This is a genomic window from Candidatus Binataceae bacterium, assembly GCA_035650475.1.
Taxonomy (GTDB): domain Bacteria; phylum Desulfobacterota; class Binatia; order Binatales; family Binataceae; genus JAKAVN01.
In genome coordinates this window covers 1-55,969 of the sequence record DASRHP010000012.1, presented here as the reverse complement: position 1 = coordinate 55,969, position 55,969 = coordinate 1, and the positions used below count along the sequence as shown (strand labels likewise).

Here is a 55,969-nt window from a genome sequence, read left to right as displayed (position 1 = left end):
CAGCGCGAACTTGACCATGATCGCGGCGCGCATCTCGATCGCCGTGCCGCAGGCCTCGCCGTCGCCCTGAGCGAAATGCGCGTCGCCGACCGAGAACAACGCACCCGGCACGAACACCGGCAGCAAGAGGCGCGCGCCCGCGCTGAGCTGCTTGATGTCGAGATTGCCGCCGTTCTCGCGCGGCGGGATCGTGCGCAGCCCCTGCGAGGCTATCGGCTCGCGCGCGGGCACCGCGCCCGTGCGCTCCGGCGGCAGGACGAAGCCGCCCCGTTCGCGCAACGCCTCCTCCCGCCGCAGCATCGCGCGGCGCAACTCCTCGGACGGCGCCACGCCGATCGTCCCCATGAAGGAGCCGTCGGGGATACGTACGCCGGGCAGGTCGTCGGAGGTCGCCCATCCTTCGGCGATCTTCCACTTGACGACGTAAGGATCGGGAAACTCGTCGCGCAGGAAGCCGAAGCCCGGAATCTGCACCGTGAAGCCGAAGGCGGCGGGCCTGACTTCGACGATCTCGACTTCGAGCAGATCGCCCGGCTGCGCGCCCTTGACGTACACCGGGCCGGTCAGCGGATGGACCACATTCATATCGAGCCGCAGCAGATCCTCGGCCTTGCTGGCTGCCGTGACCTGGCCGTCGAGGGCGTCACGGGTTTCCAGTTCGACCTCCTCGCCCGGCTCGGCTTCGAGGGCGGGCGCGATCGCGTGATGCCAGCGGTTGTGGTTCTTGGCGGGCTCGTCGGCGCAGCGCAGGCCGTAGTCAAGGTTGATGCTCTTCATCGCCCAATGTCGCCTCCTGCGCGCCAACCGTAGCATTTGGCGGCGCGATTCCAAGAGCGAAAAGGCGAGTTTGGCTCCGAAGGGAGCAATCGGCCGTCCGGCGTATCAGCGCTCGCCTAAGCAAATCAGGGCAGTGGGCTGGCATCTTAAGTGCATTGCTGATGACTCGAGAAACCACCCCCCTATCCCTGACGAGGCCTCCGCCATGATCGACACCTCCGAAAGCAACAGTCCGAGTTCCGAAGTGGTCGACGCCGAGCGGGCGACGCGCAGGCGGCTGGACCGCGCGCTGGCGCGGCTGGCGGCGCTCAAGCCGAAAGACCTTGTGCATCCGCCGCGCTCCACACAGAGCTTCCGCGGCGGCCTGCCCTACTTCGAGCGCACGCTGGAGTTATTCCATCAACTGGCCGGGCAGGACCTGCGCCAGATCCCGTCGGAGTACCTCAAGATTGTCGCCGACGACGCCGAGCAGGCGCTCAATCAGTTCGAGGAGATCCTCAATTTCTCGGGCGAGAATGCTGCGAACCCGGGCGAGATCCGCGGCCGAATGATTACCGAGGTCCGCGACGCCTACCGCCCGATGTACGAGGACATCGCGCTCATCGTCAAAGCGCTGCCCGGGCAACTGGAACACATCCCGCGCGCAAGGACGGGCGCGCTGCTGGTCGTCGGGCTGGCAGTGTTGATCCTTGCGACGGCGGCGTTCGCCTTCGAGTATTCGTTGTACTCGGTATTCGTCGACAAGGTGGCGGGAGCGCTGGGCGGCCTTTAGACGCGCGCGCCCTTTGGCGGGATCGTAATACCCGTTGGAAAAGCCGACCCACATCAGGGTACCTGGGTGTGATCCCGATAATCCTGCGGCAGATAGACCTAGGGCATGAAATGCATAAAGTAGAATTTGAGCTCCGATGCGGACACCATTTTCCGCTCCTTTCCGGCGCTCAGACCCGCTCGATGATTGAGGCGATCCCCTGCCCCACCCCGATGCACATCGTGCACAGCGCATAGCGCGCCTTGCGGTTTACCAGTTCATGGACCGCGGTCAGCACCAGCCGCGCGCCGCTCATGCCCAGCGGATGGCCGAGCGCAATCGCACCGCCGTTGGGGTTGACGTGCTCGGCGTCGTCGGCCAGGCCGAGCTGGCGCAGAACGGCCAGCGACTGCGCCGCGAACGCCTCGTTGAGCTCGATCACTTCGATGTCGCGCAGCTCGAGCCCGGCCCGCGCGAGCGCCTTGCGCGAGGCCGGAGCGGGCCCGACACCCATGATCCGCGGCGGCACCCCGGCGGTCGCCGCAGCCACCACGCGTGCCCGCGGCGTAAGTCCGTATTCCTTCACCGCCGCTTCCGAAGCCACAATCATCGCGCACGCGCCGTCGTTGACACCCGACGCGTTGCCGGCCGTCACCGAGCTTTTCGGACCGAACAGCGCGGGCAGCCTGGCCAGCGCTTCGAGGGTGGCATCGGAGCGCGGATGCTCGTCCACGCTCACCGTGACCATCGCGCGCCGCTGCGCGACCTTGACCGGCACGATCTCCTCGGCAAAGCGGCCCGCCGCCTGTGCCCGCTTGGCCCGCATCTGGCTACGCCAGGCGAAGGCGTCCTGATCGGCGCGCGCGATCTCGAACTCGGCGGCCACGTTGTCCGAGGTCTCCGGCATCGAATCCACGCCGTAAAGCTGTTTCATCGCCGGATTGATGAAGCGCCATCCGATCGTTGTGTCATAGATTTCGGCCGTGCGCGCGAAAGCCGCCGCCGCCTTGGGCATAACGAATGGCGCGCGCGACATGCTCTCGACGCCCCCGGCTATCATCAGGTCGGCCTCGCCGACCCGGATCGCGCGCGCCGCCGCGACCACCGCCTCCATCCCCGAGCCGCACAGCCGGTTGACGGTCGCGCCGCTGACCTCCACCGGCAAGCCGGCCAGCAGTGCAGCCATCCGCGCGACGTTGCGATTGTCTTCGCCGGCCTGGTTGGCGCAGCCGAGGATCACGTCGTCAACGCGCTTCCAGTCGATCGCGGGATTGCGCTCAATCAGGGTCCGAATCGGAATCGCCGCAAGATCGTCGGTGCGCACGCCGGACAGCGCTCCCGCGTAGCGTCCGATCGGCGTCCGCACGCCGTCGCAGATGAAAGCTTCCGCCATCATTTCTCCTCCGAGACCAGGCGCCCTAGGCACTTCTCATTCGCCGCCTGACCGGCCTCCGGCGCGCGCGGGCGGCGCCTGCGCGGGCCCGGCGCGGACGCGCGCGCGGCTCGCCTGTAACCGGCGCGAGCGCGAAATCAAATTCGAGCGCGTCCGGCCCGGCACCATTTGCGCCGGCCCCGCGGCTCTTGCGATAGCCGACGGTGAGCGACTGCTTCGCTCCGAATACCGCATCGGAATCAATGTAGGAATCGCCGGCGATATACAGTGCGGTAATCAGTTGTCGATACCCGTCGGCGCTGATGATGAAGTGGATATGGGCCGGACGGTACGGATGGCGTCCCTGCGCGCGCAGCAGCACGCCCACCGGACCGTCGTCGGGCACTGGATAGCTCCGCGGCTTGACCGAACGGAATTCGTAGCGGCCTTGCGCGTCGGTCCGGAACCTGCCGCGCAGATTCATGTCCGGCTGGCTGGGGTCCTGGATGTCGTACTTGCCGCTCGGGGCGGCCTGCCATACGTCAACCGTCGCGCCCGCAAGCGCGCGGCCGCGCGGATCGGTCACCCGGCCGCGCACGATGATGGACTCGCCAGGAGTGTCGCCCGCGATGCTCGCCCCCAGCGGCCTTTCCGGAGCGCCTTCACGGTAGAACGGCCCGAGCAGGCTGGAGTCGGTGGCGCGCGCCGCCTCGCGCGTGTGCGTGACCAGATCGACCATCGCGCTGATGCCGAGCGTATCGGAGAGCAGGATGAATTCCTGGCGCCGGTCGTCGGTGATACGGCCAACCGCGGTCAGGAAGTCGATCCCGGCCTTCCATTCCTGCGGGTTCAATTCGACTTCGCGCACGAAACCGTGGGCGTGGCGGATGAGCGCGGACATTATCTCTTTCATCCGCGCATCCGGCGCGTGGCGCAGGCGCGCAAGCGCCGCCGCGGTGAGATTGCTTTGGGTGAGGGTTTTCATGAGAACCTTTGCGCTCCGAATTGGCGCTCGAGGCGATCCAATCCCCGCCGCCTTCCCGGAAGGAGCCGGCGGTTTGATCGAAAAATGTCTCAAGCGTTCGCGAGCAGGGAATTGACTGCGCCCTCGACGATCGTGCCCTTGAAGAAATCGGGGTTCACCGCGGTTTTCGCGCGTACGGCATTGGCGAAGACGAAATCGCGAAAATCGTCCTCGCTGAGCAGTTCGCGCTCGACCAGCTCCCAGGCCTCGGCGGCGGCGTCGCACATATTGGGCAGGTCCCAGTGGCCGAGGTCGGAACTGTAGATCGCGTTGAGCCGCGCGCCGAAGGCGTTCTTTTTGGTATCGAAGGCGAGCGCGGTCATGCGGTCGTCGCCCTCGCATCCGAAGTAGAACTTCGGCACGAAGAGCTCGCGAATGTCCTCCTTGCGCACGATGCCGGCACGCGCCCACTCGTCGAGATTGGCACGCTCCTCCGGCCCGCCCCACAGCAGATGCGAACGCTCGCGCTCCCATCGCTCGATCCGCTCGCTTCCATAATCGCCGCCGTACTCGCGCAGCAGGCGGCCGATTTCCTCGCGATCGAGGCTTGCCGGATCGACGTTCGCCAGCGCCTCGAGATTGTGCTTCTCCCAGTGGCCGACCAGCTCGCCGAGCAGCGTGCAGGCCCATCCCACGCCGCCTTCGAGAAACGCGAAGCGCAGGTTCGGGAAGCGGCGCGTGACGCCGCCCAAAATCAGCGACTTGCACACGGCCTCGTTGGAAGCCGCGAAATGGCCGATGTGATTGTACATCGAGTTCGACAGCGACGCCCGCATCCCCATCCCGGCGGTCGGCGAATGGAAGCTCGGCGCGACTCTCAGCTCCAGGCACTTCGCCCATACCGGGTCGTAGTCGTAGGCGCTGTCGATGCCGAAGGTGTCGAGCCAGAAGGCCCAGCGGCTCGCTTGCGGATGTTCCTCGGCAAGCGCGGGGATCGGCCGGCGCACGAACGCCGGCATCAGCACGGCCTTGAGCCGGAGCGTCTTGACCACGTGCTCGAGCTCTTCGATCGCCTCCTGCGGCGTATGCATCGGGACGGTCGCGACCGGCGTCATCCGGTCCGCGTATTCGCGAAAGATGTCGGCCTGGAGACTGTTGAACGCGCGGCAGGCCGCGCGGCGCATCTCCTCGTCGCCCAGGTGGAGCGCGAACATTCCTATGCTCGGATAGATGATCGTGAAGTCGAGCCCCATCTGGTCGAGCCGCCGATGGAGCAGGCGAGGCATCGAGGAGGCGGCGCGGTCGAGCGCGTTGCGCGTCGGATGCAGCCACCAGCCGGGCCGCGGCTTGCGCGTGCGCAGGCGCTCCTCGGGGGTGAGAGTGTACCATCCGAAGCGGTACGGCCCGTCCATCGCCTTGAACCGCTCGACCAGCCGCGCCCCGCCGGCCTCTTTGAGATAGTCGAAAAACGCCGGCTCGAACTCGGCGATGTGGCCGTCGGAGTCGATGATCGGATGCTTGAGCCGGGCGCGAATCGCCGCCGATTTTGTCATCCGCGCTTCAGCCGTGCTCATAACTCGCTCTCCAACCCTCCGCCCGCGACGAGCGGATGCGCGCTCAGCGTGCTCCGCCCGCGGCCGCCTGAGCGCCCTCGCCGGCGCGCGGAGCGGCGAGCAGCCGCGCGGCGTCGCGCTCAACCCGCGTGCCCTTGAAAAAGTCCGGGTTGACGCCGCCATGCAGCCTGACCGGATTGGCAAACACCAGCTCGCGGTAGTCGTCCGCGCTGATCAGCCCTTTTTCGACCAGCTCGTAGGCCTCGGCCGCCGCCTCGCGTTGATCGTGGACGTCGAAATGGCCGATGTCGGAACCGAAAACCGCATTGAAGCGACATCCGAACGGATTGCGGAAAGCGAGCACGTTGAGCAGGTCTTCGCCCTCGCATCCGAAGTAGAAGTGCGGGACGAAGCGTTCGCGGAGGTCGTCGGCGGTGCGGATGCCGGCGGGCGCCCATTCGTCGAGGTCCTTGTCGTCCTCGGGCGTGCCCAGCAGCAGATCGGAGGCGTCGCCCTGCCACAGCCGATGCACTCGCTCGGCATAGAGCGGCCCGCCGAGCTTGCGGCAGAGGTCCTCGAACATCGCGCGATCGAGATTGGCCGGATCGAGATCGCGAATCATCCCGACGTTGTGCGTCGCCCACGCCATGTGCAGCCCGCCGTACAGGTGCACCGCCCAAGCGACGCCCGCCTCCTGGAAGGCGAAGTTGAGCCTGGGGAAGCGGCGGGTGACGCCGCCGATCAGCAGCGCCTTGCAGATGACCTCGGCCGAAGCGGCGAAGTGGCCGACGAAGTTGAACATGAAATTGGAGAGCGTCGCGCGGCTGCCGACCCCGACCGTAACGGTGTGGAAGGTGGGGGCGACGCGCAGCTCCTGGCATTTCGCCCACACCGGGTCGTAGTCGTACGCGCTGTCCACGCACAGGTTATCGACCCAGGTCAGGAAGCCGGCCATCTCGGGCGCCTTGCGCGCGAGGGCCGGGATGGGGCGGTTGATAAAAGCGGGAAGCTGGACCGCCTTCATCTTGCGCTCGCCCACTGCGTAGTCGAGCTCGTCGAGCGCCTCCTGCGGCGTATTGGCAGGGATCACCGCGACCGGCGTCAGGCGGTCGGAGAAATCGGCGTAGATGTCGGCGTTGAACTTGTTGAAGGCGCGGCAGGCGGTGAGCCGAATCTCCTGGTCCGAAATGTGCGGCGCGAGCAGGCCGATACTCGGATAAATGATCGCGAAGTCGATTCCAAACTCGTCCATCCGTTCGTAATGGAGCCGCGGAATCGTCGTGGTCGCGTTGTCGAGGGTGTTCTTCTTCGGATGCGCCCACCACAGCGGGCGAAAGGCGAGCGCGCGATGTTCGAGGCGCTGCTGCGGGCTCATCTGATGCCAGGTGTAGCGGAAGCCGCTGTCCGGGATCGCCTTGTAGCGCTCGACCACCCCGGCGCCGCCGACGTCTCTGAGATAGTCGAGGAAAGCGGGCTCGAATTCGGTGCAATGGCCGTCGGCGTCAATCACCGGATGGTTAAGCCGCGCGCGGATCTGCGCCGACCTCGACGGATCGTTGTCGCCTGCGCTCATCTGACTGCTCCCTCTTCGAGGCTCTGTCACGACGCCGCGCGCGCAGCGGCGCCGCCGCGGTTTGCTCTCAGCTTCGCGGCGGGCGGCCCGCAAAGGCGTCGTCGAGCAGCGCGCGCACGCCATCGCGGGTCACCGGCCGTGGGTTGTAGCAGGCATTTTGCACGCCCGGGGCGGCCGCGCGATCGAGCCATTCCTCCTTGATCCCGCTCTCCCGCAGCACGGCGTAGGACTCAACGAGCGCGCGCCTCGCGCCCAGCCGCTCGCTCTCCGCAGGCCGCGATTTGAGGTTGCCCGCGCCGAATCCGACCCGGGCGGGCGGCGTCCCGTGGCAAGAACGCGGCATCACGCGACGCCTCCGGCGTGGGCGCGCCGCGTGCGTTCGTTGAGTTCGCGCAGCGCGGCCAGCTCGGCCGCGGCGGGCGGTTCGGTGCGCGCAAGCTGCGCGCCGATCCTGAGCGGCCATCCGGTCGCCGCGATCGCCTGCTCTGCGCTGACTCCCGGATGAAGACTCGTGAGCGTCAGTTCCCGGGTCTCCGGATCGGGCGTCAGAATTCCGAGGTCAGTGATGACCGCGGTCGGGCCGCGCCCCGGCATCCCCAGGCGCTCGCGGCTTTGGCCGCCGTCGAGGTAGCCGGCCGAGGTGACGAAGTCCAGCTTCTCGACGAAGGCGCGCCTGCTCTGGCGCAGCATGATCAACACCTCGTGCGCGGACGACGCGATTTCGGCGGCCCCCCCCGCACCGGGCAGGCGCACCGTCGGCCGGCGGTAGTCGCCGATCACGGTGGTGTTGATATTGGCGAAGCGGTCGATCTGGGCCGCGCCAAGGAAGCCGACATCGATCCGTCCGCCTTGGAGCCAGAAGGCGAAAATCTCGGCGATCGAGACGACCGTGTCGGCGGTTTCCGCTAACTCGCCGTCGCCGATCGAGAGCGGCAGCACCGTGGGCTTGGCGCCGATTGTGCCCGATTCGTAAACCAGCACGACGTCGGGGGCGTGGGTGAGCCGGGCAAGGTTGGCGGCCGCGCTGGGCAGGCCGATGCCGACGAAGCAGACGGCGCCGTTGCGCAGCATGCGCGCCGCCGCGACCGTCATCATCTCGTCGGCGCTGTAGGGCGCTTCAGGCATTGGCGATCCTGCCGCCGCTCGCCGCCTGCGCGGCGAGGCTTCGGCGGAACTCCGCGAAGTCGGCGGTCGCGAGCACGTGCCGCTCAATCCAGGCGCGGAAGGTTTCGCGCTCGCGCGCGATTTCGTCCCACTGCTGGTAAAACGAGTTGTCGCGCGGATAGTAACCCAGCGCGTACGAGGGAAAGGCGCCCCCACGCACCACGCACACGGCGCCGACCACCCATCCGGGCAGCACTACCGCGTTGGGCGGCGCCGCCAGTTCCGCGACGATCTCCTCCACCGTCACGATCGAACGGCGCGCAGCGAGCACCGCCTCCTTCTGCGCGCCGACGATGCCGCGGATAAGAACATTGCCCTTGCGATCGGCCTGCTGCGCGTGGATCACGGTCACGTCGGGGCGGATCGCAGGCACCGCCGCCAGCCGCTCGCCCGTGAACGGACAGTCGATGAATTTCACGCGCGGGTTGTGCTTCGGCAGATCCGAGCCAAGGTAGCCGCGCAGCACGCCGAAGGGCAGATTGGCGGCGCCGGCGCCGTAGGCCGCCGCCATCCCGGCGTGGCTGTGCTCTTCGAGCTCCAGCGGCCGCGGCCATCCGCGCTCGACCGCGTCGCGAAGGCGATGGAGCGAGCCGACACCCGGGTTGCCGCCCCACGAAAACACCAGCTTGCGCGCGCAGCCCATCCCGATGAGCTGGTCGTAGATCAGGTCGGGCGTCATCCGCACCAGGGTGAGATCGCGCCGCCCCTGCCGGATGAGCTCGTGGCCGGCGGCGCTGGGGATGAGATGGGTGAAGCCCTCCAGCGCGACGGTGTCGCCGTCGCGGACGAACTCGCGGACCGCTTCGCTGAGGCTGGTAATCAGGGCCATCGTCAAACGCCGCTCATGGCGGGGAGCTTGAGGCCGGCGATCGCTCGCCGCGGTTCTTGTTCGCTATACGCACAAAAGTGCATAATGTGAACTTGGCCCCAATTAGCGCGGGCTTCGCCGAGATGTCAAACCCTAATCCCGACGCGATTCTCGTACAATCGCTGGCTCGCGGGCTCGCCGTGATTCGGACCTTCGGGCGCGAGGCGCAGCGCCAGACGCTGAGCGAGGTCGCCGCACGCGCGAGCCTTTCGCGCGCCACCGCGCGCCGCTTTCTGCACACGCTCACCGAGCTCGGATACGCCAGCTTCGACGGCAAGCACTTCGCGCTCACGGCGCGCGTGCTCGATTTGGGTTACGCCTACCTGGCCTCGACGCCGCTGTGGGAAGTCGCCCAGCCGCACATGGAGAAGGTCACCGCCAGGCTGCACGAGTCGTGCTCGGTCTCGGTGCTCGAGGACACCGATATCGTCTATGTCGCGCGCGTGCCGACCGAGCGCATCATGACCGTCACTCTCGGCGTGGGCACCCATCTGCCGGCGTTTGCGACCTCGATGGGCCGGGTGCTGCTGGCGCATCTGCCGGCGGCACAGCTCGACCGCTTTTTCGCGACTGCCAGGCTCGAGCGGCTGACCGAGCGCACGGTGACCGACCCGCGCGAGCTGCGCGCAATCCTCAAGGAGGTCGCACAGCGCGGCTGGGCGCTGGTCGACCAGGAGCTGGAGTTGGGCGTGCGCTCGGTGGCGGCGCCGATCCGCGACGGCGGCGGACGCGTGATCGCAGCGATGAACGCCAGCGGGCATGCCGCGCGCGTGACGGTCGCGCAGATGAAGCGCGAGTTTGTTCCGGTGCTGCTCGAAGCCGTGCACAACGTCTCCGCGACGCTTGCGATGCGCCGCCACTAGCCCCCGGCCGCGCCGCTCAGCGCGGATAATAGGGCGGAATCTTCGCCTCCACGTTGACCCACACCGACTTGGGCGTGGTGTACTCCTCGATCGACTCGATCCCGAGGTCGCGCCCGTAGCCCGAACTGCGCACGCCGCCGAAGGGCGATCCCGGGTTGGCCCGCTTGTAGCAGTTGATCCACACCATGCCGCTGACCATCCTACGGGCCACGCGATGCGCGCGGGCGAGGTCGCGCGTCCACAGCCCGCCGCCCAGTCCGTAAACCGTGCCGTTGGCAATCGCCATCACCTCGTCTTCGTCCCTGAAGGTCGTCACCGTGACGAACGGGCCGAAGACTTCCTCCTGGCAGACGCGATCGCGCGGGCGCGCGCGCACCACGGTCGGCAGCACGTAGCAGCCGCGCGCGAGCTCGGGATCGGCGGGCGGCTTGCCGCCGAGCAGGAATTCGCCGCCCTCCTCGCGCGCAACCTTGCAATAGCCGAGCACGCGGTCGCGATGCATCGTCGAGGTCAGCGGTCCCATCTCGGTCTTCGGATCGAGCGGATTGCCGAGCCGGATCGAGGCCGCCAGCTTGAGGAAGCGCTCGAGGAACTCGTCGGCGATGCGCTCGTGCACGAGCAGCCGCGAGCCTGCGATGCAGGCCTGGCCCTGGTTGTGAAAAATCGCGAACGCGCTGCCGTTGAGCGCGGCGTCCAAATCGGCGTCGTCGAACACGATATTGGCGCCCTTGCCGCCGAGTTCGAGCTGCACGCGCTTGAGGTTGCCCGACGACGCCTGCACGATCCTGCGCCCGGTCGCGGTTGAGCCGGTAAACGCGATCTTCTGCACTCCCGGATGTTCGGCGAGATACTGGCCGGCGACGTTGCCGTAGCCGGGCAGGACGTTGGCCACGCCCGGCGGAAACCCGACCTCGCGCATCAGCTCGGCGATCTTGAGCGAGCTCAGCGGCGTCAGCTCGGCCGGCTTCATTACCACGCAGTTGCCCGCCGCCAGCGCCGGCCCCATCTTCCAACTGGTGAACATGATCGGAAAGTTCCATGGCACGACCTGGCCGACCACGCCGAGCGGCTCGCGCTCGACGTAATTGAGAAAGCCGCTCTCCACCGGCACCAGGCGGCCCTGGAGCTTGTCCGCCATCCCGCCGAAGTAGCGGAAGGTCGCCGCGGTGCGCGGCACGTCGAGTCCGCGCGTGTCGCGGATCGGATGGCCGGTATCGATCGATTCGATGTGCGCGAGCTCGTCGGCGCGGGCCTCGATGGCGTCCGCGAGCCTGAGCAACAACCGCCCGCGATCGGCCGCCGCGGTGTCGCGCCACGCGGGAAACGCCCCGGTCGCCGCGGTGACCGCCTTGTCGATATCGGCCTCGCGCGCCTCGGCCACGGCGGTGATTTTGGAGTTGTCATGCGGGTTGAGCACGTCGATGGTGCCGCCGGCTTCGGCGTCAACGAACTCGCCCCCGATGAACAACCTGGTCTGCAACTGCATCGTGCGCTCCGCAACTTGGAAAGGCGGATGCCGCCGGGCGCGTGACGCGCCCGGCGGCACCGCGATTGCCCGCTCCTCAGCGGCGGTCTGGCCGCCGCCGCACTCACGTCCCCGGCCTAGCGCATGATTTGCGAGAGGCCGTTTACACTGAAGTACCGGTTGATGTTCGTCATGTCGGCGCCGTTGACGTTCTGGCACTGTTCATTGGCGTACATCGGCAGGGTGACGAACGTCATGTGCTCGTTCTGCACGTCGAAGATGTCGCCCCATCCGTAATTGGTCCAGATCCTGCCGACGTTGGGCACATCAATAATTGCCTGCGGGTCATAATCGATCTTCCACAGCTTCATGTTTGCATCGTACAGGTCGGCCCACATCGCTTGCATCACGTCCTTGTCCACGTACAGGATGCGGCTGCCGTAGCAATAGCCGGCGGCGAGGCCCGGGATCCGGCGCACGTCGATCATGTAGCTGTTGCGCACCTGCCACTTGGCCAGTGACGGTTTGGAGAACCAGATGCCCTGATAGAAGTTGTTTGTGTTGGTCGGAACCTGCGCGTCGAAGGCGTTGTACTCGACCGATTCCAGGATCTTCTGATCGCGGATGAACTTGGCGTCGAACTGGGTGATGTTGCCGTTGAAGGCGCCGTGGCGCGTATCGTCATAGGTAAAGTCGGAGCCGAAGGCCGGGCTGCAACGCGCGCTGGTCGACAGACGCAGAGTGCGGCGCAGCGCGGGGACGAACAGATAGGTGTCTATATTCTGTCTCAAATCGCGGGGCCAGATCGACAAAATCGCGGTGTACTTGGCCTGCTCCGGCGTTATCTCCTCCGCGTATTGGATGAAGTCGGCATTCGGCGCGCGATTCTCATAGATCGGCTGACCGGGATCCGAGATGTGCGCCATTCTGCGCTCGGCGAAGATGATGGTGTTGTTGCTGACGTTGGCGAAGCGGTCCTGAAACCACTGTGCGATACTCGGTCCGCACAGCTCGTACGGCTGATAGGCAAACCAGTCATTGACCAGGACCTTCCATCCCTTCTGCGGCTCCTGCGGATTCGGGAAAGGACAGCCCGCGGTGTAGTTTTCGAGGGTATGGCCACCGTTGGGCAAATTGACTATTCGCACCTGACTCGCGTACTTCTCGGTATTCTCGATATACTGCTTGGAACCCAGTGGGTAGGTCTTGGTCGGCTCGATCACTATCTCGAAGTCGCTCGGAAACTTCCAGTGATAGGTGCCCGCGAACAGCGCCTGCATCCCGTTCGTCATATATTGTGTGTACTGCCGCCAGTTGGACATGTTGATCACGGTTCCGGGCGGGACCGGACTCTGCGGATCGGCGGCGTCGGTCGCCGGCGGCGCGGCCGCCATCAGCAGCAGAACCAGTGCCACGAGAGCCGTTCCACGCTGAGTTGACATTGGCCTTCCTCCCTGTCGGGCGAGTCCTTGTGCTCACGCACCACCGGGCATCCTGGCTAGAAATCCACCGGATTCGGCTTCAGCTTTTTCTTTGCGTACAGTTCGGGCAACTCGGGATTGTTGTTTTCCCATACCAGCAGGATCGAGCGTTTGGGCGAGTAGCCCTGGTGGCGGATGTCCGCCGGCATTGCGGCGACGTCGCCCGCTTTCATCACCACCCGCGCGCGCGGCTCGCCGCTGTCGCGGTCGGTCACGTCCCAGTGGATTTCGTCGCTCAGCTGGACGAACCACTCCACCCGGTCGTTGCCGTGGATCACCGGCAGCATGTACTCCTCGGTGGTCGCGCAGATCAGGCTGTCCTGGACCGCCGAGCACACCGACGGGTTCCACGTCACGTCCGAGCGCGAGACGTAGCCGAAGAAATTGAAGGCGTGGACTTCGCTTTCGAAGCCGGGCTCGGCATGGATCTCCGGCTGGTCCTGCGGTACATCGCCGAGTTGGCGGTTGGGGGGGAAGCCGTTCTGGTCGGTCCGCAGCGGGATGTCATCCTTCATCCCCACCATCCGCTTCGCGGTCAGGCGTTTGCGCGAGATCGCAGTGCGGTTGCTGCCGCGCTTGGGACCGAACGCGCTGCCGGTTTCCTCGGGGGCGGCGAAGGGATCGAAGCCCTCGTTGGTCCAGTCGTCGAGCATCGCCTCGAAGACCGCTTTGGCCTGGTCGCTGTTGAAGTTCTCGACGTGATGCTTGTTACTTTTGCGGTAGCCCGGATTATACAGCCCGGCAAACACATCGACGCTGCCGTAGTGATTGGTGGTGCCGAAGACCTGGTCGAAATTGACGGTCCCGTAAAAGAAGCTCCAGGCGAGATCGCGGATCAACGCGCGCAGGAACCCATCCACCGGCATCGCATGGCTGCCGCCGGGCCACGTGACATGCGCGAAATACTCGTCGCGCTCGAACCTGAAACCGCCCAGATTGAAACTGCGATAGCCGAAATCGTTGACCGCCTGTTGCATCTCAGCCATTGCTCAATCCTCCGCCGATTGGCAACTGACTAGTTGGCCGATTATCAATTTGTGCCCTTGCTCCGCCTCACTTCTGGCAAATATCCTTCCACCGCTCGAGTGTCAGATCGCCCTGGATGGTCTGGAGCAGAATCACGCCCGGCCGCGCCGCGTGGAATTGGTACGCCGCGCCCTTGGGCAGGAGCGCCATGTGTCCGCGGCGCGCCACGACGTGTCCCATCCGGCGTCCCTGGGGCGTCCCTTCGAGCGTCGTCGTCCCCTCGTGCCCTTCCGCGACCGCCGGGGTGTCGAGCTTGATTAGTCGGATCTCGACCTCGCCGTCCATCACCAGCGCCGATTCGTCGTGCGACGCTGTGTACCACGGCGACGTCCCTTCGGCGCGCACGGCCTCCAGGACGTATTTGAGGTTGCGCGCGACCGCGACCTTCTCGTAGGGCTCGGAGTGCGCGGCCACCTCGAAGATGTTCGAAAAGACGTAGTTGCGGGGATCGTCGTTGATCGCCTGGACACCGCCCTTCTCGTAGTGTTCGAGCGAGCCGAATTGCGTTTTTCGCCGCATGGTTGGCCGATCCTCCAGCTTGCTGTTTTCGCCCGCCGTGGTCTCGCCGACGCCTGGCGCGCGCCCGTTGATCATCACATCCGGCGGGCCCGCGCGGCCCTGCTCAGTGATGGCCGGCCGCGCGAATCACCGTCGGACCCCAGTCCGGCACGACGACCGGCGGCTTACGCGCCATCGCCGCCTCCGCGAGGCGCGCGCGCCGCTCGGCCTCGAGGCGCGCGCGCGACAGGTCGCGCTCCTTGAACTCGGGCAGCACTTCCTTTGCAAACAGCTCCATCGAGGAACAAAGCATGTCGTGCGGGATACGCCCGGCCTGCGAAAGGAAAATGACCTGGTCGACGCCCGCCTGCTCGAACTCGCGCAGTCGCTGGCGGATAAGGTCGGGCGTGCCGATGCAATCCTGGATCTTGCCCTCGGGCAGCGCGAAATTCTCGGGCTTGGTCCGGTAGCTCTCCCACAAGTTGGTCTTGCCGGGCTCGTGGCGGCCGAAAAACGCGTAGTGGCCGAGCCCGTAAAGAAAGAAGCCGTGGTTGTCCGAGGCGATCTCGCGCACCCGCTGCTCGTCGCGATCGCACAGAAATGGACAGGTAATCGCTATCTGCGGGTTTACCGCGTAACCCGCCGGCTCACATTCTCTCTCCAGCGTCGTGTAGTAGTCGTTGACCCACTGGCGCGCCTCGACCGGCGAGACGAACGAGAAGGTCAGCGCGCCCAGGCCCAGCCGCGCCGCCAGCAGGATCGTCTCGCGCCGCGAGCACGCCAGCCACAGCGGCGGATGCGGGCGCTGGAGCGGCTTGGGCACGACATTGCGCACCGGCGCGCTCAGGTATTTGCCCTGGTGGCCCGCAAACGGTTCCTCGACCAACATCCGGCTTACCACCCGCAGCCCCTCCAGCCACATCGCGCGCTTTTCTTCCTGCGCGATGCCGAAGCCGCCCAACTCGCAGTCGGTGGCGCCCTCGCCGGTGCCGAACTCGCATCGCCCGTCGCTCACGAGATCGAGCGTCGCGATCCGTTCGGCCACGCGCGCGGGGTGGTTGATGAGCGGCGGGAGCTGCACGATGCCGTGGCCGAGCCGGATATTGCGCGTGCGCTGGCTGCAGGCGGCAAGAAACACCTCGGGCGCCGAAGAGTGCGCGTACTCCTCGAGAAAGTGATGCTCGGTCGCCCACACGTAATCGAAGCCGAGGCGGTCGGCGAGCTCGACCTGCTCGAGGGCGTCCTTGAACAGGCGATGCTCGGACTCGCGCGTCCACGGGCGCGGAAGCTGATGTTCGTAGAAGCCGCCGATCTTCATCGGATCATCGAAGTTCGCATCGCGAACAACTGTGCATTATGTGAACGATGCACGGCTACCATGCATGGCGCGCGATTGTCAAATCTGATCTTTGCCTGACCCATAGCCCCGCCGCATAAGCCATCCAACCCCACCGCCTCGCCGCCTCCACCGCGCGCTTGCGCGGCGCAGGGCGCACCGCGGCTTCGCCTCTCCGGCTCGCGCGCGCAATAATGGCGCGCGCGAAAGGAGCGAGACCCATGCTGCTCGAAAACCCAAAAGGCAATTTCAGCTTCGTGCGCGGCTACGGCCCGCCGTTCTCGGCGGCGGCGGTCGCCGCCGCCGGCTTCGACCTCATCCACGCCACCTTCGCGCCGCTGGCGCGCATGGCCGACGGCTTCGCCGCGATGGAACGCCATCTGCGCGACGCGCGCCGGCCGTTCAACGCGGTATGCGGAATCGAGCTGCGAATTCCTGCGCCGCTGACTCCCGCTGGCTTCGACGAATTCAACCGCGGCTACATCGAACGGCTGAGCGCATGGGGCGTGCATGTGGACGCCGCCAACCCGGTCGCGCGCACCAACGTCGCGCTCGAAGTAAATCCGGTGGCGGAGCCCTCGATCTATGGCTTCTACTACACGGCCCCCGCGGTTGGCGCCGGTAGGCCCGGCTTCGTGCTCGCGGGAGTGCCTGAGATCGCCTCGCGCCAGGGCGGCAAGCGCGAGATCGTCGCGGCGGGCGACGTCTCGGCGGACGGGATGCGGCGCAAGACCGCATGCGTCCTCGAGGTTCTCGCGTCCGCACTCAACGAGATCGACCGCCATTGGGACGACGCCACGACGGTCAACCTCTATACGGTACGCGACGCGTATCCGCTGCTGGCGCAGACGTTGCTGCCCGCGCTGGGCGGCGCCAGCCGGCGCGGCCTGCGATGGCATTATGCGCGGCCGCCGGTGGTTGGGCTGGAGCTGGAAATCGACGGCTGCGCGGCGCGCCGCGAGCTGGTGCTGACGGCTTGAGCGACGCCGGCGAGCGGAGCGGCACGCCCCAGGCGCGCGCCACCCCGCCCACCGCTATCCCGAGGGTCCGGCGCGGGCACGCGGCAAACGGCCGCGCGCCCGCGCTCGCACGCCCACGACCTCGTCCGGCGCCGGGCTGCCGGCGAGACGCGGTTGAGCCGGCCGGCGCGATTGCCTACCTTCGAAGGCAGGAGGCCGCGGGGTGGCGCGTGCAGCGCCTGCGCGCCGCGCGCACCACCCCGCTTCCGGCGCACGTGCAAACTCCCCCCGCTTCACCGCATCCCGCCGACCACCGTCCGCGCGCCGGCGCGCCGGCCGCGCCGGCCACTAGCGCGGCGGCCGCCGCCGCGGCCGCCGCCGGCGGCCCCGGCAAGGCCGCCTTCGTACGCGCGATGTTCGCGCGGATCGTGCCGCGCTACGACCTCGTCAATCGTCTGATGACGCTGGGGATGGACCAGCGATGGCGCCGGGCGGCGGTCACGATGGTCGCGCCGCAGGGAGCGTTGGCCCTTGATGTCGCCACCGGCACCGGCGACCTCGCGCTCGAACTGCTGCGCCAGGGCGCGCGCCACGTGGTCGGCGCGGACTTCTGCGCCGACATGCTCGGCGCGGCCGTGACAAAGGCCCGCCCTGCCGCCGGCACGCGCGCGGCCTTCGTCGCCGGCGACGCCACCCGCCTGCCCTTTCACGACGACACTTTCGATTGTGTCGTCAACGGCTTCATGCTCCGCAACGTAACCGACCTCGCGGCCACCTTCCGCGAGCTCAACCGTGTGCTCAAACCGCGCGGCCGGCTCGCCTGTCTCGACCTGACGCCCCCGCGCGGCCCGTTGCGCGCCCTGCTCCGCTTCTATATCGCGCGCCTGGTGCCGTTGCTCGGCGGCATCGTCAGCGGCCACTACTTCGCCTACCGCTACCTCGGCCAGTCGCTGCGCCCGCATCCCGACGCCGATAGTCTCGCCGCAATCATGCGCGACGCCGGACTCGGTGACGTCGGCTACCGGCGGATCGGCTTCGGCACGGTGGCGATTCATTACGCGGCGAAGCCCGCCGCCGCGCAACCGGCGCTCAACGATGGACGCGGCGCTGCTTGAGTGGTGCCGGCGCCTGATCGAGTGCCGCAGCGTGACCACCGAGGGCACGCGCCGCATCGCCGAGCTGTGCGCGGCCGAGCTGCTTGCGCCCGCGGGTATCACGGCGCGGCTCGTCGCGTCGGAACATGAGGGGCCCGAGCAAGTCAATTTGATAGCCATCGTTCGCGGGCGCGATCCCTCGCTGCGCCCGCTCCTGCTCAACACCCATCTCGACACGGTGCCGCCGGGCACGCCGGAGCTTTGGACTGCCTGCGCCGGCGATCCCTTTCGCGCGCATATCGACGGCGACCGCATCTACGGCCTCGGCGCCGCCGATACCAAGCTCGATTTCGCCGCCAAGGTCTTCGCGCTTAAGGCCGCCGGCAAGCCGCGGCGCGAGGTTTGTCTGATCGGCAGCTTCGGCGAGGAGCACGGCCTCGTCGGCGCCAAGGAACTGGCGACGGCAGGGATTCTGCCTTCGGGCGCGCTCGCCTTCGTCGGCGAGCCTTCGCGGCTGGAGGTCATCACCGCGCACAAAGGCCTGATGGCGTTCGAGCTGGAGCTGCGCTTTACGCCCGCGCGAAGCGAAACCCCGGCGCGCCTGCGCCGGATCGTCGTCGAGGGCAAGGCGGCGCATTCGAGCACGCCGGCGCTGGGTGTCAACGCGATCGTGGCGGCGCTCAAGTCGATCACCGCCAGCCCCGGGCGCCGGGTGGCCGCGATTTTCGGCGGCAGCGCGGTCAACGTGGTGCCCGCGCGATGCGAGCTCACCCTCGCCGCGCAAGACGAGCTTTCCGCGGCCGGGGCCAGCGCCACGCAGGCGGCGGAGATCGAATCCTCAACCGCCACGGAGTTCATCCCGACCAAAGCGCTCGCGGCGATCGCGGACTTCGTCGCCGCGCTCGGCGCGTTCGCCGACCGCGCCGGCAGCGTCGAGCCCGACTACGCGCCGCCGACGCTGACGAGCAATCCCGGGATGATTCGCTCTGAGCGCGGCGCGCTGCGGCTGGAATTCGAGCTCCGTCCGCCGCCGGGGCTCACCCTCGACGCGGTGCGCCAAGGCCTCGGGTGGCTCGTCGATGAGCTTGCGCGCGCCAATCCGGACTTGCGGGTCGAGCTTATCGAAAAGCGCGCCAACCCGGGCTTCCGCGCGCCGGCCGCGAGCGAGACGGTCGAGCTTGCGATGGGCGCGCTGGCGACTGCCGGGCTGCCGCTGCGTGCGGGCGTCAAGTCGGGATGCACGGAGGCGGGAATCTACGCGGCCGCGGGACTCGAGCCGGTCGTAATCGGGCCGGGGCCGTCAACCGGCGTCATCCACGCCCCCAACGAATACAATTTCCTCTCGGAGGTCGACGCCGCGGTGCGCTTCTACCGCGCGCTGCTCGCGATGTGAGCGTGGCCGTCTGACTGCGGAACCTCGGCCGTCGCGCTCGCGGCGGTCCCGGACTCGCCGTCAGCTTTCGCCGCTTCCAGCCGGCCATCGGCGCGCAAGTGGCCGCCCCCGGGGGGCTCATCGGTATCGGCTGGCGCGCGAACCCCGGCGGGCGTGCCCGGAAGCGCCACCGCGTCGGCGCTCGCATCGTCCTTGAGCGCCAACGCCTCGATCACGCCGCGCGGCACCACAAGCGCCTCGCCCGCGGTCGGAGCGGCAATAGCCTGAACCGCGCGGAAGCCGCGGCGCGCGTCGTCGTGGGCGATCAGGTACAGACGCGCCCGGGCCGGATCCGGTTCACCCACGCGCAGCCTGACGACGCGGCGCTCGCGCACCGGCAGCAGCTCCGCGGTCGGCGCGCCGTAGTACGGGCCGCCGTCGAACGGGTCGATGTGGTTGAGGAACTTCATCCCGGCCTGCTCGAGCAGGCGCACCGCGCCGCGGGTCTCGGGACCGACCGCGCCAATCGCCGCGCGCACCTCCTCGGGCAGCAGGAAAGTGTACAGCGGCGAGTCGGGAAACAGCGCGCGGATGAACTCCTTGTCGTGAATCGATAACCGGTCGGCCTCGCGAAACGAGAGCCCGGTCACCCGTCGGCCCCAGTGATCCCAGAACACGTTGCCGTGGTCGCCCAGCGACGGCGGCATCATCTCGGCCAGCACCCGCGACTCGAAGCGCCGCGGGTGGCGCGCGATGTAGAGGAAGCGCACCCACGAGAGCTGCTTGCCGATCCGCTCCGGCCGATGGCGCATCGCGCGCGTCACGATCAGCCCGCCCAGCTCGGTCGGCCCGTCCATCGAATGGCGCAGCCGCAGGTAGGTATGGCGGAACATCTTGCGCAGGCGCGCCGAGTAGCGCTCGTCGCTATCGATCTCCAGATAGTAGTGCGGACTCTGCGGCGTACCGTGTTTGGCGATGATCATCGAGGCGCCGGCGATCGTGCGCGTGGCGCGTTCCTCGGCGCAGAAGATGTAGACGGCGCGCGCGCGATTGGCGATTCGGCCGCGAAACGAGCGCGCCGAGCGCTCGAGCATCTCGGCCAGCTCGGCCGAGTCGGTCGGCAGATTGATCGAGTCGAGCTCGCGCGCCAGTCGCAGCAGGCGGCGACGGTCGGCGGGACGGGCCTCGCGGATGATAAAGGCGGGCGCGTGCGGCTCCATAGCACAATTTTACCACGCCCGCGCCGCGTCCACGCGGTTCGCCCACCAAAACCGTCGCCGCGCTGCCCGGCCCCTGCCCAGCTCAGTTCGCTCACCGGGTCGGCGGGGAGGCTCGCGGCGACTTGCAAGCGCATCATCGCACGCGCCAGAACCGCCTCCGACTACGGTCCGCGTATGCGAAGTTGAATTAGAACCCTGTGTCGGATAGCTTGAGGATGGGCCGGGAGCTGGCCGGCCAGGAGGTGTGGTGTGATGGACTTGCCGAAGTGCCAGAAGTGCAACAATGGCACTCTGATCCCACTTTCAGACTACGGCCAGGAAGGCGCTTCGGTAATTTTTAAAGCCTGGGTATGCACCAACCCCGAATGCGGCTTCAGCCTGCGTGTGGACAAGGGTGAAGTGACCTACGGCAAACGGATCGAGACCAAGCACTGACGGCTGCGCCCCGCCCGGATTCAGGATTGCGACCGGCGGCCCCTGCGGGCCGCTTTTTTTTTGCGCTCGATTGCCCCCTTTTCGATGCGAGCCTGTGGCGCATCCGCCTGCCGTGCGCTGGTGCGCACGGCCGATCCGTTCTATAAGCCGGAAAGCCGGCGCGGACCCAGCGGCGCATCGCGTCCGCGCCGTGGAGGAATCGCCCATGAGTCCACGCATCTATCGCTCCCAGCCCATCGGCTCACTGCTGCGCCCGGCCTATCTGCGCGAGGCGCGCCGCGCGCTACGCAATGGCGAGACTTCCGCCGCCCAGTACAAGCGCGTCGAGGACCGCGCGGTGGACGAAGCGCTCGCGCTCCAGGAGGCCGCCGGCCTCGACGTTATCAACGACGGCGAGCAGCGCCGGCTGAGTTTTCTGGGCTCGCTGCTCGACGCCTGCGTGGGCCTCTCGCGCAGCGCGGCGGTCACCCAGCCCTGGCATGAGGACGACGGCCGCGTGGTCAGCCTGAGCCTGGGGCTGGCCGTGACCGGCAAGCTGCGCCGCCGCCGCCCGCTCGCGATCGAGGAGTTCGTCTACGCGCGCGCCCGCGCCCGCCGTCCGCTCAAGATGACGCTGCCGAGTCCGATGATTCTCTTCATGTTCTGGTCGCCGACCGAATCGACCGCCGCCTACCGCGACCCGTTCGAAATGTTCGCCGACGCCGCCGCGATTGTCCGCGAGGAGATCGCCGAATTGGCGCGGCTGGGATGCGAGTACATCCAGATCGACGCCCCCGAGCTGACCAACCTGGTCGATCCCGACATCAGCCGCATGCTGCTCGCCGAGCGCGGCATCGCGCCGGCGCGAATGCTGACCGAGGGCGTCGAGCTTGTGGACTCGCTCGCCGCCGCCGCGCCCGGCGTCACCTTCGGGCTCCATCTGTGCCGCGGCAACAACGACGGCCGCTGGCTCGCCCGTGGCGGCTACGACACGATCGCGCGCGAGCTCTTCCGCCGCGCGACTCATTTCCACGAATTCCTGCTCGAATACGACGACGCGCGCGCCGGCTCCTTCGAGCCGCTGCGCGAGGTCCCGCGCGACAAGCGCGTTGTGCTCGGCCTGGTTTCGACCAAGCGCAACGTGCTCGAATCCGCCGACGCGCTGCGCGCGCGAATCGAGGAGGCCGCGCGCTTCTTCCCGCGTGAGCAGCTCGCGCTCTCGCCGCAGTGCGGCTTCGCCTCGGGCGTCAAAGGGAATCCGGTCGAGCCCGCCATGCAGGAGCGCAAGCTCACGCTGGTCGCCGAACTTGCCCGCGAAGTATGGGGCTAGCGTGCTTTTCTTAGCCGGCTCGCCATGCTTGACTCATCCCCCGGGGTGAATCTGCGCAGAGTCGGTATGCAACAAGCGGTACGGTTGGTTCTCATCGTTGTGGCGGCGATGGCGCTCGGATGCGCCGCGCGCTCGCAGGCGCCTGAACCGGCGCAGGCCGCGGCCCAGCCGGCGCCGCCCGCGCAGGGCGCCGCGCAGACGCGTTCGCCCGAGCGATTCATCTACGTGAGCGCTCAAGGTCTCCCGGGCGCCTGCTACCACGAACTTGGCGTCATCCAGTTCAACGAGCCGTTCACCGACGCCGCGATCGATCCCGACAACTCTAAAGCCGCCGAGCGCCTGCGCGCGCTCGCCCTCCAGCAGTACCCCGACAAAGTGGACGCGGTGATCGGCCTCCACACGAAGGAAAATGACGTCGGCACCGTGACCACCGTGATCGGCGAGGCGGTTGAGTTGCGCCAGGGCACGTCGGTGGAATGCGCGATGCGCAGGGTGCCGGGGGCGCTCGACACGGTGGCGGCGTCGGCCGCGGGCGGAGTCGTCGGCGCCCTGGCGGGCGGGCTTGCGGGCGGGGGCCCGACGACCGCGATGATCGGCGGCGCGGCCGGGGTCACCGCGGTCGGCAGCTACCTCGCCTACAAGCATCACAAAGAGGCGGTCGCCGAACACGATCGGCTTATCGCGCAGCTCCAAGCCCAGCGGCGCGAAATTGCTGAGCTCCAGGCCGAGCGCGAAACCCTCGAGCAATGCCGCGCACAGGACACCCCGCTCGACAAGTGCAATCCCGCCCCCGCGCCGGCGGCGCCCAGCCCCGCCGAAGCGCATGCCGCCGAGGCCGCTGACTGGTCAGCCCCGCCCTACGAGCTTCAGCGCCAGATCCAGGAACAGCAGGTTTACATCAAAAAGCTGCGCGAGGAGATCGCCGAAGCTCGCCACCAACTTGGCGCAAACTAGCTGCACACCACTGCCGCGGTGACGGGCGGTCGGGGTTTCCGCTCGCCGCGCGGCATTCTCCTGGACAATTCACTTTTCACTTTTCTGCCAAAGCGTGACGCGCCGCCTTGTGCGGTTAGGCGAGGCGTTTGACGCGCGCGCGGCGCAGCGTCTCGGCCACGCCATCGGGATCGGCAATATCTTCGAGACGGATCGTGAAGTCCGCGCTGGCCGCCGAGGCCACCGTCACGCTGCCGACGCCCAGCAGGCGCTGCGAGAAGCGGCGATCGATCTCGACCGAGCGGATGTCGCCGAGTTCCATCTCGCGCCGGCGGCTCGAGAACAGCCCCGTGCGCTCGATCAACCGCTCCGAAGTCAGGCTCCACGAGATGCTCTGACGTTCGAGGCCGGCGAGCGCCAGGCGCGCGATGCCGGCCGCGATCAGCACGGCGCCGACGCGCCAGTCGCTCACCTGCGCCAAATTGATCGCGATGCCGGCGACGATGAACGCGCTGGCGAACACGATTGCGCCGGCGAAATGCCACCACGACGGCTTCACGCGCATCAGCGCGTACTCGCGCCGGTCAGCCGGCTTGGGCTCGTACAACCGCGCGCCGCATCGCGAACAGAATGCCGCGTCGGCCATCGCGCTGAATCCGCACTGCGGACATCTCATCGCCGCCGCATCTCCCCCGACCGGCCGACAGCGCGCTGTGCCGCCGCCGGAGTCCCGCCAATTATGCTTAGTCGCGCCCAGCATCGGCAATCCGCCGCGCGGCGGGGAATCGACCGCGCGCCAGCGCCCTTTTCCGCTCGCGCCGCTTCGTGTTAGTTCTGCCTGCCATTTCGTGTTAGTTCTGCCTGCCATGAAGATCGCGCTGTTCGGAATCAACTTCGGGCCATGTGCCAACCCGCAGGTCGCCGCCGAGGTTGCGCGCGCCGCCGAAGCGGCCGGCTTCGAGAGCCTGTGGACCGGCGAGCATATTGTGCTGCCCGACCCGCAGGCGCCGCCCTCACCGGTGCCCGCCGACACGCCGTTCATCGATTCGTTGGTGGCCTTGTCGTTCGTCGCCGCGCACACCCGGACCATCCGCCTCGGCACCGGTACCATCATCCTGCCCCAGCGCAACCCAGTGGTGCTGGCCAAGGAGCTCGCCTCCACCGATGTACTTTCGGCCGGGCGCCTGATCTTCGGTATCGGTATCGGCTACCTCAAGCCCGAATTCGACGCGATCGGCGCGCCGTTCGACCACAAGGGGCCGCGCAGCGAGGAATTCCTGCGCGCGATGATCGCGCTATGGACGATGGAGAAGCCCGAATTTCGCGGCCGCTTCGTCTCCTTCGGCGGAGTCAACGCGATGCCGCGCCCGGTCCAGAAGCCCCATCCCGAGGTCGTCTTCGGCGGACACACCACGCAGGCGTTCTCGCGCGCGGCGCGCCTGGCCAAAGGATGGTACGGCTTTGCGCTCGACCTCGACACGACAAAGAAATGTATCGCGGGGCTGAGGGCGGCCTGCAAGGCGGCCGGCCGCCGCTTCGAAGACCTCGAAATCAGCGTGACTCCGCGGACCAAGGTCACCCGCGACGAGGCGCGAGCGTTCGCCGATGCCGGCGTGCATCGGCTGATCCTGTTGCATCGACAGAACGACGGGCCGGGAATTCAGGGGTTTATCACCGAATGTGAACGCGAGTTGGTGAACCACGTCTAGGACGGTCGCGGTCAGCCCTCGACCGTCCCGCAGAGGCCTGAAAGCCCGTCGTTGCAGGCCAAGGCTCTCTCTGAGGGAAATTGCGGTGGAGGGCTGAAACCGGGTCTTGCGAACAGAAGTTGGGCGTGGAAGCGGGGCAGGTAAGTATTGCATGATTGAAACAACGGTTGGTCATTTTTGCATCGCCACGTCGAAAGCTTGACCGACACTTTCCTACCGCCCGCCAAATAGTTGACGCTTTAATCGTTCAGTTTGCCCCCACTTTCACCTAGCTAGGCAGGGCTCCCTTTTCTGTGGCTTACGGCACGCTGCTTGCTGGGGCTTCCCCCCAACCGGCGCCACAGCGCCGCGAGTATAAGGAGTAAATAGCGAGCTTTCGGGGAGGATCACCATGGCCGTTAAACTGGAAAGCAGTCGAGTGATGACGGTGAAGGAGCTGTCGGACTATCTCAAGGTCCATCCCTCGACGGTCTACCGCCAGCTCAAGCGCGGTGGTCTGCCGGCCTTCAAGGTGGGCAGCGACTGGCGCTTCAATATCGAATCAATCGACCGCTGGCGGCTGCAGCAGGACAACTTCAAGGGCTAAACCGGCACCGGCCCGGGCCGGCCGGCAGCGCGGCGCTCAGCGCTGGTCAGCCGCGGCGCTCCCCGGTCGGACGCCGACGCAGTCGAACGACAGCCAGCCGCGCAGCGGGTCGACCCGGGCAATTCGCACGCGCAGCTTGGCTCCACTAGGCGCCGCCGGCGCGCCATGCAGCGCGCCGCGGACGGCAAAGTCGTCGAGCTCGGCGCTCACCCCGTCGCGCGTGACGGTTGCGCAAAGCTCGCGGCCCAGCGCATAACGTTCCAGATAGCGCAGCGTCCAGTACCGGCGGGCGCGGCGCTCCAGTTCCTTCGCCTCCGCCTCCGCATTCTCCGTGTTCGCCAGCACCGCTAGCATTTCCTCGCCGCTGTAGGGCGGCGCGCCGCCGCCGGCCAGCGCCGCGACGAGTTGACGCTGGAGCACAAGATCGGCGTAGCGACGGATCGGCGAGCTGAGCTGCGCGTAGCACTCCAGCCCTGCGCCCGCGTGATACTCGGGGTAGAGCGACAGCCGCGCGCGCAGCGGCAGGGCGTCTCCCGCCGCCGGCTGCACCCGATAGATGATCGGGACATGCCTCTCCGCGGCGTAGCGCGCCGCGATAAAGTTGCTCAGGACCATGAACTCGGCGACCAGGACGCGGCTGGGCGAGTTGCTGTCGAGGACCTCGATTTCGATCTCTTCCCCGCGCACCCGCACCTTGGGCTCGCGCCGATGCACCAGTAAGGCGCCCGCTCGTTTGCGCCGCTCGCGCAGCTCCAGCGCCGCCGCGTACAGGCGCCTCAGTGCCGCCGCCGTGTCGCTGTCGGTCTCCTCGGCACCGGCCAGGATCCGATCCGCTTGCGCATAGGTAAGCCGCCTGCCGATCGTGATGCTCGCCGGCTGTATCTCGCTCGTCAAAATCGCGCCGCCCGCGTCGAGCCGCGCGGTCGTGCTGAGCACCGCCCGCCGCTCACCGGCGATCAGGCTGGCCCGCCGGCATGAAATTTCGTCGGGCAGCATCCTGACCGTGGTCTCCGGCAGATAGACAGTGGTCGCGCGCGCGGCCGCCTCGCGATCCATCGCGCCGCCGCGGGCGACGAAGTCCGCCACCAGCGCGATATGGATTCCGACGACGAGCGAGCCGTCGGGGCCAACCTCGCAGCTCAGCGCGTCGTCTACTTCCACCGTCTCCTCGTCGTCGATCGTGAAGGTCGCGGGCGTGGCCAGCGGCGGACGGATGGGCGGCGCCGCGGCGGCGGCTTCGGCCAGCGCCGCCTCGCTGAACTCCGACGGCAGGGCGGCGATGGCGGCGAAGCGGGGCAGCGCGGGCGCGGCACCCAGGCGCTCGAGGATTTCGAAGGCGGTCTCGGCCGGATCGACCTCGGGCGCCGCCTGCGCGAGCATTTCGCTCAGCTCCTGGCTGCGAGTGGACGGGTTGCGCAGGTAGCGCTGAAGCTCGGCGGCGAGTTCGGCACCCTCGGCCGCCGGCAGCTGGGCGCGCTCGGCGATCACCGCGCGCATCAGGTCGCGCTTGCGCCGGCCTTCCTCGCTACGCAGCCGGATCCGGCTCTCCTGGAGGCGCAGCCGCTCGACCTGCTCGGCGCTGCGCGCGAGGAATTCGCGATGGCGGCGCACGAAGTAGACCCGGTCGGCGAGCAGCGCTTCGAGCATCACCGCCGCCGCCGCGCTCGAGCGCCGGCCAAAGAACAACTCGGCCAGCTCCTCGGCGGTGAGCGCGCGCCCCTGCTCCTGGACGACCTCCCACAGCAGATGGAGGTCGAGCTCGGCGCGCAGCGCGCCCTTCTCTTCCTCCAGCGCCGCGAGCTGCGCGGCGGCGTCGGCGGCGGCGCGCGGCGCGGGATGGCGCATCAGGACGAGCTCGCGCGCCACCGCGCGCTCGCGCCCGCCAGCGTCACGCACGACCAGCCGCTCGCCCTGCTCGCGCACGACGAGCGCCGGGCGCAGCCCGCCCTGGTCGAGGTACTCGACCAGCGAGCCTGCGAGTTTGCCCGGAGCGTTCATGCGAGATCCATTGTGACGACGCGCGCATCCGAAGACCATACGGGAGCGGCGCGCCGCCGGGCGCGCCTTTGACCGCTCGCGCGCGGCGCGACTATATCAGGGAGGAGGAAGAGGCGCTTCGATGGCGGGCAAGGCGATTGCAATCGAATTACCCGACGAGCTGTGGGCGGCGCTTGGCGAAGTCGCCGCCGCGCTCGCAATTCCCAACCTCGAGGAAGCCGCGGTGATCGCGCTTGCCGAATGGGTGGCGGGGCGCAAGCGCGAGCTCGACGATCGTGATCCCTCCCAGCGCTACTTCGTCAACGAGGCGCTCGACGAACTCGCCGCCCGCGCCGCGCAGAAGAAGTAAGCGGCGGCGGGCGCGGGTCTCACTTCCACGAGCGGCGGACGATCTCGGTGTCGCCGGTCTCCTGGTTGACCAGCAAAAATTCGATCTCGCGGTAAGCGCCCTTGGGAAAGAAGACGTAGCCGCTGACGGTGAAATTGTGCCGCGCCTCGCCGCCCTGCAGCGCGAGCGCGGAGAGCTGTTGATTGGCCTGCTGGTTGGCATTGCTGGCCCCGCTCGAGGCGCCGTCGATCGCACCGGTGCCCGCGCCGATCGCGGTGCCGATGATCGCTCCAGTGCCGGTTGCTCCGCCCAGCGCCGAGCCAACGATCGCGCCCAATCCAGCACCTAACGCGCCCTCGGCGGCTCCACTCACCGCTCCGCTCAGGAGCGCGCCCTTAAGCTCGCCCGCGCCGCCAGCCTGGCGTGCGGCCTCGCCCGCCGGCAACGGCGCCACGCGCGCGCCCGAGTCGTCGATGGCGAAGATCTGGCTGGGCACGATCGCGCGCGGCACGTCACTGCCATTGGCGACCGAGACGTAAACCGGAACCACGTCGCCAATCGGCGCGCCGGGCTGCGTGCTGACGCTGAGCTGCCCCGGCTGGGGGGTGGCGACAATCTTGGGCGTGTCCTCAAGCGGCGCCGAGCCGAACGCGCATCCGGCGCAAAGGAGCGCGAGCAGCGCGCCAAGGCGTACGGACGAGGCGGCGGCTCCCATCGGCCTTGCAATACGGCCGCCAGACTCCATCCTTTCATTAACGTCCGCTGCTTGGGGCGAATCAAGGACAACCGGCGGCCCGCTGTTGGCGGCGTGGGCAAGGCTATCGCAACGGCTTGCGGAAGGCTTCGCGCTCCATGCACAATCGCGCATCTGCGCCAAGCGCCTGTGCGAGCGGATGGAAGGAAATTCGCGCTAATCGAAGGATGAAAGGCTGAGTCGCGGACGAAAGTAACAGGGCCGGGGTGGCGAAAGGGCAGACGCAGGGGACTTAAAATCCCCTGGGAGACAACTCCCGTGCGGGTTCGAATCCCGCCCCCGGCATTCAAAACACCGCGTCATATCTGGCGATTTAGCTCGGAGTGCGATGGATGTCAAGCGCGAGATGCGGCGAGGTGCGGCGTCACTTTGGCTGTACTTTGGCTGTTTTGTCCAACCTTTCAACGTCTGTCTCATGGCGAACTCGGTTGGCATGATCTGCCCTGCACAGGAGCTGGCTGAGAAGGGCAAGCAAGATGGCCGACAAAGCAGATGATCTTGACGCCGTCCGTACTATCGTTTCCGCACTGGAGCCGTTTGAGCCAGATGATCAGCGACGCATCATTCGTTGGTCGATGGAGAAAATAGGTCTATCGGCTCCGACAGCAGATGAGCGACGGGAAGCTCCAAGCCCTCGGTCCGACGAGGAGCGAGATGTCACCGACAAACCTCATCCGACGGGTATACGTGACATTCGGACGTTCATATCAGAGAAGAATCCGACTACCGACAATCAATTCGCAGCGGCGGTTGCCTACTACTACCGATTTAAGGCGGCGGAGAGCGAGCGAAAGGATTCGATAACTGCGGAGGATCTCCAGGAAGCTTGCAGGCGAGTGGGCCGCCGCCGCTTAAACAGGCCTTCCCAGACTCTCGTCAATGCGCATGCCGTAGGGCTTGTGGATAAGGCGGAGCGCGGAAGCTACAGGATAAACGCCGTCGGAGAAAACTTGGTGGCGATGACTCTGCCCTCGGGTGCGACAACGAAGCCCACAACCGTTGGCCGCAAGCCGCTGAGAAGGGCGAGTCGTTCCAGCGTCAGAAAGTCCTTCCGCAAGTCCCGTTGACTGTCATCGCTCGAATGTTCGGCACGATGAACGAAGCCGCTGCCGCACTCGATTCCGCGATTGAAGAAGCTGAACGACTCCGCAGATTCCTGAACAAGGATAAGTCGCGGCAAGTCCGCGCGAAGGGAGAGCGGGATCAAATCAAGGCGACTGCGCTCGCCTGGTTCAACAACCACAAGCCAGTTGCGAATCAGAGGCTCAGCGACGCCGACCTGTCTGAGGTCGATACCGCCTACAGCGAAATACTGTCATGGAGCGCACGCAATTCGACTCGGTCTCTGTACTTGTCTGCGGCCAAAACGCTCGTTAAATTGCTCGTTAACCTCCGATCCGAGGTGGTTGCTCAGAGGCCGAAGCGAGGCGGTACGACTTCGGATTCGTCTCCTCCGTTCGCGTCGCTAATCGCTGATGCACAAATGCAGCAGATTCTCGCCCGCCGGTGGGAAGAGTGTGTGGTATGTATTAAAGCGAATGCTCCGCTGGCAGCGACTGTGATGATGGGTGGACTGCTGGAAGCTCTGTTGCTAGCACGCGTGAATCGCGAAGTGGACAAGTCTGCGATCATTAAAGCAAAGGCCGCGCCGAAAGACCGTAAGAGTGGGAAGACCCTACAGCTTAAAGACTGGACGCTAGCAGACTACATCGACGTGGCCCATGAGCTTAGATGGATCTCCATGGCGGCCCGTGATGTAAGCGTGGTTCTCCGCGACTATCGAAACTATGTGCATCCATACAAAGAGCTGTCGCATAGAGTCACACTCTCCGCGGGCGATGCCAGCTTGTTCTGGGAGATCAACAAAAGTTTGTCGCGCCAGGTTTTAGACAGCGTCCGTTAATCGGATGGAGATCTCACCTCCAATGACGCGAGCAGCGCGAAGATCACAGCTACCGGTCGGGGCCGAGAGTGGTGGCTTTGTTTAACTCGGATCTATTTGGATCGTCGCAAGTACCAGGTGCTTTTAGGGTTTTTCTGGCGCTTCCGTGCCGCGACGAAGCGGAACTATCTTGAGAGCGCGTTGCCCTTGAAAGGAATGAAAGGCCGCGAGCTTCTCCGCGCTCTCGCGCAACATGGCTTCGTCGACGATCGCGTATCGGCGATAGATCGATTCGGTCTTATGGCCGGTCACCTTCATCGCAGCTGAGCGGGATACTCCAGCGCGCTCGAGATTTCGGACGGCTGTCCGTCGCAAATCGTGCGCCACGCGGTCGGGATAGCCCGCAAGCCGACAGGCCTTGTCCCAGGCCGTATAGTAGTCCTTGATCGGCTTGCCATCGCGATGGAATACCCACGGAATGACGCGGCCAGTCGCGAGTTCCAGCTGCCGCGTCCGCTCCCTTTGTGCCGCCAGGATCTCCCGAAGCTCCGGAATCAGCGGGAACATCCGGCCTTCCTCGTTCTTCGTCTCCCCCGGTTCCAGGCGGAGCCAGTTACTCTCGAAATCCACATGCTGCCAGCGCCGCGTCAAAATCTCTGACGGCACGCGCCAGCCGGTTATGTATGCCACCTGGAAGACCGGCTTCAGCTCATCCGGCAGGTGTTTCAGTACGGCGTGGAATTGCTCGGCTTCGAAGAACCCCTTCCGCGTGTTGTTCTCTCGTAGCATCTGAAATCGCGGCGGCGTTCCGGCCTTTCGGCCAGCCAACCGGAACGCGCGTTTGAGCGCCGCGAGCTCGCGATTGATCGTGGCGTTCGCAGCACCCTGCTCCTTGCGATGCACGATGTACGCGTTGATTCGATCCTCCGTGATATCGATCGCGCGATACTCGCCGAAGAATTCACGGAGGTGCTTGACGCCGCCCATCACTCGCCGAAGACTCCGGCGTTCGTTCGCTCGATAATCGTCCAGCAGGATTCGGACCAGGTCCTCGAAGGTCGTCCGCTCGACCTCGATGCCGACCGGCTTGCCGGCCGCAGCTTCCGAAAGGCGATGCTTCAGCAATCGGACGGCGTCGGCGCGGTTGGTCGAGCGGGATGATTCGCGGTAGCGAACGCCTCGCACGTAAAACTGAATCCACCAGGTGGCAGCCGTCTTGCGCTTGCCAGTCTCAGGGTCGACGTACTTGGGCTGGTAAACGAGCCCAAGTCCCCGCGTCTTTTTCTGCGTAGTCCGCTCGCCCAATCTCGTAGCTCCGAGATCAGGCTAGTGTTGCGTCGCTTTGCGGATCAATCCGTCTTGCAAACTATTTGCCCAACCGCACCTTGTGGTGGCGTGCGACACAAAACTGGTGGTGCCGTCCGGCTGGCCTTCCTATCCGCGACACCGACGGTGCCGCGGCTTTTGCTCAAAAGCCATTCGGCGAACCGGGTCGGCTCGCGAGCCATTGGCGCAGGCGAATGCGGGAGCACGCGTACTTTTTTCGCGACATTTGCCTGACGAACGGCAACTTCCGCGCGCGGCGAATGATCCAGCGCCGTGGCACGTGCAGCACGGCCGCGATCTCATCGACCGTCATGATGTCGTCGATGTCGAACGGGACGCTACCGTTCTCAGCGGATCCTTCGCGGTCCGAACGCGAGGACTGATCTGGCCTCGGCACGATCGTCGAAATTGGCAGTTTGACGACTGGCCCATGCGCTCCTTGCGCTACGGGGCCAGCCAGAACTTGCGTGGTCCGCCCGTCGAGTATCCCGGCATCGCCGGAATCCGCCGCCACCTCCAACAGCAAAGGGACTGCATATAGTCCCGCCACACCCGACCTGCGCGGTACACTGACGTTCTTCGTGCGCCGCATATCACACCCCTGGGTCGGTTGCGATTGATCGTCGAGTGCCGGCCGCTTGCTCCCGGACGCGCCGCGGACCGCCAGCGACCGATTGAAGGTTCAAAGAACAACAACTCCGCCCGCTTGGCGAGCGGAAATGAGGAGCCAAACTTTCGATTGCGCGATGCATCGCAACTGTCGAACGCACCGTCCTAACAATCCGTCACTCACTTCGTACGGTGCGGCACATTTTAGAACCATCCGGCGTCCATGAACAGAAAAACGCAACGGGTCAAGGCGAAAATGATTTATGGTTGCAAGGCGGTTAAGTGCGCAATTCTCGGATTTATTGCGCGACGCTCATTTTTAGCGTCTGAGCACTGGGCGGCGTCGCTCGGTCCTCAGCCGAGCGACGCCGAAAACTTCAGGCAGGGATCGGGAACCTGCCCAAAATGTAGTCGGCCGCTTTCTGCGCTTGCGCGGCGGCGCGAACGACGAGCCGGCGATCATCGCGAAGCTTCTTGAGGCACCCGGCGACGTACGCCGCTTGATTCTCGATGACGCCGGGCGAGATTCCCGATTCGGCGCAAAGATATGCTGCTCCCATTTCGGCGACCAGTTCTTCTGTGGAATAGACGGGCGAGCCAAACGGCGCGACTTCGAGGATCGATTCGCGCGCAAGCCGCGTCTCGTGGCCGACGCTGTGGATCAGTTCATGAAAAGCGGTCGCGTAATATTCCTCGGCGGAAGTGAAAAGCTCCAGCGGCGGCAGCGTCACGCGATCGGTAACCGGACTGTAAAAGGCCTTCGACCCGGCATGCACGATTTCCGGCGCGTTCGGCATGCAGCCGATGATCTCCGCACACGCGGTAATCGGTTCGTGGTGATGCGTCTCGATCTTCGGGAGCTTCTCAAGGATCGCGGACGGCATTTCGCATTGTTCCAGATTGAAGATCCGGTAGTACCTGAGCAGAAATCGCCGGTTGTTTTTGTGCTCGCTCTCCTCTGAGTCGATCTCTTCGCTGCTCTGCTCGGTGTCGTCGACCTTCCAGAAAGTCACAATCGTGCTCTCCTCGCCTTTCCGGATTGATCCGCCAAGCTGGTTTGCCTGGCGCATCGTCAGCCAGAAGGGCGATACGAATTTCGACGCCGAAAGCAAAAAGTGGTTGATGCCTAGATACGGCTTCTTGGTGATCAGATTGCGCGGCAATCCCGTCGAGGTCCACGGCCGGCGCCACGGCACCACGCCGCTTTCCAGCAGGTTGATGACCTTCTCCGTCACGATTGCGTAAACGTCCATCGTCCCATGCCTCCTCGCTCAGTAGCCGTCTTCGTCGATCCGATCGGCGGCGAAGGCGCGCGCCGCGTCCTCGCCGTGGCCGCATCGGGAACCGAATAGGGTTCGATCTTCGGGGTAGTAGAACGCGCGTTCGCCCGGAGTTATCGGCACGTCACAGCCGGGCTTGGCGCATTTGGCCGGATACCTGGCGGTGATCCACTTGGGATCGCATTTGAACCTGCGTCGCATCGTTGGTCCTCCTTTGGCTTCGCCCGCTTCCGCGTAAGCGGCAGGGCGCTGTCTGCTTTCGTCCCCGCGCCATTTTTCAGGCGGCTCTCTCACCCCGAACTGGAGAGCCGCACGCGGATTTCTAGATGCGCGCAGCGGAGCGCTGCACGGACGTGACAAACGAAGTGGTCGGTGAGAGCCGATGGCGCGGACGTGCTAACGGAGCAAGCGCCACCACTGAGAGGGGCGGCGAAGCGGAGACGCGGGCCGAGTCAGGCGAGGTTACGGGATGGGCGCGAGCGGCGCAGCTTGCGAAGCCCGAGCGAGCGTTTCACAGCGCAGCCGGCGTGAACAGAAGCCGTGGTGCACTAGTCTTTCCGGGATAATCGCTAAGGAGAGGATGCGATGGAATTGCGGAAGATAAGTTTCATCAGCTACGGCCAGTTCATAGACGAAAAGTTTGAGATCGACCCGGCGGTTGCGGTTATGGTAGGGCGGAAGGAACACCGGCTATATTGGGCTGCCGGATCATCCTTTCGAGCAGTGCGTTCACGATGGCGTGATCTCAAGTGGAAGTCTTGGGATGGCGTCTGGTTACCAGTGGGAGCGCGCTGAGATGCCAATGACATACTAAGATGTCTGCGCCGCACCACGGTTGAGTAAAGTCTCCGCATTTGCGTTGTGTTCTTTCGCGGACCAGCTGCTAGGCGGTGAGTCGCGCAAAATACAATTCACCCGGATTGGCTCGGGCTGGTTCGTCGCGTGAATGAACCAGTTACGATCCGGTTTCCGTGCGAGGCCGGCGCGCAACCTTAACATTTGGAGCAGTGCGCCCTCTGACCTGACGTTCATACCGCGCCCGCTCACGCTCAGCGCGTTCCTTCCCATGCGTCTTTCGGTAAACTCGGCTCGCCATCTTGTTAGCGCAGCGATGGCCGCAATATTTCTGGTTCTTCCGTTTCGCCAAAAATACCCTCAAGCACTCGGGCTCCTCACACCGCTGGATTCTGAGAGCAGCCTCAACATCCTCGTAGAGGTCGTCCAGCGCCACGCGTAGAACGGCGTCCTCTAGATTCGCGTCGCGATAGCTCAAAGCTCTTCCGCCCTCGGAGCCGAGTTTCCCCGCATCGAGAACGATGTTGCCGCCCGAATAATCGGCCCGGAAACACTTCCGATCCGCAACCGCGCCAAGCAACGCAGCCACTCTATCAATGATGGCCTGAAGTCGAGCAGGGGCCTTCTCCAAGCCCCGTACTTCCGCGTTGAGCGGTTCGTCGGGTTCGAGATCGAGCCACTGCCGTAATTCGTAAATCAGGTTTGGCAGGTCGCCGGGGCGGCCCTTGGCTAGTGAACCAGCATTGACGCGCGAGAGGTCCACAAGCCACGGCAGGATTCGCTCCTTCTTCATGGCTTCGGGGCGTTCGGTAGCTGTGACGTCCTTCGCCGCTTTCGATTTTCGTGAAACGGTCATTCGCAGGCAATCGTATCAAATGCTCTTACCGGCCGCAAATTCTCTTACGAGATGAATGTTATCTGGCCATACAATAGTGTTGATTCCATATTGCGCCGCCCAGCCGACCACGTAAGATGTGAATCGAGAAATGGGGGCGAACATGAAAACGATGCTGCTGCTGCTCGCTGCCACGGTTCTGGCGGCGCCAACGCTGGCTAGCGCCCAATACCTGGGTCAGGAAAGCGGTTACACAATCATCACACCTGGGGAGCCTCCAACTTTTGTGAACCCCACTTACAACGGCGGCTACACCGAGATTACGCCCGGCGAGCCGCCCACCTTTATAAACCGCAACTTAAACGGCGGTTACACCGCTATCACCCCCGGGGAGCCTCCGACGTTCATCAACTCGACGATCCCCTCGGCTCCAAGCGCACCAATATTTGGCGAAGATGACGGCGCCGATAACTGAGGCTCCTGATCTTTGTTGAGCGCCCAAGGGCTGACCATGAAAAGACCGGATTCCTTTCAGACCATTCCAGACGATCTCGTTGTACGGCTGCACGTGCTGCCACAGCGCGAGCAGCGCTACGACACCGAGGGGGACTGGCTGTGGGCGGACAACACCTTGGAAGTCCGAATAAGTCGCGAAGTGGGCGAGGAGGATCCGCGTTACGGCATGCTCATGTTTGTTCACGAACTCGTGGAAGCCTTGCTCTGCCGGAGCATGGGCGTGACCGCTGCCCAGGTGGACTCCTTCGATCTGCTTCATCAAGGGGACGGCGAGCCCGGCGAGCTTCGATCCGCCCCGTACCACGGGCAGCACATGGCTGCCCAGGCAGCGGAGCGAGCGTTGGCTGACCAACTGGCCGTCGACTGGAAGAGGTATCTCGGAAGATAGGCGCAAGGACGGTCAGTCTGACGATCGTGTCCTGGATGTCAATTCGAAGTTCGGAAATCAAATTCTCGAATGGGGAGAAAGACAATGAGAGATGGTTTGTACAGGGTCCAATTTCACACTCAACTCGGCATCGGCGCCGGCGTGGTTTTGCTTCAGGGAAGCAAGCTCCGAGGCGGTGATTCGCGCAACTTTTACATTGGCACCTATGCTGAAAGCGGAACCCGCGTTACCGCTCAGGTGACGACGGACAAGCACACCGACATGCCGGGTCTGGCTTCCGTTTTCGGAGCGGATCCTGCGCACATCAGCCTTGCAGGAACCGTCAAAGGCGATTCCGCAGAAATGACGGGCACGGCCGCTGAAGCACCCGGCATCAGCTTCCGAGCAACACTCACCAGGATCGCCGACTGACCCAAATCCCCAGTTAAACCACGACATGACACCACGAGAAGAATATCAAGCCGCCTACGAAGCGGCCCGCCGCGCGAGAGCTCGCGTCGAGAAGTTGCTTGAATTGGCCCATCCCGAGGTTCTTAAGGAAGCCGCTGGGTGGAGACAGGGAGATGTTTCCTTAGTCGGACCGGCCAACACATGGCGGGCCTGCGGCGCATACAAATTCTTCGATTCGCGCACCCATCCTCAAAAACATGAAATTGGTGAAGCGATTTCAGCCTGGTATCACGCTATGTCAATGGCCGAAATCAAGTGGGGCGGTTTCCGTTTCGCCGAACCGCGGGCGACGGATTTGCCTGATCCTGACTCCTTGGCCCTGTAAGGCGCTCGCAACCAGTCCCGCCCTCGTCCGCCGACCCATCAAGCATCCAAGCTATGGCAAGAAAGCACACGCGGTGCCTCTTCGCAGCACTGACCGTTATAGCTTCTCTGGTTTCCCCCGGCTGTTCACCAGTCATGGAAGCAACCAGGCCTACGCCCGTGGATACGTCCCAATTCGCAGTCGGAGAAAGTAGAGTTCAAGTTGTAGAGGCCATCGGCGCGCCGACCGCCAACGTAAAGAACGGCGACCAATCCTGCGACGTTTACAAGCTCTACACCCGTGGTCCGGGTGGCGTCGGTAAGGGGGTCATAGCCGCCGGCGAGGGCGCGGTAGACGTAGTTACACTCGGCCTGGCAGAAGTCTTATTTACTCCGCTGGAAGCCGGCACCAGGAATGCCAAACACACCGTAACCTTCTGCTACGACAAAGACGAGAAGCTGGTGTCCTTCAATGACGCGCCGCCGGAGTGATGGAGCGAAGACACACGCTGCGCCACTATGTGAGGGTCTTACGTCGACTATTGGATGAGCTACCCCTTCACCCGTTCAATCGAAGCGTACGCGACCACTAACGGCTGTGAAGCGGAGATGTCGTGAGGACGATCAAGGGGGAGGAGCCGAACGGACCGCCAGCGCAAAACCTCTACGCGCGTCTCACGCGCAGCGCCGCGGTGGATTTAAGCGATGGAAATGGTCGTCGAGAGATGGTCAGGTGGGCTTGTTCCCGTATTGGGAACGATGCTAGAGTGCTTTCGGTGCGGGTGATTGCGCGGAGGACGCTCACGCGGTTCGTCGAATCGCTGAAGGAACAGAAGGGGCAAAGGGCGGTCAAGGCAGCCTTGGACGCCTGGTTTCACGAAGTCGAGCGGGCGCGATGGCGAAACTCGGTGGAAGTGAAGCAGAGCTACGCGACCGCCAGCATCGTGAGCGCTGACCGCGTGGTGTTCAACGTCAAAGGGAACGATTACCGGTTGGTTGCGGCGATCGATTACGTGCGTCAGATCGTGTTCATCAAGTGGATCGGGACCCACGCGGACTGCGACAGGATTGACGCAAGGAGGGTTCAGTATGGAGATTAAGCCGATTCGCAATGACGCCGACCACGAGGCGGCGCTGCGCGAGATCGAACGGCTATGGGGCGCGAAGGAAGGGACGCCGGAAGGGGATCGCCTGGATGTGCTGGCGACGCTGGTAGAGGCGTACGAAGAGAAGCATTTCCCGATGGACGCGCCTGATCCGATAGAGGCGATCAAGTTCCGACTCGAGCAGCAGGGACTAGATCATCGCGCGCTTGTCGGCGTGATCGGCGGTCGCAGCCGCGTTTACGAGGTGATGCACCGTAAGCGGCGTCTGTCGCTTGAGATGATCCGACGGCTCAACCAACGTTTCGGTATTCCTGTCGAGGTGCTCATCCGCCCAATTCGGGCGCAACGTCGCCGCCGCGCCGCGTAAGCAGTGTGAGACCCAGCGCGGTGTTTGGGACTTGAAAGGGGCGAGCCTTGAGGCTAGCGATTGCATCGAGGCTGAGAGCTTATAGGAGGTAGCGTAAGAGCGCCGCGGGACGTATCAACGCGTACTGGTGGCGGTTAGTCAGACGCCATAACGCTTTAGCGCCACCGCACCTTGGGGGAGTTAAACGTGAAACTCGAAGAGCGAGTGCAGCGTGATCGAAGCAACGGCGCGAGGGTTCAGGCAGCTGCCCGGAGCGGTTTAGCCGTCAACGGTCAACGACCGCCGAGCATCAAGACCGTCGCTGAGGAAGAAGAGCTCTGGCGACGCCGTATTGCGTACAGGAGTGGACGTCTGGAGTCTCTGAGGGCGATCGCGAATACGGGGTTTCAAGCAATGGTGGAGGCGGTTGCAGAGGTCGCGGATCGAAAGCGGGGGTCTAGATCAGTACAGAGCCTCTGGTATGCGAACACGAACGCCACGAGTAACGAGGTTTTGGACGGAATAGACGTTGTGGCGTGGAGCCATCCTGGGCTCCAAATCGCTCTCACCGGGGAATTGGGAGAGGAGGAGGATGTACCGAAGCTTGGTTATACGCTGCTCAGCGTGACACCTCTTGCCCGGGCGAAGTTCACGTCAATCGCGCCCTCGATCAGTGGGCTTTATGAACCCGGCGGAGCGCTTGGCGCACCGGAAGGTGAAAGAGCTGGGCGGAGACTTAAGGCCGTCAAGCTCGACATGACCAGGGACCAAGTGCAGGCGTTCATCAGCCGCATGAATGGTCTAATGATTGTGACCGGAGCACCGGGGAGCGGGAAAACAACCGTAGCGCTCCAGAGAGTACGTTTTCTGTACGATCAACAGGATCTCCGAACCGGTTCGAACCTAGTCCGGTACTCGCCGGAACTCACAAAAATATTTTTGGCGAACCGTAATCTCATCGCCTACACGAAGGCATTGTTGTCGGTTGACTTGAAGATTCCTCAGTCAGTCGTTGAGTTTGTACCGGGTTTTTCGAGCGATTATCTGGCGTTCATCTGGCGAGAGAAAAATGGTGCGCGGCCGCGCTCACGAAAGCTGCAGCAGCTCGAACAAAAGGGTCGGCAGGCAGTGTTTGGCTTGGCAACGGCGCAGGATCTCAGCGGATGCTGGCGGGAATACGAGGCGCAGATTTCCGAGCGACTGAAGTCCGCGCAGAATGCAGATTGGGTATCTTTGATTCCAAAGAGGCTGGATGACGCGCGCAAGCTGGGCGACGAGTTGGCTCGGGCTTTGGTGGAGACCGCCAATGTGAGCCGTCCTGCCGAAGCGCCTCTCCTCTCGAAGCTCAGAATGGATGAAGTATTCACCAGGGTTCAACGACAATATGAACCCGCCCGGATGGCGCTGCAGGGAAGATTGCGAGACCGCTTCGATGTGGTTTTCGCGCAATGGCTCTATTGGGCCTACGATCCCATGGAACCTCTAGCGAAGTACTTTTGCGCCAAGCGTTCGGATGCAAAGCTCCGGATGCGGAAGGGGACCGGCGCTAGAGCACACGAAGAGGAAACGTTCGAATCGATGGAGAGAGACTGGACCAACCGCGTTTACGGGCCCGAGGAGATCCCCTGGCTCTGTTGGCTTCTTCGCCTTGCTCTTCCGGAGCAAGAAGATCCAAGGTCCCGATTCCGTGGCGTACCTTCCTGTCTGGGAATAATGGGTGGTGAACGGTGGACACATGTGGTCATTGACGAAGCTCAGGATCTGTCGGTCGCCGAAGCGTCCCTAATATCGTCGTTCGTTCACCCGGAAGGCGCATTGACGGTGGCAGCGGATTACCGTCAGATCGTTTCTCCGGTGCATGGTACGACCGCTTCTGACGCTCTGAAAGTTGCGTGTGCCTTACACGACAAGTCGGGAGCGACGTTCTATCCGTTTGCAAAGAACATGCGGCAGAGTCGTGAGATCGGGTTGTTCCTAAAAGCGTTTCATCAAGCCGCTTTTGGCGAAGTAGCGGGCTTCGAGATCTCCGACCGCTTCAGCGATGCTTTACCGCGGTTGATTGTGTGCCCGCGTGGAGAGTTCGCGCTCAGAATCCGGCAGCTGATGGCTGCATATGGGGCATCGCAAGCCGTCGAGTCATCCGCATTAATCCAGATTAACGAGGACGCTGAGGAAATGAACCGGCTGAGAGAGGCGCTGCGCAAGCAAGGCGTGCTGCTTGCGGAACCTTGGAAGGCGATGGTCGAGGGCCGAAAACTGATCACGTCCAGTGTCGAACGTGTAAAGGGCCTCGAATACGACGCGTGCATCATCCTAGGCCTCGAGGCCGTTTTGCGTTCCAGCCTGAATTTCGTCGTAAATCGAGCTTATGTGGCGCTGTCTCGACCATGCCGGAGACTCGTAATGATCTGCGAGGAATACCCGGAAATTCTTCGTCCGTTGGACGGCCTCTTTGAAGTCTGGGACTCAAGACCGTGAGAGTTTATGACAGCTGAAGGAACGGAGAAAATTGCCATCGCGAGGGAAGGAGGGGCTCTGTTCCCGCAGTTCGAGCGATTCGTATCAGAAACCCCCGCGCTCTCGACGGAAAAAGGGTCGCTAGCTGCGAAGTTGCCGAGAATCCTCGGCCAAGGAAAGACTCGCGCGACGGGATTAGATCTACCGCCGGCTCGGATTGAACGAATGGCAGAGTATGTGTCCTTGGTTCTGCCAAGCCGCTTTCAATTTCCTGACGCCGTGCGCGAAGAAATAGCGACGGTGAAGACCGAGCTCGACAGGACGTATGATGAGCTCGCCAAGCCGGAATCAATTCGCAAGATTGCCGTAGAGAGTCTTCGCTCGTTGGCGAATGTTCGGACCGGTTTCCAGGATAATCATTACTTTGCTGGAAGGCTAATACTTAGGTCATCAAAGAACGGGAGGGAATGGCGTTGGTGCCTGACGCCAGAGTACAACATTATTTCGAAAATCCCCGCAGACCCCGCTTACATCGTGAAGGCCTTTGCTACGGCCGAGCAGACGCTTCAACGACTGATCCTAAAAGCTGACGAATTCGAGTCTAAGCTAAGACTGGCGTGGCAGATGGCGAGGCACTTCTCGTCGACTGAGGATGTGCTGCTCATGGATGTGGCACGACTATTCAAGATAGCGCAACAGGGAGAGAGGTTCTGGCGATCGCCTCAAAGGCAGTTTTTTGTGGACGTACCAGACGCATCATTCATAGCCAACCTGTTGAATTGGAGGTCCAAGGGCAGTCCTGGAAGTTTTGAATTCGATTTCGTGCCAGCCACACTGAAGCAAGCACACGGCCCGCAGGCTAAAGCGTTTTTCATCCCTGTGAATCCGGAAGGCACACAAGTGCGGCCAATCATTTACATGCGCATAAAGACCAGGAGCCAATAGTGGGGGTATCCAACGATGGTCGAAGCAACTTCACAGCAGGCGAAGAACATTCGGAGTCAATTACTAAACGCACCAGTAGCTCCCGGCTTTTACTCGCATCTCATTAACGTTGGGACAGACGATATATTGGACGCTCTTGAGCGAAATTACTTTCACGGCGAACTGGCGGACGGTATCGGCTGTTTCAAGTTCTTGGAAGGGGATTACGGAAGCGGGAAGACTCAGTTCATCAATAGTCTGGCTCGCCGCGCGATCGATAATGATATCGTCGTGGCCATCGTATCAATCGGACAAGAGTGTCCTTTCAATTCTCCATTGGCCATCTTCAGTGCCGTGATGTCCTCTTTCGCCGTTCCAAACGTTGACGCCACACCTGGGAATCCTCCCAAGGGGATCGAGATTCTCCTTCGAGACTGGATACGCCGAAAACTGGCTGAAATGGGAATCGGACAAGGCGCACACGTTCCGGAACAGGCTCGACGGCAAGTTGAGCGTGTGTTTGACGAGTTATGGCTGGGCGCGCCTGATCCTCAAGCAGCCGCCGGTCTTCGTGCCCTCGGCAAGCGGCTGGTCGCCGCGGAGTGTGGTGGGAGCTCGTCGGTGGCGGATAGCGAGTTGATCGCTTGGGTTAGGGGTCAACCCATCAGGTCCAAGGCGTTGAAGGACGCGTACGGACTGCACGACCCGGCTAAAGATGAGAACGCATTTAGGCGAATGAGGACGGTCATTGGCTTCCTGCGCCAAAGGATGGGATATCGCGGTTTTTTAATCGCGTTCGATGAAGGGGGTCGCATCATCTCGTTTAGGAGGGGCACGGTCAAGCAGCGTCAGGCGATCGAGAACATGCTAACGATGATCAATGAGAACGCTGAAGGTGGATTCGGGGGTGTTATGTTCCTCTACGCAGCGACCCCAGATTTCAGAAGCGACACCATCAGATCGTATACCGCTCTTAACGATCGCATCGGTTCGGTCCCGTTTTTACCAGGCAGCCCCCAAACGCCGCTGATTGTTCTTGAGCGCCTGCAGTCCGACGAGATGTTGATGCAATTGGGCTCACGCTTGATGGACATCTTCGCAAAAGCGGACGGTATTGGCTGGCGGGAGGAACTACAGAGGGCAAACATGCAACTCTTGATCCACACCGAGAAGGTTGTCGAAACATTACTGGAAGTCCCGCCACGCCTTTTTGTGTACCATTGTTGCGCCCTCCTAGCAGACCAACGACAGTTGGAAAGAGAGTTGACGGTGCAACAGATGCAGGAGTTCGTGCGAACTCACAAATTGCCAGAGACCGACGACGAAGCACAACAACCAGCATAGAGATGCCATCTTGCGAGGAAGCAGATGGAAGATTTCGCAGAAGGCGACCCGGTCGAGCATCCTGAATATGGTTACGGACGCATCGCATCGGTTCTCGGTAGGCAAGCCGTTGTGGACTTCAACGGAGCAGCGATCACCGTTTCGACAGATCAGTTGATCCGAAGGGGCGTCGAACGCGCGAAGGTGGTTTCACATCAGGCGAGCTCGCCAAGCCTTCGAATCCCCTTCCGGAGAGCGTTTGAGGCGGTGAACCTCGGTGTGGTACCGCCGGACGGAGCTGCTCTAGAAGAGCTGACTATCGAGGGAGCAGCCACTACCTCGGCAATCCGGAGTTGGCTCGCCAGGGCGAATAGCGACGGCCTGTGCAAAGCGGCATTTGGCTACTACGGTGCAGGAAAGTCTCACTTCCTTCATCTTGCGAAGCTAACCGCGCTCGACTCGGGTTGGGCGGTCGCGTACTTAGAATTTGACCCGAAAGCGGCGGACCCGGCTAAGCCTCACCTCGTATATCAAGCCTTAATGTCAAATCTCGAGCTTCCTCAACGCGCCGGTGGGCGCGGGGCGGAAGGATTCCTTGGATTCATCCGCGAAGTGAGGGAGCATTGGGAGCGAGTGCGGGATCTTCGGCTGTTCCGTGCATCACCATGGTTCTCCCGCGCGTTTGAGGTGCTTCAATACTATCCCCACGGAGAAGATCCGGATTACCTCAACGCGTGCGCGTGGCTAGCCGGTGACAGCGGAGCACTCGGCGCAATTCGCAAGTTAGCACGCGACCAGGGTCTAAGGCCCGCCTTGGTGCCGATGATGCCGCGAATCCGAGAGACGGCCGAAATCTACTGTATGCACCTGTCGGTCGTTGCAGAAGTCTGCAGGGTTCTCGGCTATGGTGGTTTGCTGCTTATTCTCGATGAGGCTGAACACGTACGAAACTACAACGTTCGTCGGCAGGACCGCGCTAACAACTTTTTCGACATATTGGCCCGCTGTGCGCATCGTCCGCGGCCCGATGATCCCCAGCCGGTCCTCAACGACCATGGATTATCGTTACCGGACTTTTGGCGGAAAGGCCCACACTTCGGCCTCCTGGTCGGACTGACCCAAGGCGACACGTTTTCAGATCCGAATATGTCGCTGCGAGAGGCGTGTGCGTTCCTGTTCAGCGAAGATGACAAAATTGATTTGCAACCCCCAAAACCTTCGGAGTATGAGAGATGGGCGCTAGCTCTGTTCGAGAAGTTTTATAGCTTTTATCCCGAACGTTCTGAGCTGCTTTCTGAAGCTGGGAACAGAAATGTCCTCGCTGTCACGCTGCGCGAGGAGTTTGAAAGGCAGCCGCCTGCGGAGAGATCGCTCAGAATCTGGGTAAAGCTGGCCTGTCTCGTGCCAAGCATCCTGATGGTGCGCAAGGTGCGTGACCTCTCAGAGTTAGTGGAGGTAACACGAAGGGCTGCCGTGGAGGCGACCAGAGGCGCGCTTCCGTGGGAAGATGAGCTCTGACATCAGCCAATTGATCCCAGATGCCATGCCTGTGTTCTTCAGGCGGCGTCGCCCTTGGCCGATGCAGTCGGCGATCATATCTGAGTTAGTCCGCGGGAGGGACGCACTGCTATGCGCGCCAACCGCCTCGGGTAAAACGGAGGCCGCAATAGCCGGGTTATACCAGAGGCACGTATCGTTTCGTCGTCCGTCGCTGTCGGTGGTCTGGGTAGCGCCCACGCGCGCGCTCGTCAACGACATCTATGCGCGGCTGAGCGAGCATGTCGCAGAGCGTGCTCCTGACGTCATCCGAAGATACACGGGCGATCGACACGAGATCGGTAAGGTGGAGTCCTGTTTCGCTCTCGTTGCAACACCAGAAGCGCTCGATTCTTTGCAGCTGACGCGGCCAGAACTGCTTGCCAGAATCCGCGCTGTGGTTATTGATGAAGCTCACCTGTTGCATGGCACCGCCCGTGGTCAACAGTTACGGCACGTAATAGGCCGAATTCGAGCAAGAAGTCGCATACCGTCGGATGAGCGTGATCGCTTCCAGCAGATCGCGATGACCGCGACGTTGCGACATGCGTCGTTGGTCAGAGACGCTTGGCTGGCACGAGAAGCGAAAATTTTTGAGTTTCAAGGGACACGGCAAATCCAATTCGAATGTTTGACAATCGATGGAAGCAACAAGAGTCCCCGCGCTCAAAGGGAAGCCGACGCGATCGCCCGATGGTTAAGCGAGACAGGGACTCGGAAGGTACTGATTTTCGGCAATAGTCGAAATCGCACGCACAGTCTCGCGCTGGCGCTTCATGACCGTCTCTCCGGCAGTAGGTGGCCGCTGTATCTGCACATCGGAATACTCTCGCGGGCGCAACGCGAGACGGTCGAAGCGAGCATGAAGGCCAAAGCATATGGCGTCTGTGTCGCTACCTCTACTCTGGAGGTAGGGATTGATATCGGCGATATAGACGCGGTCTTGCTTGCAGATGTCCCCACGTCGGTGAACTCATTCCTGCAAAGAGTTGGCCGTGGTAATCGTCGTTCGGAGACCTGTCACGTCCTCGGGCTGGATTCTGAACCAGGCTCCGCCGAACTCTACGCGGCACTTTTGGACTGTGCTCGGAATGGCGAACTGGACGATTGGCATGACTATGATCGAGCCGCAGTCAGATTCCAGCAGGTTCTCAGCATGGCGTGGATGGCAGCTAGATCCGGAATCAGACTCACCCCGAGAAAGATCGAGATGCTCTGCGGGAATGGGGATCATGAAGCCGTCATACGCGATATGTTGTCAGTCGGTCATTTGCGAAATATCCGCGGCACATTAATACCGTCGGACGCTCTGATGGACGAAGGTGATGCGCGCCGTATTCATTCTGTAATTGCGGCCGACCGGAACACGCGCGTGGTGGACGTCAAGACTGGCGAGGAAGTCGCATTGGCGGGCGACACGCTCGAAGAGGGCGCGGTGTTCTTTGCGGGAACGAAGATGCAGCGGGTAGTTGGACGAGAGGGAAGCGGAGTATACGTCACCGGTGTTAGTAGTGAAAAAGAGCCTCTGGCGGTGCTACCTTCCGCTCGCGGCGGATTCGGTGGCCCCTCGCGAAACTTGATGTGGGCAGTTGCGAGACGGCGAGGCTATGATCCGAAGAAATGGATTCGGAAGGATAGGAAGCTTCTTACTTGGGGCGGCACAACGTTCAATCTCTTGATTGCATCAGTACTTGAGGAAAATAGCATCGCTAGGAACGTCGCATCTGACGAGTACGCTATTCACTTAGACATAGCGCTAACACCGGAGAAGGTCGAAGCATTGCTGCGTGAGAGTCAAGCTCGAAACGCGTTGCCGTTGTCGATCGCTCGCAAGTTCCATGAACCGACGAGATATTTTCGACGGTTAAGCAGCGATGTCCAGGCGGCGGAGTTGCGCGCATCAGTGCCGTATCAGTCCGCCATGAGGTGGCTCCGAGAATGTCGGTCGGCTGACACCGAACCCGTGTAAAAGAGTCGCGTCTAAGCACAGAGAGAGCTCCGTGGCATGGCCGATCACTGCTGTGGCCGCACCTTGCCGCGCCTCACGACATGGATCATGAAATTCCTAGTATTACGCAAGATGTCAAAAGCCTGTTCCTCGTCGTAATCACGCTCGACATGCATGGTTGAGTTGCGCCATGCGTTTTTCACGATTCGAAGATAGGCCAGAATCTCCGCATCCTCAGTGTTTCGAGGGTCGAGCTTTGGCTCGATGAAAGCGATGATTTCGCCCCAGTTTCTGGATTCAAACGGAGCACCTATCTTTTCGGCGAACGCCTTCATTACGATTTCTAGCGCTCGCATCAAATGAAATACGCAAGACGTGTTGCGCTCGAACGCGTAGCAGCGGGTGGCCTCGGACAGCTCTTTGTTTGCTGCAGGGAATGCGGACGTAATCTCGATCGGAAAGAACGACGGATATTCTTTCAGAAATTCCAATTTCGAGGGTGCTACGCAATAAAAGCGCGGCTCGGCGAGTTCATCTTGCAGGCGATGAAGGCATTCGTGAAGATGTCTGCTGAGCTCCTCTGCGGAGGAAGGCTGGGAATTGCGGTACATGTTGCTGAGTCTGTCGAATAATGTAGCTGTGAACGTGAGGTGTGAGTTACGGCATTCCGTCGCGAGCTGCGAGAGTTTCAGCGATAGATCAGGTACGAAGAAATAATGCTGGTTTGGATCGCGGCCAGTGCACGCCGATTCAAGTGCTCTGAATGCACTCAAAATGACGTCGATTCGGAAACGAATCATGCCGAATGTCGCCCCGTCCTGTGGATCGCGGATCGCTCAACTCGGTTGCTCGGTTTGGGATTCTCCACAGGTGTGGACTGGTTAGAGATCCCTTCGCGCCCTTGAGTATATGACGCTAAGACAGCTTTGGATCCGAGATGGGCGCGGAGAAGGGCACGAAAGACGCGGCCGTGGTTCGGTATCCTGAGGTGGAGCAGCTCGTGGACGACAACTTCGGCGCGGAACTGGGCGGGCTGACGCAGCAGTTCGCGGTTGAAGCTGACCCTGCCGGCGGATGAACAGCTTGCCCATTTCCGCGTCATCGGAACAATCCGCAACGCCTGCGGCTCGACCTTGAGCCGCCGCGCCCAAGCGTGGACCTCGGCTTTGAACAGGTCCGCGGGTACAGCCTCCTCAAGGGGTTGCCAGTTACCGGTCATGATTCCCGCCGCCTCAGCATCGCGAGCAAGCGCTCGACGAAACCCGTCACGTCTTCCACCTTCGCTTTGATCAGCGCCTTGTAAAGCGATGCCCGAACCTCGCGCTCCTGTTCGGGAGCTGTGCGCCAGTGCGGATAGCGCCCGAAGGTTGCAGCACCCGCTCGCGCCACCTCTTCCGCCTCGGCCACGCCATCGCGCTTGAGCAGCCAGAAAATGGTGAAGGCTTCGCTCGGAAGATCGCTTCGCTCCCGCGTCTGCTCCGCTTCGGCACACTCTCTTACAAGTCTCGTAAGCGCGTCCAGCGCTTCGTGCGTCGTTGCCTGACGTTCCTCGAAACTGAGCGCGACCTGCGCCGCACGTTCTCCGATTGGGATTAGATGCGGCGCTCTGACGCCCTCCTGCTCGACCAAATCGTGAATGGCTTTCACGAGATTAAAGATCTTCACGGTATCGGACCGATTCTCGCCGGCAATCTTTTCGAGTGCTTCTGCGTTCAGTTCGACGGGTTTGTCCAAAGATTCGATACCGCCGCCCCTCGTGTGCTCCTGGACCAGCGCAGCCGTCTTGCGAAGGAAACTCCGATCCACAGGAACGCCCGGTTCGTAGGCGTTTCGCAGAATTCGGTAGATGTCAGTCAGACGCTCGTAGTCGGTGAGGTAGTCTCGGAGAAATGGGTCTGGCGAGAGGATTTCGTAGAGCTCCTGCAGTTCGCGGTAGTACGAATAGAAGGCATGGCGCAGTTCGCGATCGCGGAAATGTTCCAGCAACGCCTCGACTGCCTTGTCGCCAGCCTTGCCCGCCGCAATTGGTAGGTAGTCCCGCCTGCCCTCCGTCATCAACTCCTCGAAGCGGCGCTTGAGAACATCGAGGCCCTCGATTACGCCGGCAACGTCCTCAGAATCGAAGGCAAGCGCCTTTTCGAGCTTGTCAAAGATGCCGACAAAGTCGAGGACGAATCCCGCCGTCTTGCGCCGTCCCTGATTGTCTTCGTACGGGCGGTTGACGCGCGCGATCGCCTGCAACAGCACGTGGTCCCGCATCGGTTTGTCGAGGTACATGCAATATAGGATCGGCGCGTCGAAGCCGGTCAGCAGCTTCTCAGTGACGATCAGGATTTTGGGCACGCCGTCGGGTTTGTTAAACGCTTCGCGTACTCGCTTTTCCGCATCCTCCGAGAGGTTGAACTGCTTCAGCTCCTCTCGGTCATGTGCGCCGACGCTGATGACGACCTGAGAGTAGTCCGCCGGCAGATGCTTATCGAGCGCCGCCTTGTACATCGCGCATCCTTCGCGATCCGGCGCAACGACTAACGCCTTGTAACCCATCGGTTCCACGGTTTCGCGGAAATGGCGTGCGATGAATCCCGCGACCTCTTCGACACGCTCGCGGTTCTTGAGCATGTTCTTGAGGGTTACCGCCCGGTCCAGAACCCGGTTCAGTTCTTCCACGTCGCTGACGCCCTCAAGCTCGCTCAGGTTAAGGAACTCCCGCTCCAAAGTTTCGCGATCCGGCAGCAGCTCGTTCGGCGCGAGCTGGTAGTGCAGCGGCACCGTCGTGCCGTCCTGGATCGACTCGCGGATCGAGTACTTGTCGAGGTAACCCTTGGGGTCGTCGGTGCCGAAGACCTTGAACGTCCCTTTCCCGTGTGCTGTCTGGTCGATCGGCGTCCCGGTCAAGCCGATATAAGTGGCATTCGGCAGCGCGCCCATCAGGTAGTTCCCGAGGTCGCCGCCGGTCGTGCGATGGGCCTCATCGACTAGCACAAAGATATTCGCGCGCTCGTTGATGCGGGCGGGAATGTCGTCGAACTTGTGGATGGTCGAGACTATAAGTCCGCGCTGATCCGAACGCAGCAGTTCAGCCAGATGCCGCTTGGTCTGTGTCACCTCGACGTTGCTGAAACCGACCTCGCGCAGATTGGCGAAGAGCTGAGCTTCAAGCTCGTTGCGATCGACCAGCATCAGGACAGTGGGATTCTCGAACGCCGGATCTTCGATCAGACGGCGTGCGACCGTTATCATCGTGTAGGTTTTGCCCGATCCCTGCGTATGCCAGATGAGACCGCGCCGGCGCTCCGGGTCGAGCGCGCGCCGAATCACCCGCTCTTCCGCCCGCATCTGATGCGGCCGCAGCACGACTTTCGAAAGCTGGTCGTCCCTGCGCGTAAAGAGAATGAACTCGGTCAGTACGCGCAAGATTCGGCGCGGGGCCACGAACGCTTTTACCAGGGTCTCGAAGTCGCCGGCCGCCTCGTCGCGCCAGTCGTAAAGGTCCTTGCGAGAGAGCCGCCAAGTGGCGCCATAGGAGAATCCGACAATATGCGTGACGCCGAACAATTGCTCGACAGCCATCAACTCCGGCGCTTCCCGATGGTATCGACCTATCTGTTCATGCGCTTTTTGGATCCCCTCCTTCTCCTTTGCGGCTTTGGTCTCGATATCCAGCACTGGCACGCCGTTAACAAAGAAGACGATGTCTCCACGAATCTCGTAGGTGCCATTGGTAAAGGTCAGCTCGTCCGTGACATGAAACTCGTTTTCCTCGACCCTGACGGGATCGAGGAGACGCACATTGCGCTCACGCTTTTCGTCCTCGACAAAAACCGTCTTGAGGCCCTTTAGATACTCCCAGGCTTGCAGATTGCCATGAACGTTGGGCGGGATTCGCACGAGCGCCTTGACGATCTGCTCCGCGCGGGTCACATCCACGAAGGCGGGATTGAGCCGTTGAAGCTGGCGAATCAAAACGTCATGCAGGACGATTCCCGTTTCGCCGCGCCGCATCCGAACCGCATCATCGGGCGATATGTATTTCCAACCCGCTTCCACGGCATAGCGGATAAGCGGATTTTGCACCGCGCTCTTTTCAGCTCCGATCGCCATCGCTTGCCGTTGTCTCCGCACTTCTCTCCGTGCCGCGTACGCGTCGCCGACCGCTCATCAGGTCGCGCAGGAGCGTTTGAAACAGGCTAGAAAGCGTCCACGAGAGGCACCTGTCCGCGTCCAACTTCCCGTCCACGGCGTCGAGCGATGCGACGATACGTTCTTGTTCGCTGGAAGTTGGAATTGGGAAAGCTAATGCCTGCAGGTCTTTTTTGTTGATCTGGGGCAAGGTGGCATCGTCCGTGATGCTACGCAGGTCAAAGTTTTCCAGCCAAGCAAGCAGATACTTAGGCACGACATTGGAGCCGGGACAGAGAGCTATTAAGTTCGGGTCAAGTAGAGATGGTTGGCCGGTCAGCCTCTTCTTGTTGGTCGCGATTGCGGCGCCTCTTTTTGGAAACACCACGGAACCGGTGGGGACGTAGCTAAGCTTGCTGAGCGAGTCTGTGGTCAAGCGTGCCTCTGAAGCCGCTCGCGTCACTACTCGCGAGTTAGCTAAATCGTTCAGATCTGAAACCTTAAGGAAGAGAAGTCGTTCCGCACCGGTCGGATATTTTGTTGGGAAAGCCGAGGTGCCGGTTCTGATTTCAGCCACATCGGGATCGCCAAGCCTCCCAATCGTCCAATGAGCCGGGGCCGCTCCCATGGGTGTTTCCTGCAACTCGACTTGGCTCATGCTCGCGAGTGGCCCGGGACCGTAAGTAAAAAGGTGGCGCAGCAGCGATTTCTTGAGTTCGCGGGTGGCGGCGATGACCTTTTCGGTCGCCTCCTTGGCGCGCTGGATCGTCCGCAATACCCGCGCAATCGCCCGCTGCTCCTCCAGCGGCGGCAACGGCAAAACGAGTCGACCAATGTCGTCGCGCGGTATCCCCTTGATCGTCGTGCCCCTCTTCGCACCGTCGATCCAGCGTCGAATGCTATCCAGCTTGAGCGCGAACGCTATGTAATCAGCGATTGCAGCGTCGGCTTTGACGACGACCGCAGTTAGGTCCTGGTTGATCGCAACCGCGAACGGCGTCACAACGCATTTTCCCACGCCAACGCGAGTTCCAATTAGAAGACTACCAGCTGGCGCGATCCTCGTTGAGGATTCCCTTAATGCAATCTCTGAAATCGAGCGTTGATACCCGGAGAGTACGGTGTCAGATTCCGCGATCACAGCGCTCGTAGTCCAAGGAATTTGCCCTCCCCAATACTTAGGATTCTTCGTGGACGGCGTACCTCCCCCAAACATCTCAATGGCAACATCCCTTAAGCGAGCAAACCGCCAGCCGCCCGGTAACTCCCGGTCGTCGCCAGACTCACGCGCGCAGACGAGCTCGCCATCAGGCATTGCGCAGGCCTCCGAGCCCAAGCTCCTTCAACACGGCTTCCAACTCCCGATCGGCGGTAGCGCGCTCCTCTTCGGCTTCGCGCAACAGCACCATCGCCTCCTCCAGTGGCAGCACGTCATCCTTGCCATTTAGGGTGACATAACGGCTCGGCGACAGGTTGTAGTCGTTGCGCGCGGCTTCGTCCCTGGAAATTATCGCCGCGAGACCCTCCTTGGCCGTCCACGAATGGTAAACACCGGCGATCTCGCCAACGTGCTCCTCCGTCAGCGCGTTCTTGGGACGGCCCTTGCTGAATAACTTCGAAGCGTTGATGAGAGCGATCTCGCCGGGGCGCCGCTTCGCCCGGTTGATCACCATCACGATTCCCGGCGCAGGCGTGTTGTAGAAGAGATTTTCCGGCAAAAGCGTCACAGCCTCGATAAGGTCGCGCTCGATGAACGCCTTGCGAATGTCTCGCTCGCGGTTCGACCCCTGATTCCCGCTGCCGCGACTGACCGCGCCTGTGTCGAGCACGACCGCCATCCGGCCCCGGTCGTTTAGGGACGCGAACATGTGCTGAACCCACCCCCAATCCGCAGTCGAAGCGGGCGGCTTCCCAAATCCAAACCTGCCGTAAAGATCGTTATCGTAAGTGTCGGCGGAAAAATCCTGGTTCCACATTGGGTTGGCAGCGACAAGATCGAACCGACGAAGGCTCCCGTCCTCGCTTGTAAAAGCGGGCCGCGTCATCGTGTCGCCGATTGCGATTTCCGCGCTCATGTCATGAATCGCCGCGTTCATCTTCGCCATCGCGAACGTCGCCGCGTTGATTTCCTGACCGTAGAGCCGGAGCGGCGCAACCTCGGGCGGAAGCTTGAGGCGCCCGTTCTTGCGGACGCCGTGCGCTTCCAGCAGCCGCAGATGCGACTTGATGAGCAGGCCGCCGGAGCCGCAGCACGGGTCGTAAACGGTCATCCCCGGCTCGGGTTCCAGCAGGCGCGCAATCAGGATGGCCACTTCGCGCGGGGTGTAGAACTCGCCCGCGCTCTGACCCTGGCCTTCGGCAAACTTCCGGATCAGGTACTCGTAGGCCCGGCCGAGGATGTCGGGCTCTACGTCGTCCAGGCCGAGGCGATGCTGTGAAAGGACCTGTACCAGCGCCGCCAGGCGGCCGTCATCGATGATCCGTTGACCGGCGGTGGAGGCGTTGAAATCAACGGAGTCGATCACGCCGGCCAAGGCTGGATTTTCGCGCGCAACCGCCCGGACCGCATCCGTGAGGTATTCGCCGAGGCCCGCGGTGCGGCGCGCAACTTCCGGCCATCGGTAGTCGGCAGGAATGTAGCACCGAACCAGCTTGTGGTCGCGATCGATAAGCTTGAGCGCTTCCTTTTCGCTCCCGAATTCCTGGGCGTAGTGGCGCAGTTCGTCCTCGAAAACGTCGGACAGGCGCTTAAGGAAGATCAGGGGCAGGATGTAGTCCTTGAACTTCGGCGCGTCGAGCGGCCCGCGAATCTTGCACGCCGCGTCCCAGAGCCACGACTCCAACGCCGGGACATCGAGCACCCTGATACCTGCCGACATACTCCATTGACCTCCCCCACTCAACTTGTTCCCAAAAAGAAGCATCGCGCGGACGATCTTGCAATCCGTCCGGCCGCAATTGTGCCCAGCCGTTGCCGTTCGGATTCTGCTGGGAGATCAGAGCCGAAGGGCGTTGCAGTACGCGATGCCGCCAATGGCGGAGGCGCTCCAGGCTCCTGGCGTGGTAAGTAAAGATTCCTGCGGTGTCGCGAGGCGAAGTTTCAAGCGCGAGTAGCCGGGTCCGCCGTGCAGGGCTCGGAGGACTTCGGCGACAACATAGGTTGCGGCGACGGCGCCGACGAACGGGACCGCAACCGGTTTGCCGGCAAGCAGCACTCGCCCGCACTCATCGTCGCTGCTGAGCTCATCGTAGATCCCGCTTTCCTTAGCGATGCGCTCGGCGTTGAGGGCGTCATTTCGGTCGACCGGCCATAACTCCTTCGCCGACCGGGCGCTCGGCAGCGTTTGCACGTTGAGCGTGTCGAAGTTGCTGGCGAGCGCTCCAAGGCCGCAGTCGGCGACCATCGCAAAGTTTGCGGTCCACAGCGCGCGGCGAGCCTCATTGGAATCGAAACCGCAGATGGCAAGTTGGGGCTCCTCCGCTTGACAGCGGAAATCCGGGCGGAATTTGCGCTCTACAATCGTCGTGTTGAATCCAAGCGATTCGAGCCAGCGCGAACAGACGCGAGTCTTGAATTGTCTGATGTCTCCTTTCCTTAAAAGCATGCCTGTTTCCAGGTTGGCGGGCTCGATTGCGTCAAAATCGTTCAGGATGATGTTTGTGGATTGCAGCTGGGCGTATGGAAGAGTGGCGAGCGCCCAAAGGTAGGCTTGCCCCAAGTGGCCCAAGCCGAGAATCCACATTTGCGTCGGCAGGAATTCAACCGGAATTCCCAATGCTTCCGATTCCTTCGTATCGAGGTCTGGCCGCCACAACGAAAGCGCAATCGCCCGTCGCGAAGCGTCAACCGCGACCTGCGCGAACGACAAGAAAGCTTCCGACACGGCCACCGCGCCGGCCAGAATGCCGGCGAGCGTGCAAAATTGTCGTTCCGGTAGGCGACGCACTTGCGTCGAAGGGCCAACTGCTGCGACCCAGCCGTCGAAAGTGAGGCGGAGCGCGTCATCGGGCCCAGCGATGTCGCCAAAAAGCATCCGGTGTTGCGCTTCGTCAACACGCCATTTTTCGCGGAAGGCGTGGTGTCCCACTATGGGCGCGAGAGCGCGTCTGATCGATCGCCCAGCTGCAGGAAACACCAGCGCGGGCGTGGCCTCCGTTCCATGGTCGATTTCAACCTGTACAGCTCCGGGGAAGCACCGGCTCGCGAGGTTGGCCGTGGCGTGCTCCCCGAAAACTGCGCCGATTTGAGGTAGAGTCCGTCGCCTGAAAAGGAGACGGGCGATGAAAGGGAGCCGCTTCAGCGAGGAGCAGATCATCGGGGTGCTGCGCGAGCACGAGGCCGGCGCGAGGACCGAGGAGGTGTGCCGGCGGCACGGGATCTCAAGCGCGACCTTCTACAAGTGGAAGGCGAAGTACGGCGGCATGGACGTCTCGGATGCGAAGCGTCTCAAGGCGTTGGAGGATGAGAACCGCCGGCTGAAGAAGCTGCTTGCCGAGTCGCTGCTCGACAACGCGGCGCTCAAGGACCTGCTTGGAAAAAACGCCTGAAGCCTGCCGCGCGGAGAGCGGCGGTGGCGAGGATGATGGAGCGCCACGGGCTGAGCCAGAGGCGTGCGTGCAGGCTGGCGGGGCTGGATCGTTCGACGCTGCGCTATCAGCGCAAGCGGCCGGACGACTCGGCACTTAGACAACGACTACGCGAGCTCGCCGCGGAGCGACGACGGTTCGGGTATCGGCGCTTAGGGTGGATGCTAGCGCGCGAGGGACACCCGATGAACCACAAGAAGTTGTACCGGCTGTACCGCGAGGAGCGCTTGATGGTGCGTCGGCGCAGGGGGCGCAAGCGCGCACTGGGAACCAGGGCGCCGATGACACTGCCGATCAGGATCAACTACCGGTGGTCGCTCGACTTCGTGTCCGACACGCTAAGCGACGGCCGCCGCTTCCGCATCCTGTGCATCGTCGACGACTACAGCCGCGAGTGCCTGGCCACGGTGGTCGACACCTCGCTCGGCGGGGTGCGCGTGGTGCGCGAGCTGGAGCGACTCGCGACTGAGCGGGCCCTGCCGCAGGTCGTAGTCAGCGATAACGGGACCGAGCTCACCAGCGGCGCGGTGTTGCGCTGGGCCACCGGACGACTCGAGTGGCACTACATCGAACCGGGCAAGCCGGTGCAGAACGCCTTCATCGAGAGCTTCAACAGCCGGCTGCGCGACGAGTGCCTCAACGAGCACGTGTTCCTGAGCCTGGCGGAAGCGCGCGAGACCATCGAGGCGTGGCGGCTCGACTACAACCACCGCCGCCCGCACTCGAGCCTCGGCGCCTTGACGCCGGCCGAGTTCGCAGCGCTAAAAGAACGGGAAGTACAAACGCCCCAGGAGGGCGAAACAACCGACCGACTCTACTTATGAATGGCGGGAAAATGGGGGGCAGGCCAA

54 protein-coding genes and 1 tRNA gene (1 of these 55 cut by a window edge) are annotated in these 55,969 nt (G+C 63.2%); 28 read left to right on the top strand and 27 right to left on the bottom strand.

Annotated elements, in window-relative coordinates; translation table 11 throughout:
* Positions 1–777 carry the 5' portion of an acetamidase/formamidase family protein gene (locus tag VFB33_11805; protein HZO82368.1) on the bottom strand. The gene continues 330 nt to the left of window position 1, outside the view, so only the first 777 of its 1,107 coding nucleotides appear in the window; it begins with the start codon at positions 775–777; its stop codon lies beyond the left edge, outside the window.
* Positions 778–982: 205 nt separating this feature from the next.
* Between VFB33_11805 and VFB33_11800 the strand changes: the two genes are divergently transcribed.
* On the top strand, positions 983–1,549 hold the full coding sequence (locus tag VFB33_11800) for a hypothetical protein (protein ID HZO82367.1): 567 nt from the start codon (positions 983–985) through the stop codon (positions 1,547–1,549).
* Positions 1,550–1,718: 169 nt separating this feature from the next.
* Here VFB33_11800 and pcaF read toward each other — a convergent pair whose 3' ends face one another.
* From pcaF to VFB33_11765, 7 genes are all read right to left on the bottom strand, one after another.
* Entirely contained in the window at positions 1,719–2,921 is a 1,203-nt protein-coding gene (gene pcaF, locus VFB33_11795) for a 3-oxoadipyl-CoA thiolase (protein ID HZO82366.1), read from the bottom strand.
* Between the two features lie 25 nt (positions 2,922–2,946).
* A complete protein-coding gene (locus VFB33_11790; protein ID HZO82365.1) occupies positions 2,947–3,885 on the bottom strand; it encodes a dioxygenase in 939 nt (312 codons plus the stop codon).
* An 89-nt stretch (positions 3,886–3,974) separates the two neighbouring features.
* The gene (locus VFB33_11785) at positions 3,975–5,438 is read right to left on the bottom strand and encodes an amidohydrolase family protein (GenBank protein HZO82364.1); all 1,464 of its coding nucleotides are present in this window, start codon (positions 5,436–5,438) and stop codon (positions 3,975–3,977) included.
* A 43-nt stretch (positions 5,439–5,481) separates the two neighbouring features.
* The gene (locus VFB33_11780; protein HZO82363.1) at positions 5,482–6,990 is read right to left on the bottom strand and encodes an amidohydrolase family protein; all 1,509 of its coding nucleotides are present in this window, start codon (positions 6,988–6,990) and stop codon (positions 5,482–5,484) included.
* A gap of 67 nt (positions 6,991–7,057) precedes the next feature.
* On the bottom strand, positions 7,058–7,333 hold the full coding sequence (locus VFB33_11775) for a hypothetical protein (protein HZO82362.1): 276 nt from the start codon (positions 7,331–7,333) through the stop codon (positions 7,058–7,060).
* Positions 7,333–8,115 carry a CoA-transferase gene (locus tag VFB33_11770; protein HZO82361.1) on the bottom strand — a complete coding sequence of 261 codons (783 nt, stop codon included), beginning with the start codon at positions 8,113–8,115 and terminating at the stop codon, positions 7,333–7,335. The genes VFB33_11775 and VFB33_11770 overlap by 1 nt, the downstream gene beginning before the upstream one ends.
* Positions 8,108–8,983, bottom strand: a complete 876-nt coding sequence (locus tag VFB33_11765; GenBank protein ID HZO82360.1) for a CoA-transferase — start codon at positions 8,981–8,983, stop codon at positions 8,108–8,110. The genes VFB33_11770 and VFB33_11765 overlap by 8 nt, the downstream gene beginning before the upstream one ends.
* 86 nt (positions 8,984–9,069) lie before the next feature.
* Between VFB33_11765 and VFB33_11760 the strand changes: the two genes are divergently transcribed.
* A complete protein-coding gene (locus tag VFB33_11760) occupies positions 9,070–9,885 on the top strand; it encodes an IclR family transcriptional regulator C-terminal domain-containing protein (GenBank protein ID HZO82359.1) in 816 nt (271 codons plus the stop codon).
* Positions 9,886–9,901: 16 nt separating this feature from the next.
* Here the strand turns inward: VFB33_11760 and VFB33_11755 are convergent, their stop codons facing one another.
* From VFB33_11755 to VFB33_11735, 5 genes are all read right to left on the bottom strand, one after another.
* Positions 9,902–11,371: an aldehyde dehydrogenase family protein gene (locus VFB33_11755; GenBank protein HZO82358.1), complete on the bottom strand. Its 1,470-nt coding sequence runs from the start codon at positions 11,369–11,371 to the stop codon at positions 9,902–9,904.
* Positions 11,372–11,487: 116 nt separating this feature from the next.
* The gene (locus tag VFB33_11750) at positions 11,488–12,765 is read right to left on the bottom strand and encodes a DUF1329 domain-containing protein (GenBank protein HZO82357.1); all 1,278 of its coding nucleotides are present in this window, start codon (positions 12,763–12,765) and stop codon (positions 11,488–11,490) included.
* An 83-nt stretch (positions 12,766–12,848) separates the two neighbouring features.
* Complete coding sequence (locus tag VFB33_11745) at positions 12,849–13,817, bottom strand: hypothetical protein (GenBank protein ID HZO82356.1); 969 nt, start codon at positions 13,815–13,817, stop codon at positions 12,849–12,851.
* A 67-nt stretch (positions 13,818–13,884) separates the two neighbouring features.
* Positions 13,885–14,376 (bottom strand): hypothetical protein, encoded by a 492-nt coding sequence (locus VFB33_11740; GenBank protein ID HZO82355.1) that lies wholly within the window; start codon positions 14,374–14,376, stop codon positions 13,885–13,887.
* 103 nt (positions 14,377–14,479) lie between these two features.
* The gene (locus VFB33_11735) at positions 14,480–15,673 is read right to left on the bottom strand and encodes an LLM class flavin-dependent oxidoreductase (GenBank protein HZO82354.1); all 1,194 of its coding nucleotides are present in this window, start codon (positions 15,671–15,673) and stop codon (positions 14,480–14,482) included.
* Between the two features lie 239 nt (positions 15,674–15,912).
* Here VFB33_11735 and VFB33_11730 point away from each other — a divergent pair, with 239 nt between their 5' ends.
* The 3 genes from VFB33_11730 to VFB33_11720 all read left to right on the top strand — a co-directional run bounded on the left by VFB33_11730 (position 15,913) and on the right by VFB33_11720 (position 19,137).
* Positions 15,913–16,671 (top strand): hypothetical protein, encoded by a 759-nt coding sequence (locus VFB33_11730; protein HZO82353.1) that lies wholly within the window; start codon positions 15,913–15,915, stop codon positions 16,669–16,671.
* Between the two features lie 209 nt (positions 16,672–16,880).
* On the top strand, positions 16,881–17,765 hold the full coding sequence (locus VFB33_11725) for a ubiquinone/menaquinone biosynthesis methyltransferase (protein HZO82352.1): 885 nt from the start codon (positions 16,881–16,883) through the stop codon (positions 17,763–17,765).
* Positions 17,746–19,137, top strand: coding sequence for a M20/M25/M40 family metallo-hydrolase (locus tag VFB33_11720; protein HZO82351.1), 1,392 nt, complete (start codon positions 17,746–17,748; stop codon positions 19,135–19,137). The genes VFB33_11725 and VFB33_11720 overlap by 20 nt, the downstream gene beginning before the upstream one ends.
* On the opposite strand, the gene VFB33_11715 is transcribed toward VFB33_11720, so the two are convergent.
* Positions 19,113–20,336, bottom strand: a complete 1,224-nt coding sequence (locus tag VFB33_11715) for an arginine N-succinyltransferase (protein ID HZO82350.1) — start codon at positions 20,334–20,336, stop codon at positions 19,113–19,115. The genes VFB33_11720 and VFB33_11715 overlap by 25 nt on opposite strands.
* Positions 20,337–20,588: 252 nt before the next feature.
* On the opposite strand from VFB33_11715, the gene VFB33_11710 reads away from it, so the two are divergent.
* From VFB33_11710 to VFB33_11700, 3 genes are all read left to right on the top strand, one after another.
* Entirely contained in the window at positions 20,589–20,771 is a 183-nt protein-coding gene (locus VFB33_11710; GenBank protein HZO82349.1) for a hypothetical protein, read from the top strand.
* Positions 20,772–20,976: 205 nt separating this feature from the next.
* A complete protein-coding gene (locus tag VFB33_11705) occupies positions 20,977–22,080 on the top strand; it encodes a cobalamin-independent methionine synthase II family protein (protein HZO82348.1) in 1,104 nt (367 codons plus the stop codon).
* A 66-nt stretch (positions 22,081–22,146) separates the two neighbouring features.
* Entirely contained in the window at positions 22,147–23,034 is an 888-nt protein-coding gene (locus VFB33_11700; GenBank protein HZO82347.1) for a hypothetical protein, read from the top strand.
* A gap of 115 nt (positions 23,035–23,149) precedes the next feature.
* Here VFB33_11700 and VFB33_11695 read toward each other — a convergent pair whose 3' ends face one another.
* Positions 23,150–23,659, bottom strand: coding sequence for a PH domain-containing protein (locus VFB33_11695; GenBank protein ID HZO82346.1), 510 nt, complete (start codon positions 23,657–23,659; stop codon positions 23,150–23,152).
* Between the two features lie 220 nt (positions 23,660–23,879).
* Here VFB33_11695 and VFB33_11690 point away from each other — a divergent pair, with 220 nt between their 5' ends.
* Both VFB33_11690 and VFB33_11685 read left to right on the top strand, forming a co-directional pair.
* Entirely contained in the window at positions 23,880–24,722 is an 843-nt protein-coding gene (locus VFB33_11690) for an LLM class F420-dependent oxidoreductase (protein ID HZO82345.1), read from the top strand.
* A 391-nt stretch (positions 24,723–25,113) separates the two neighbouring features.
* Positions 25,114–25,308, top strand: a complete 195-nt coding sequence (locus VFB33_11685) for a helix-turn-helix domain-containing protein (GenBank protein HZO82344.1) — start codon at positions 25,114–25,116, stop codon at positions 25,306–25,308.
* Positions 25,309–25,344: 36 nt separating this feature from the next.
* Here VFB33_11685 and VFB33_11680 read toward each other — a convergent pair whose 3' ends face one another.
* The gene (locus VFB33_11680; GenBank protein HZO82343.1) at positions 25,345–27,306 is read right to left on the bottom strand and encodes an RNB domain-containing ribonuclease; all 1,962 of its coding nucleotides are present in this window, start codon (positions 27,304–27,306) and stop codon (positions 25,345–25,347) included.
* A gap of 121 nt (positions 27,307–27,427) precedes the next feature.
* On the opposite strand from VFB33_11680, the gene VFB33_11675 reads away from it, so the two are divergent.
* On the top strand, positions 27,428–27,655 hold the full coding sequence (locus VFB33_11675) for a hypothetical protein (protein ID HZO82342.1): 228 nt from the start codon (positions 27,428–27,430) through the stop codon (positions 27,653–27,655).
* Positions 27,656–27,674: 19 nt separating this feature from the next.
* On the opposite strand, the gene VFB33_11670 is transcribed toward VFB33_11675, so the two are convergent.
* Positions 27,675–28,349: a hypothetical protein gene (locus tag VFB33_11670; GenBank protein HZO82341.1), complete on the bottom strand. Its 675-nt coding sequence runs from the start codon at positions 28,347–28,349 to the stop codon at positions 27,675–27,677.
* A 239-nt stretch (positions 28,350–28,588) separates the two neighbouring features.
* Between VFB33_11670 and VFB33_11665 the strand changes: the two genes are divergently transcribed.
* From VFB33_11665 to VFB33_11655, 3 genes are all read left to right on the top strand, one after another.
* Positions 28,589–28,673, top strand: a tRNA-Leu gene (locus VFB33_11665).
* Between the two features lie 191 nt (positions 28,674–28,864).
* Entirely contained in the window at positions 28,865–29,455 is a 591-nt protein-coding gene (locus VFB33_11660; protein ID HZO82340.1) for a hypothetical protein, read from the top strand.
* Positions 29,456–29,481: 26 nt separating this feature from the next.
* The gene (locus VFB33_11655; protein ID HZO82339.1) at positions 29,482–30,291 is read left to right on the top strand and encodes a hypothetical protein; all 810 of its coding nucleotides are present in this window, start codon (positions 29,482–29,484) and stop codon (positions 30,289–30,291) included.
* Positions 30,292–30,414: 123 nt separating this feature from the next.
* Here VFB33_11655 and VFB33_11650 read toward each other — a convergent pair whose 3' ends face one another.
* The 5 genes from VFB33_11650 to VFB33_11630 form a co-directional block, all read right to left on the bottom strand.
* Positions 30,415–31,575: a tyrosine-type recombinase/integrase gene (locus VFB33_11650; GenBank protein ID HZO82338.1), complete on the bottom strand. Its 1,161-nt coding sequence runs from the start codon at positions 31,573–31,575 to the stop codon at positions 30,415–30,417.
* Positions 31,576–31,738: 163 nt separating this feature from the next.
* Complete coding sequence (locus tag VFB33_11645) at positions 31,739–32,122, bottom strand: helix-turn-helix domain-containing protein (protein ID HZO82337.1); 384 nt, start codon at positions 32,120–32,122, stop codon at positions 31,739–31,741.
* A 460-nt stretch (positions 32,123–32,582) separates the two neighbouring features.
* Positions 32,583–33,458 (bottom strand): zincin-like metallopeptidase domain-containing protein, encoded by an 876-nt coding sequence (locus VFB33_11640; protein ID HZO82336.1) that lies wholly within the window; start codon positions 33,456–33,458, stop codon positions 32,583–32,585.
* Positions 33,459–33,476: 18 nt separating this feature from the next.
* Complete coding sequence (locus VFB33_11635) at positions 33,477–33,686, bottom strand: hypothetical protein (GenBank protein ID HZO82335.1); 210 nt, start codon at positions 33,684–33,686, stop codon at positions 33,477–33,479.
* Between the two features lie 754 nt (positions 33,687–34,440).
* Positions 34,441–35,136 carry a CGNR zinc finger domain-containing protein gene (locus VFB33_11630; protein ID HZO82334.1) on the bottom strand — a complete coding sequence of 232 codons (696 nt, stop codon included), beginning with the start codon at positions 35,134–35,136 and terminating at the stop codon, positions 34,441–34,443.
* 142 nt (positions 35,137–35,278) lie between these two features.
* Here VFB33_11630 and VFB33_11625 point away from each other — a divergent pair, with 142 nt between their 5' ends.
* From VFB33_11625 to VFB33_11570, 12 genes are all read left to right on the top strand, one after another.
* Positions 35,279–35,590 (top strand): hypothetical protein, encoded by a 312-nt coding sequence (locus VFB33_11625; protein HZO82333.1) that lies wholly within the window; start codon positions 35,279–35,281, stop codon positions 35,588–35,590.
* 15 nt (positions 35,591–35,605) lie between these two features.
* Positions 35,606–36,019, top strand: coding sequence for a hypothetical protein (locus VFB33_11620; GenBank protein ID HZO82332.1), 414 nt, complete (start codon positions 35,606–35,608; stop codon positions 36,017–36,019).
* An 84-nt stretch (positions 36,020–36,103) separates the two neighbouring features.
* The gene (locus tag VFB33_11615; protein ID HZO82331.1) at positions 36,104–36,430 is read left to right on the top strand and encodes a GrlR family regulatory protein; all 327 of its coding nucleotides are present in this window, start codon (positions 36,104–36,106) and stop codon (positions 36,428–36,430) included.
* Between the two features lie 25 nt (positions 36,431–36,455).
* A complete protein-coding gene (locus VFB33_11610; GenBank protein HZO82330.1) occupies positions 36,456–36,794 on the top strand; it encodes a hypothetical protein in 339 nt (112 codons plus the stop codon).
* Between the two features lie 53 nt (positions 36,795–36,847).
* Entirely contained in the window at positions 36,848–37,264 is a 417-nt protein-coding gene (locus tag VFB33_11605; protein ID HZO82329.1) for a hypothetical protein, read from the top strand.
* 122 nt (positions 37,265–37,386) lie between these two features.
* Positions 37,387–37,872: a type II toxin-antitoxin system HigB family toxin gene (locus VFB33_11600; GenBank protein ID HZO82328.1), complete on the top strand. Its 486-nt coding sequence runs from the start codon at positions 37,387–37,389 to the stop codon at positions 37,870–37,872.
* Positions 37,862–38,245 carry a transcriptional regulator gene (locus VFB33_11595; GenBank protein HZO82327.1) on the top strand — a complete coding sequence of 128 codons (384 nt, stop codon included), beginning with the start codon at positions 37,862–37,864 and terminating at the stop codon, positions 38,243–38,245. The genes VFB33_11600 and VFB33_11595 overlap by 11 nt, the downstream gene beginning before the upstream one ends.
* A 186-nt stretch (positions 38,246–38,431) precedes the next feature.
* Complete coding sequence (locus VFB33_11590; protein HZO82326.1) at positions 38,432–40,702, top strand: hypothetical protein; 2,271 nt, start codon at positions 38,432–38,434, stop codon at positions 40,700–40,702.
* 204 nt (positions 40,703–40,906) lie between these two features.
* Entirely contained in the window at positions 40,907–41,626 is a 720-nt protein-coding gene (locus tag VFB33_11585) for a hypothetical protein (protein HZO82325.1), read from the top strand.
* Positions 41,627–41,641: 15 nt separating this feature from the next.
* On the top strand, positions 41,642–42,949 hold the full coding sequence (locus VFB33_11580; protein HZO82324.1) for a BREX system ATP-binding domain-containing protein: 1,308 nt from the start codon (positions 41,642–41,644) through the stop codon (positions 42,947–42,949).
* A 24-nt stretch (positions 42,950–42,973) separates the two neighbouring features.
* Entirely contained in the window at positions 42,974–44,446 is a 1,473-nt protein-coding gene (locus VFB33_11575; GenBank protein ID HZO82323.1) for a BREX system ATP-binding domain-containing protein, read from the top strand.
* Positions 44,436–46,433: a DEAD/DEAH box helicase gene (locus tag VFB33_11570; protein HZO82322.1), complete on the top strand. Its 1,998-nt coding sequence runs from the start codon at positions 44,436–44,438 to the stop codon at positions 46,431–46,433. The genes VFB33_11575 and VFB33_11570 overlap by 11 nt, the downstream gene beginning before the upstream one ends.
* Before the next feature lie 44 nt (positions 46,434–46,477).
* Here the strand turns inward: VFB33_11570 and VFB33_11565 are convergent, their stop codons facing one another.
* Positions 46,478–47,212, bottom strand: coding sequence for a hypothetical protein (locus VFB33_11565; protein ID HZO82321.1), 735 nt, complete (start codon positions 47,210–47,212; stop codon positions 46,478–46,480).
* A gap of 137 nt (positions 47,213–47,349) precedes the next feature.
* Between VFB33_11565 and VFB33_11560 the strand changes: the two genes are divergently transcribed.
* On the top strand, positions 47,350–47,490 hold the full coding sequence (locus tag VFB33_11560) for a hypothetical protein (protein HZO82320.1): 141 nt from the start codon (positions 47,350–47,352) through the stop codon (positions 47,488–47,490).
* Positions 47,491–47,627: 137 nt separating this feature from the next.
* Here the strand turns inward: VFB33_11560 and VFB33_11555 are convergent, their stop codons facing one another.
* The 4 genes from VFB33_11555 to VFB33_11540 all read right to left on the bottom strand — a co-directional run bounded on the left by VFB33_11555 (position 47,628) and on the right by VFB33_11540 (position 54,565).
* Positions 47,628–50,513: an HsdR family type I site-specific deoxyribonuclease gene (locus VFB33_11555; GenBank protein HZO82319.1), complete on the bottom strand. Its 2,886-nt coding sequence runs from the start codon at positions 50,511–50,513 to the stop codon at positions 47,628–47,630.
* The gene (locus tag VFB33_11550; GenBank protein HZO82318.1) at positions 50,497–51,846 is read right to left on the bottom strand and encodes a restriction endonuclease subunit S; all 1,350 of its coding nucleotides are present in this window, start codon (positions 51,844–51,846) and stop codon (positions 50,497–50,499) included. The genes VFB33_11555 and VFB33_11550 overlap by 17 nt, the downstream gene beginning before the upstream one ends.
* The gene (locus VFB33_11545) at positions 51,839–53,410 is read right to left on the bottom strand and encodes a class I SAM-dependent DNA methyltransferase (GenBank protein HZO82317.1); all 1,572 of its coding nucleotides are present in this window, start codon (positions 53,408–53,410) and stop codon (positions 51,839–51,841) included. The genes VFB33_11550 and VFB33_11545 overlap by 8 nt, the downstream gene beginning before the upstream one ends.
* 117 nt (positions 53,411–53,527) lie before the next feature.
* Positions 53,528–54,565, bottom strand: coding sequence for a ThiF family adenylyltransferase (locus VFB33_11540; GenBank protein ID HZO82316.1), 1,038 nt, complete (start codon positions 54,563–54,565; stop codon positions 53,528–53,530).
* Between the two features lie 247 nt (positions 54,566–54,812).
* Here VFB33_11540 and VFB33_11535 point away from each other — a divergent pair.
* Positions 54,813–55,942 (top strand): IS3 family transposase gene (locus tag VFB33_11535; GenBank protein HZO82315.1). Its coding sequence is split into 2 segments (ribosomal slippage): positions 54,813–55,074 and positions 55,074–55,942, totalling 1,131 coding nucleotides; the frame shifts between segments, so codons are not numbered across the junction.
* Positions 55,943–55,969: the final 27 nt, after the last annotated feature.

What these genes read in the sequence shown, in the direction of transcription:
- VFB33_11710 (HZO82349.1), top strand. Translation starts at nt 20,589, where the DNA reads ATGGACTTGCCGAAGTGCCAGAAGTGCAACAATGGCACTCTGATCCCA.
- VFB33_11655 (HZO82339.1), top strand. Translation starts at nt 29,482, where the DNA reads ATGAACGAAGCCGCTGCCGCACTCGATTCCGCGATTGAAGAAGCTGAA.
- VFB33_11575 (HZO82323.1), top strand. Translation starts at nt 42,974, where the DNA reads ATGGAAGATTTCGCAGAAGGCGACCCGGTCGAGCATCCTGAATATGGT.
- pcaF (HZO82366.1), bottom strand. Translation starts at nt 2,921, where the DNA reads ATGGCGGAAGCTTTCATCTGCGACGGCGTGCGGACGCCGATCGGACGC.
- VFB33_11690 (HZO82345.1), top strand. Translation starts at nt 23,880, where the DNA reads ATGAAGATCGCGCTGTTCGGAATCAACTTCGGGCCATGTGCCAACCCG.
- VFB33_11780 (HZO82363.1), bottom strand. Translation starts at nt 6,990, where the DNA reads ATGAGCGCAGGCGACAACGATCCGTCGAGGTCGGCGCAGATCCGCGCG.
- VFB33_11730 (HZO82353.1), top strand. Translation starts at nt 15,913, where the DNA reads ATGCTGCTCGAAAACCCAAAAGGCAATTTCAGCTTCGTGCGCGGCTAC.
- VFB33_11610 (HZO82330.1), top strand. Translation starts at nt 36,456, where the DNA reads ATGACACCACGAGAAGAATATCAAGCCGCCTACGAAGCGGCCCGCCGC.
- VFB33_11705 (HZO82348.1), top strand. Translation starts at nt 20,977, where the DNA reads ATGAGTCCACGCATCTATCGCTCCCAGCCCATCGGCTCACTGCTGCGC.
- VFB33_11625 (HZO82333.1), top strand. Translation starts at nt 35,279, where the DNA reads ATGAAAACGATGCTGCTGCTGCTCGCTGCCACGGTTCTGGCGGCGCCA.
- VFB33_11615 (HZO82331.1), top strand. Translation starts at nt 36,104, where the DNA reads ATGAGAGATGGTTTGTACAGGGTCCAATTTCACACTCAACTCGGCATC.
- VFB33_11785 (HZO82364.1), bottom strand. Translation starts at nt 5,438, where the DNA reads ATGAGCACGGCTGAAGCGCGGATGACAAAATCGGCGGCGATTCGCGCC.
- VFB33_11765 (HZO82360.1), bottom strand. Translation starts at nt 8,983, where the DNA reads ATGGCCCTGATTACCAGCCTCAGCGAAGCGGTCCGCGAGTTCGTCCGC.
- VFB33_11565 (HZO82321.1), bottom strand. Translation starts at nt 47,212, where the DNA reads ATGATTCGTTTCCGAATCGACGTCATTTTGAGTGCATTCAGAGCACTT.
- VFB33_11675 (HZO82342.1), top strand. Translation starts at nt 27,428, where the DNA reads ATGGCGGGCAAGGCGATTGCAATCGAATTACCCGACGAGCTGTGGGCG.
- VFB33_11555 (HZO82319.1), bottom strand. Translation starts at nt 50,513, where the DNA reads ATGGCGATCGGAGCTGAAAAGAGCGCGGTGCAAAATCCGCTTATCCGC.
- VFB33_11680 (HZO82343.1), bottom strand. Translation starts at nt 27,306, where the DNA reads ATGAACGCTCCGGGCAAACTCGCAGGCTCGCTGGTCGAGTACCTCGAC.
- VFB33_11580 (HZO82324.1), top strand. Translation starts at nt 41,642, where the DNA reads ATGGTCGAAGCAACTTCACAGCAGGCGAAGAACATTCGGAGTCAATTA.
- VFB33_11720 (HZO82351.1), top strand. Translation starts at nt 17,746, where the DNA reads ATGGACGCGGCGCTGCTTGAGTGGTGCCGGCGCCTGATCGAGTGCCGC.
- VFB33_11800 (HZO82367.1), top strand. Translation starts at nt 983, where the DNA reads ATGATCGACACCTCCGAAAGCAACAGTCCGAGTTCCGAAGTGGTCGAC.
- VFB33_11585 (HZO82325.1), top strand. Translation starts at nt 40,907, where the DNA reads ATGGCAGAGTATGTGTCCTTGGTTCTGCCAAGCCGCTTTCAATTTCCT.
- VFB33_11635 (HZO82335.1), bottom strand. Translation starts at nt 33,686, where the DNA reads ATGCGACGCAGGTTCAAATGCGATCCCAAGTGGATCACCGCCAGGTAT.
- VFB33_11595 (HZO82327.1), top strand. Translation starts at nt 37,862, where the DNA reads ATGGAGATTAAGCCGATTCGCAATGACGCCGACCACGAGGCGGCGCTG.
- VFB33_11695 (HZO82346.1), bottom strand. Translation starts at nt 23,659, where the DNA reads ATGGCCGACGCGGCATTCTGTTCGCGATGCGGCGCGCGGTTGTACGAG.
- VFB33_11735 (HZO82354.1), bottom strand. Translation starts at nt 15,673, where the DNA reads ATGAAGATCGGCGGCTTCTACGAACATCAGCTTCCGCGCCCGTGGACG.
- VFB33_11660 (HZO82340.1), top strand. Translation starts at nt 28,865, where the DNA reads ATGGCCGACAAAGCAGATGATCTTGACGCCGTCCGTACTATCGTTTCC.
- VFB33_11640 (HZO82336.1), bottom strand. Translation starts at nt 33,458, where the DNA reads ATGGACGTTTACGCAATCGTGACGGAGAAGGTCATCAACCTGCTGGAA.
- VFB33_11770 (HZO82361.1), bottom strand. Translation starts at nt 8,115, where the DNA reads ATGCCTGAAGCGCCCTACAGCGCCGACGAGATGATGACGGTCGCGGCG.
- VFB33_11560 (HZO82320.1), top strand. Translation starts at nt 47,350, where the DNA reads ATGGGCGCGGAGAAGGGCACGAAAGACGCGGCCGTGGTTCGGTATCCT.
- VFB33_11700 (HZO82347.1), top strand. Translation starts at nt 22,147, where the DNA reads ATGCAACAAGCGGTACGGTTGGTTCTCATCGTTGTGGCGGCGATGGCG.
- VFB33_11755 (HZO82358.1), bottom strand. Translation starts at nt 11,371, where the DNA reads ATGCAGTTGCAGACCAGGTTGTTCATCGGGGGCGAGTTCGTTGACGCC.
- VFB33_11790 (HZO82365.1), bottom strand. Translation starts at nt 3,885, where the DNA reads ATGAAAACCCTCACCCAAAGCAATCTCACCGCGGCGGCGCTTGCGCGC.
- VFB33_11605 (HZO82329.1), top strand. Translation starts at nt 36,848, where the DNA reads ATGGCAAGAAAGCACACGCGGTGCCTCTTCGCAGCACTGACCGTTATA.
- VFB33_11545 (HZO82317.1), bottom strand. Translation starts at nt 53,410, where the DNA reads ATGTCGGCAGGTATCAGGGTGCTCGATGTCCCGGCGTTGGAGTCGTGG.
- VFB33_11715 (HZO82350.1), bottom strand. Translation starts at nt 20,336, where the DNA reads ATGGAGCCGCACGCGCCCGCCTTTATCATCCGCGAGGCCCGTCCCGCC.
- VFB33_11775 (HZO82362.1), bottom strand. Translation starts at nt 7,333, where the DNA reads ATGCCGCGTTCTTGCCACGGGACGCCGCCCGCCCGGGTCGGATTCGGC.
- VFB33_11570 (HZO82322.1), top strand. Translation starts at nt 44,436, where the DNA reads ATGAGCTCTGACATCAGCCAATTGATCCCAGATGCCATGCCTGTGTTC.
- VFB33_11685 (HZO82344.1), top strand. Translation starts at nt 25,114, where the DNA reads ATGGCCGTTAAACTGGAAAGCAGTCGAGTGATGACGGTGAAGGAGCTG.
- VFB33_11550 (HZO82318.1), bottom strand. Translation starts at nt 51,846, where the DNA reads ATGCCTGATGGCGAGCTCGTCTGCGCGCGTGAGTCTGGCGACGACCGG.
- VFB33_11745 (HZO82356.1), bottom strand. Translation starts at nt 13,817, where the DNA reads ATGGCTGAGATGCAACAGGCGGTCAACGATTTCGGCTATCGCAGTTTC.
- VFB33_11740 (HZO82355.1), bottom strand. Translation starts at nt 14,376, where the DNA reads ATGCGGCGAAAAACGCAATTCGGCTCGCTCGAACACTACGAGAAGGGC.
- VFB33_11670 (HZO82341.1), bottom strand. Translation starts at nt 28,349, where the DNA reads ATGGGAGCCGCCGCCTCGTCCGTACGCCTTGGCGCGCTGCTCGCGCTC.
- VFB33_11540 (HZO82316.1), bottom strand. Translation starts at nt 54,565, where the DNA reads ATGCTTTTTGGCGACATCGCTGGGCCCGATGACGCGCTCCGCCTCACT.
- VFB33_11630 (HZO82334.1), bottom strand. Translation starts at nt 35,136, where the DNA reads ATGACCGTTTCACGAAAATCGAAAGCGGCGAAGGACGTCACAGCTACC.